This window comes from Acidovorax cavernicola (assembly GCF_003581445.1).
In genome coordinates this window covers 112892-170562 of sequence record NZ_QXMN01000005.1, presented here as the reverse complement: position 1 = coordinate 170562, position 57671 = coordinate 112892, and the positions used below count along the sequence as shown (strand labels likewise).

Below are 57671 nucleotides of genomic sequence, written 5' to 3'. Positions count from 1 at the left end.
TCTCGCCCACGATCGGGCCGCTGCCGTCGGTGCCCGTGGTGTCGGCGGGCGGCCTGTGGATTCTGGTGCAGCAGGTGTTGATCGGCGCCGCCCTGGGCTTCTCGATGCGCCTCGTGTTCACCGCCGTGCTGGCCGCGGGCGAATACATCGGCCTGCAGATGGGCCTGTCGTTCGCGTCCTTCTTCGACCCCATGAGCCACGGCAGCACGATGGTGGTGTCGCGGCTGCTGAACATGCTGGCGATGCTGATCTTCATGGCACTGGACGGCCACCTGCTCATGCTGGAAGCACTGGCCGCGAGCTTTCACACGCTGCCCATCGCCGACGCGCCGCTGGCCGCCGGCGGCTGGATGTTCCTGGTGCTGGCGGCCGGCGACATCTTCGCGAGCGGCCTGCTGCTGGCGCTGCCGCTCATCACTGCGCTGCTCACGCTCAACCTGGCCATGGGCATCCTGAACCGCGCCTCGCCGCAGTTCAGCATCTTCGCGGTGGGCTTTCCGCTCACGCTGCTGGCGGGCCTGGTGATGCTTCAGCTGCTGATGCCACACCTGGCGGCGTTCCTGGAGCCGCGCTTCGCGCAATCGCTGGCGAACATGCTGCGGTTCACGCAGGGCCTGCGGCCCTGAGTCCCCCCGGGAAGCCAGCCTCAGTTGGCCGGCCGCGGGTCCTGGTCCGAGATGGACAGGTCGACCGGCACCCGCGTCTCGCGCGTGAGGTTGCCGGGCATCTCGAACACCAGCGTGATGTGACCCTTGACGCGCTCGAAGCTCTTGTCCAGCTTCACCTGCACGCCGCGCTGGCTGCTCAGGACGTTGTCGTAGGTCCAGAGCGCGAAGTCCTGCAGCGACGAAGCGCCGGAGCTGTCCTTCATCAGCAGCTTTTCGTTCTTCTCGTTGATGAGCTCGTAGTCCTTGACCCTGTAGGTGACGAACTCGGCGATGTCGTCGTTCCTGTTGACGATGTGGCCGTTGCGCTTGTACTCGTCGAGCTTGGCCTTGGGCAGCGGGTAGTAGGTCAGCAGGTCGAACGCCTTCGCCGGCTTCTTCCGGGCCAGCGTCAGGTCGGCGTTGATGACCTGCACATGAGCGCCCAGATGCGCGAGCAAGGCCCGCGCTTCGTCGGCCGAATGCGGAAAGCGTGGTGCGGCGTGGGTTGGCCAGGCGAGCAGAGCCAACAGGGCGGACAGGATCAGTGGCAGCAGTTTCTTCATCGATGAGTTCGCGCGAGGTGCAGATGGCGCATGCACGGCATCCCGGCATGATGACGCCATTGTCACGAGCACGCGGGATTCATCGGTCCGGGCGTGGCGCGCCGGCGCGCATCGGGGCGACGACGTTCTCCTGCCAGCGCCGGGAAAGGCCACGCCGGGGCGAAGAAGGGACTTCCGCCCTCACGGTGTGGCCGGACGCATGCGCGCAATGGTCCAGGGCCTGGCGTAGTGCCGTGTCCACCCTGCGCAGGGAGATGCAATGCCGGTCCGCCACGTCCTGGCGGGTCATCTCCTCGATGCGCAGTGCGACGAGCACCGAGCGATGCCGATGCGGCAGCCGCTGCATGGCCCGTTCGACGGCCTCCACCGCCGAGCGCGCCTCGGCGATGGCATCCGGGCCAGGCGCATGGTCGACCAGGAACTCGAGGGCCGTGTCCAGCTCGGCCGTGTACTGCCAGGGTCGATCGCTGCGCAGGCGATCCATGGCCAGGTTGCGCGCCGTTTGATAGACATAGGCCCCGGGACTGCGCACAGGCTCCGAGGGTGTCATGTCGCCCAGGCGCAGCCAGGCGTCGTGCAGGCACTCGCTGGCCTCGTCGGAACAGCCGAGATCGCGGGCCAGGCGGCGATGCAGGTACTGGTAGTTCGCCGTCAGGAACGCCCGCAGCACGACGCCGGGAAGCTCACCGTTGCCCACGAGACCGAACTCGACCGGGGACATCGTCTCATTTGGCATGTCGCACCTTGGTCTTCTCGGCTTCGGTCAACAACGACATCACGGATGCGTCGAACTGCTTGCCATGTCCCAGCACCTGCACGGCGTTGGTCGGGTCGTAGCGAAGCGAAGCGCTCGCGGGCGCGCCGGCGCGTGGCTGCGACGATGCACCCGCACCTCCCGGAGGCAGGCTCTCGTTGCCGAAGCCCAGCACCCGCACCGTGAACACCGATGGCAGGTTGCGCCGTGCCGCGGTCCGCTCCTGCTGCATGGATTCCTGCGCCGCGATGGCGGCCGACGCCGCCGCCGCGCTGGCATTGGTCAGTGCGCCGATGTTCACCGCCGCCAGCACCGGCAGCCCGGACGATTTGCCCTGAACCTGGATGTTGTCGGCGTTGAGCACCTGCAGCGCGGCGATGTTGAGGTTGCTGGCGACCCGGATGCCGGCGTCGCCGGCATTGATGGTCCCCTTCGGTGCCACCAGGTCCACGTCGCCTTCGCCCACGGTGCCGATGCCGGCGCCGCTCATGTCGCGCTTTTCCTGCACGAGGATGTTGCCGTCCTCGTCCGCGGTGACCTCCGGCGCCTGCGGGACGCGCACCGTCTTGGCGCCGCGGCCGGCGTCGATGTCGCCCCGGCTGGACCACAGCACCTGGTCGCTGCCCAGCGGCTCGGCTTTCGAGACGAAGGACAGGATGCGCGAGCGGTTCACGATGACGTCCTGGTCCGCGAACACATTGACCTGTCCGGGCGACGCCAGGGTCACCAGGCCGTATCCCTCGGGCACCGCTGCGCCCAGCGCCGCCACCTGCAGGCCACCGCCGGGGGTGAAGACATTGACGTCGCCTCCCTGGTGAGTACGCGCCGCCATCCGGGTCGCGGCGATGCTGCCCGCACCCGTCCAGCTGCTGCGCCAGTTGTCCGGCAGATCGGCGGCATAGCGCGCGGGCTGGCTTTCGGTCTCCGTACCGCGGAACAGCGTGTCGATGGCCGCGAAGCCGCGGCGGTAGCCGCCGTTGATCGGACTGTCCTGCCCGTCGCCCCCGTTCTGGTCGCGCCCGCCCTGGCGCAGCTCATAGACGAAGACCTGGCGCAGGAACTGCTCGCGCACCAAGGGCGGCAACTGCCGGTATTGCTCCCACGCCTGTTGCGGGCTCAGCTTGCCGTCCGCGGTGCCAGTGAGGCTGGCGACCTTGTCGGCGCCGAGCATGCCTTCCACGAAGGACACCAGGCCCCGTCGCGCCAGCTTGGCCAGGTCGCCGCGGTTCTCCACCCCGTCGGTCAGGTACAGCGGCGCCGCGGTGCCGTCGGCCAGGGTGGTCTTCAGGTAGTCCGGCATGGCGGCCACGTTGGCCGGGTTCAGGTAGGCCCGCTCGAAGGCGTCGTAGCTGGCGGCCTTGTTCATGCCGGCCATCAGGGTGATGTCGGCGCCCTCGACGGGCAGGGCCTTGATCAGGTTCGATTCTTCGCCCAGCGGCGTGGCCGACACGTAGTTCCAATAGCGATTGGCATTGGTGTACAGCGACAGGTTGTTGCCCTGGATGTCGCGCCCGGCCACCAGCAGCAGGGAGCCCGGCCCTTGCAGCGCGGTGCGGCTGCCCCTGTCGTAGTAGTACGACGCCGCGTCTCCGCCGTATAGCGCATAGCGGTGCGACAGGAGCCTGTTGGCGACAGCCAGGATGTCGTTGCCCGCCGCCAGCATGGTGGTGTCGGTGGGGCGCAGGTTGCGCGCGCTGAGCTCGAAGTTGCGGATGTCGGTGCCGGCCTGCACGTGCACCGATTCCGACGCGATCAGATTCAGGTCGCTGATGGAACCGGTCGCCGCGTACAGGCGGCTGGGCGTGAAGTCATGCACCTGCATCGGCAGCACATCGGGGTTGTCGAACAGCTCCATGCCATTGAGGCTGTTGAGCAGGAACGTGTTCGTCACCGAGAAGCCGCCATAGACCGACTTCAGCGGCGCGCCGAACGCCGATGCCCCGCCCAGCGTGACCGTGAAACCCATCCACGGACGGAATATCGACGGCCACTTGTCCAGCGTGGTCTGGGTCATGACGATGGCACCCGTGTTCTGCAGGCTGCTGCCGCGCAGGAAGCGCAGGTCTTTCGCGGCCAGCAAGGACAGGTCGCTGCTGTTCGCCGGCGCCATCGCCAGCAGGCCTGCGATGTCGATGTTGCCGCTCAGGGCCGACACGCTCACCTTGGCCGGGTACAGGCCCACCATGTCCGTCTGGAGCTTGGTGTCCGTCATGCCGCTCACCAGCCTGGTGGTGTTCTCCGTGTCGTTGCCTGCCACGAATTCCGACTGGTTGACCAGGCGCACATTGCCGCCGGTGGACACCAGGTTGACGGCGCTGCGCTCTGTCTGGCTGCTCATGAACATCGCATGGCTGGACGCGCCACTGGTGTCCCGGTCGGCCTGGTCGATGTAGGCACGGCGGATCTGCATCGGGTCGATCACGGTCTGCAGGACCAGGACGCCCAGCGTTTGCAGCTTCAGCGTGGCGTCCGACAGCGCCAGCACAGGCGCGATGTCGTAGGCATAGGGGGCGTTGGGCCAGCTGCTCGAGATGCCGGTCAGGGTATAGCCGGGGGCGCTGGCGCCTGCCTCGATCTCGCCGGCGCCGCGGCCCACGTAGTACTGGCCGGCCTTCAGGGTGCCGCCCGCCGCCACCTGCAGCTGCCCGCCATTGCGGGTCACCTGGGACGCTGCGGCATCGCTGGCGGAACGCCCGCCTGTCACGCGCATGGTGCTGGGCAAGGCCACCACCAGGTTCACCAGGTCGCCGCCCGCCGACAGCTTCACGTTGCCGCCTCCGAGCGCGCCCAGGCCCTGCTGGAAGCTGGCGTAGTTCACCCACCAGCTCGGCTGCTGGCCCCGGTCGGACATGACCGGCGCCCAGCTCTCGCCCACGTTGTACGCGTCGTAGTAGCCGGTGGGACTGCTGAGATCTCCGCCATAGCGGCCCTGGCGGAACAGCCATTCGGTGAGGATCTGGTCCGAACGCGCGCCCTGCGCGGTGGGCGCGCGCACACTGCCCTGGACCGCGACATCCACGTGACCGCCTGCGGTGCCGTACTGGGCATCGACGCTGGCGGTGTCGAAGCCGCCGCCCAGGGTGGGATCGGCCTCGGCCCGGCCTGCGGTGTACAGCGCGGACTCCTTGTGCGCCAGCACGAGGTCGCGCCCGGCGCGTACCGTCAGGTCGCCGCTGCCGGTGCGCACCAGCTTGCCGGCGCCCGACTCGGCGCCGGCCGTGCCCACGCGAATCGTGCCGGTGTCGACCGCGAGCGCGCCCGATGGCCGCGTGGCCAGCGCATCGACCGACCCCAGGTCCGCGCCCGCCACCAGGCGCAGGTTCCACGAGGCCGCCTGCTGCAGCCGCGCCGCCCGGCCCGCGCCGTTGTCGCGGCCCGCCACGTCGAAGCCGTCGCTCAGGTGGCCGTCGATGTTCAGGTTGCCGCCGGCGCGCAGCGTCAGCGTGCCTTCGCGGTGCGCCGCGCCGAAGCTGTCGAACAGGTTCCAGTCGCGGCCCAGCGTCAGGTCGCCTGCGCTGCTGATCTCGATGCCCGCCGCCAAGGTGTAGGCACCCGCGTTGCCGCCGAGCCCCGGCAGGATGCCGGTGCGGCCTGCAAAGGCATTGGCTTCGGTGATCGCCTGCGTCGCCACGGATTCCACCGTGCCGTCCGTGCTGGCGTAGCGGCGCACGCCTTCGAGCACCGCGGAGCGCGCGCCCTGCACGGTGGCGTTCAGCGCCGTGACGTTCAGGCCATCGTTGCCTGCGGTGCGCTGCGCGCGCAGCCGCAGCTTGCCGCCTTCGCCGCCGCTCAGGTCCAGCGTGCCGCCGGCCAGGTGCAGCTGGCCATCGACCGCTTCCAGGTCGATGCGGCTGCTGCCCACGCCGTCGACGGCGTCGGTGGCACGGGCCGCCAGCACCGCGCCCGGCTGCATCGTCAGCCCCGCGCCGCCCACCAGGCGGATGCTGCCGCCATAGGCGGCGCTGGCATCGACGCGCGCCGTGCCGTCGACGGAAATCACGCCGCGATCGGTGATGACTTCAAAGTCGGCCACCCGCGTGTCGCCCGCGATGGTCAGGTCGCCCTGGCGGACACGGAACTGCCGCGACTGGCTGAAGCCCGCGTCGTTGAGCGTTCGCGCCAGCGCGCCGAAGTCGGTCAACCGATCGATGGCCAGCGCAAAGTTGCCGCCCTTGCCGCCCTGGCCACCCTTGCCACCGAAAGCGGCCTGCGCCTGCAGCGTGCCGCCGAAGTTCACCCGTCCGCCCGCCGATGCATCCACCGTCAGGCTGCCGGCGTCGCCGCCGCGCGGATGGGCGGACAGGTCCAGCAGGCTGCCCGGTGCCAGGTCGATCAACCCGCCCCACGTCGCCAGGCTGATCTGGCCGGCATCCACGTACTGGGCCACGTCGAAGAAGACCTTTTCCAGACCCCCTGCGTGCAGGCGGCCCGGCGCCGCCAGCGTGAGGTTCCCCGTGCCGGCATCGATCGCGATGCTGCCGCCCAGCGCCAGCACCGGCAGCCCCACGGTCACGCCCTGGCCCGACAGGTTGAGACGCGCGCCCAGGCTGGCACGGCCCAGGTCGGCCAGCGCCTGCGCATCCAGCTGCGCGTCCTGCTGCAGCACCAGCTGGCCCTGCGTGCGCAGGGTCTGGTCGACGCCGGACACGCCTTGCAGCACCGGCGTGTGCAGCGTCAGCGCCGCCGCGCCGGCATCCAGGCTGCCGCTGCCTTCGCCGGCGATGCGCCGGCTGCCCGACAGCAACACCTGATCGAAGCCGGACACCTTCTTGTCGCCCACGCCCAGCACCAGCTCGTCGGCCTTCAGTTCCAGACGACCGCCGCCCGTTGCCGCGCCGCTCGACGAGGCGCCGGTGTTTTGCAGCGTCAAGTGCGAGGCCTGCACCTGCACGGCGTCAGCACCATGGCCGCGCAAGGCCGCGGCGTCGAGCACCACCTTCGCCAGGCCGCGCATGTCCAGCGTGCGATGGAAGTCCAGGCTGCCGTAGCTGTGCAGCGTCAGCGCCTGCGTGTTCGACAACTGCGCCAGCGCGTCGGTGTCCAGCACCAGTCCGCCGCTGCCGCCCCCGATGCCGATGCGGCTCGCGGCCACCGACAAGGCCGTGCCCGACAACTGCGCGCCGGCGGCCATCTCCGTGGTGTTGGTGGCGTCGAGCAGCAAGGCCTCGCCACCCTGCAGCAGCGCGCCGGCGCCGATGCGCACCTGGCCGCCGGTCGTGGTGTCCACGTTCTCGCGCAGTGCCCGCACGGCCTGGCCGCTGCTCACGCGCACCAGCGCACCCCAGTCTTTCGAAGGTGTGGTGATGTGGTCGTCGCTGGTATCGTTCGGCGTGTTGTTGTCGCTCCACACGGCCGCCACCTGCGGCTTGAGCACCAGGTTCGCTTCGTCGCCCGACGCCTTGCCGTCCGCGCGCAGCACGCTGCCCGACTCGATCGACACCGCATTCGCCGCGGCCAGGATCACCTCAGGACCGCTCAACGCGGTGCCTGCCGAGTTGCGCAGCACCACATCGCTGGCGGCCACGTCCACTTGCAGGCCTCGCACATCGCCCGTGCGCGTGCCACCCACCAGCAGACTGCCCGCGCCGAAGCGCGTCAGGCTGCCGGCATCCACGACCAGGTAGCCATCGGCGCGCAGGTCGCTGCTGTCCTGCCCCGCGCCGACGATGGCGATCTTGGAGGCGGCAATGTCCACCAGGCTGCCGCGCCCGCCCGCATCGGGCTGCGCGCGCAGTTCGCCGTCCAGCGTGAGGGCGTGGCTGGCCTTGAACACCACGGCGCCGCCGTCGCGCGCCAGGCGCGGGGTCACGACGTCTTGTCCTGTCAGGCGGTATTGCGTCAGCTTGAACGCATCCGATGAGAAGAAAGCGTTGCCCCGGGCTTCGTTGTATTCGCTGACCTTGCGCACCAGACCACCAGGCAGCACGCGCCAGCCCGAGGCCGTGGCATCCCGCGCGCCAGTGATCGTGTCTTGTTCCCGCCCTGCCACGATCATCGAACCGTCGCGCAGGCCGGCCACCTCGCCGCGGGACGCGGCCCAGGCCGGCAAGGCCTGGCCCGTGCTCTGCACCGCGAAGGCGCCGGGCAGCAGCGCATAGCGCGCCGGCAGGAGCGTGTACCAGCCGGCCCCCAGGCCACCACCGGCCAGCCAGACCTTCCGGCCCGCCGCACCGCCCGCCACGGGCGACAGTCCCTGGTAGCCCGGCAGCACGGCGTACATGCCGGGCAGCGTCAGCACGTCATGCGAGCCGCCCGAGCCGGGCACGTGCTCCCACGCATGCAGGTCTCCGCCGCCCGCGATGTCCACCACCGCGCCCGCGGCCATGGCCACATCGGGCGCCTGCAGCAGCACGCGCTTTTCGGGCAGGGACGACAGATAACGGTTTTCGTCCAGGGACGTGGCATCGCCGGCATTGGCACGGTTGCGGCCCTGCGGATTGGCCGGGTCCAGCCAGTACTCGGCGTTGCGCAGGGTGCCGTAGAGCACATCCAGGCCCGCACCGGACACCGAGGTCAGGCTGTTCGTGCCCAGCGTCAGGCGTTCGCCGGCATTGAGCGCGATCTGCCCGAAGGGCGCGCGCAGCACGCCGTCCTGCTCGATGACGGGCGCGTTCAGCGTCAGGCTGCCGCCGGCCGACAGAGGCGCTTCGGCGCTCCCGTTGCCGCGCACGGTGATGGACTTGTCCGAGTTGATCTTCGCCGTGACGGCCGTGGCCGGGTAGACCTGCGCGGCCTTGATCTCCAGCGCGCCGCCCACGTCCAGCGTGGCCCTAAGCTGGGGGTCGTCGTAGTCGGTGCCGCCTTCGCTGTAGGCCCCCGCCACGAAGCGCAGGTCACCGGTTTCCAGCACCGTGCGTTCGAAGCCGCGCAGCTTGACGTCGAGGGGCGACGCAGCCGCGCCCTTCAGGCCATTGCCTGCGATGTCGATGGCCTGGCTGGCCGACAGGATCAGTTCGCCCGCATTGGGGGCCGTGGCGCCCACAGCACCGACAGCGCCTGCCAACGGGTTCAGTTGCAGATGGTGGGCGTGCAAGCGCACCACGCCGCCCAGCCCGTCGCTCTTGATGACCGGGGCGGTGATGGCCAGGCGACCCGCAATGTTCAGATCGACACCGCCGGCCAGCTGCACGCCCACTTGCGTGGAACGCAGATCGACCGCCGAGAAGCCCGTGTCCTGCAGTGCCTTCGCCGAGACGTGCAGGGTGCCATCCGAGGTGGCGATGTTGCCGATGTTGATCTTGTGGCTCAGTGCCGTTCCGGTTCCGCTCCAGAAATACTTGTTGAGCAGTTCGACCACCCGCTTGTCGATGGTCGCGTCGTGTTCCCACGGCGCCATGTCACGGCCCGGTCCCGCGGCAAGCGCCGCACCCGCGTCGACGACGAGCCCGTTGCTGCTCGAAACCAACGTTGGCAGCGCCGTGTTGATCGCCGTGCGCATCGCGCTGGTCATCTTGACGTCGCCGGCGTGCTCGTCATGCACGTCGAGGTTGCCGGAGGTCCCGATGATCCGCGAGTACTTTTCTCCGTTGAAGGTGTACGTGCCGGCCGGATTCTTGTAATAGAGGAAGGAGCCGATGTCCGGCGCCACCAGATCTCCGGACGAACTCCCGGCCGAGCTGGTGTCCGTGATGGACAACGACCCGCCCGCCGCCTGGGCATTGCCGCCGTGGGCGCGAAGCCGGGCATTCATGGCGCCACCGGCCGCGGCCGTCATCACGATCGCGCCGCCGTCGCTGCCCAGTTCCTGTTCCACGCGCCGCAGCGCGCCGAGCGCACCCGTGCCGCGATCCCAGTATTCCACCGTGCCCCGCGCGCCCGACACGTCGATCAGCGCACCCGCCTGCGCATCCAGCGTGCCGGCGTCCAGCGTGACCATGCCGCCCGGGAGCACCTTGCCCTGGCGCAGGCGCATGGCCGGGTCGTGGAAGATCTGCGCCACCCCGGGCAGCAGCAGCTCGGCCCCGTCGGCCAGCGTCAAGGTTTTCTTGGCGCGGATCTTCAGCGTTCCGGCGGGTGCCACAACGCGGCCCGCCACCAGCACGGAAGCCCGCCCGGACCCGTCCGCGTCCAGCGAGATCGTGCCGCCGGGTTCTGTGCGGATGGTGGCGTTCGCGTCGATGCGGATGTCCCCGCCGGACGCGGTGGTCCCCAGCGACAGGCCGCCAGGCGCGCGCGCGGCGCGGCGCTGCTCGCTCAACGCGTCCAACGCCACGGGGGCCAGCGCAGAGCCCAATGCGCTGCCGCTGGGCAGCGTGCGCAGCGCCGATACCGCCGCGGGCATGTCCCAACTCGTGGGCTGGATGTGCACCTGTGCGCCTTCCGCGACCACGACGTCCCCGCCGAGCGAGCGGATGCCGATCGTGCCGAAGCCGCGCTCGGCGTACAGCGTTTCCGGCAGGTGCAGCAGCCTGGCCGTGCCCGATGTCGTTCCTTCCGCGGCCCCGCCCGCCGGCGCGGCGCCGCCCACCTGCACATCGCCGGTCGCCGTGAGGGTGAGCCGCGACGCATCGCCCCCCGACCAGCCGCGCAGATCCAGCGTGCCGAGCGCCGTGTTGTCGAACGCCGTCAGGCTGATGGCTCCGCCGTTGCCCGCCTGCACCTTGCCCGCCTTGCCGCCCGACGTGACACCCGACAGCCAACCGCCGCCGGACACGTCCAGCGTCGCGCCCGCAGCCACGTCCACGTTGCCGTACACCGTGCCCAGGCCCTCCTTGATCGGCGTCCCCAGTGCAATCGAGCCACCGTGGATGGCGCGGCCCAGCGTGACGCCGCCACCGCTGTCGTTGACCCACTGGCCCGCGACGCTCAAGAGGCTGTTCGCACCCAGGCGCAGCACGCTGTCCGCCTTGCCGCCTGCGCTCAGGGAAATGGCGCCGCCCGGGGCGATGATCCGGCCCTGGATGTCGAAGTTGCCGGGGATGCCCTGGCCGTCGTAGACCGCGGCCGTGAAGCGCGCCCCCGGCTGCAGGTTCAACACCGCGCTTTCTTCCAGCACGAAGCCGGTGTTGAGGTTCAACTCGATGGCGCCCAGGCCCGAGTTGCTCAGCCCCGCGGCGGACAGCCAGGTGGTGCGGCCCAGACCCGCGCCGGCGCCGGGGGCTTGCCCTTCCGGCTCGGAGAGGAAGGCATCCCTGCCCAGCGGGCTGTCGATGCTGAATCCCGTTGGCAGCAACGCAGGCTTGTCGCTGATGACGACCTGGCCCAGGGTCCACATGCCCTCCTGTGCTCGGTTGGAGCCCACCACCAGGCGGCCGGCGCGCGGCAGCTCGGACGCTTCCTGCACCCGGTCGCCGGGCTGCACCGAGCCCTTGAACTCGCCTTCCAGGATGAAGGCGCTGCCGGCGCGGATGTCGATCGAACCGGCATTGCGGCCTTCCTCGTAGCCCGGCTCCCAGCGCTTGCCCGACATCAGCGGGTTGACGTAGGTGTGCGTGACGCCCCAGCGCGCATGCGTGTTCAGGTACTGGCCCGCGATGCCCGTGTAGGTCATGTCCGCCGGCGCGGACGACATGGTGTAGGTGCGCCCGTCCGCGCCGCGCAGCAGGGTTTCCGTGTTCCAGCCGTCGCTGTAGCGCACCGAGCCGCCGGACACATCCAGGATGGAGCCCGGCCGCGTGATCACCGAGCCGTTGGACTGGATGGTGATGTCGCCGCCTCGCGCCGCCAGCTCCGACAGGCCGATCAGGCCATTGCCCACCCAGCCCGTCACGTCCGCCAGTGGCGTGCCGACCCAGACGCCCTTGACCGCCTTGCCGGAGTCGTCCGTGACCCATTCGACGCCCGCCATCAGACCCTTGAAGGTGCCCGACCTGCGCCGGTCCACGACGACCTTCCGGCCGTACAGCCAGGTCCCTGCCTGCAGGTGGGAGTCGCGCAGTTCGTTGATGCGCAGTTCGGCCTCGACGAAATTGCTGGCCATGTCCACCGGCATCTGCAGCAGTCCCGCGGTGCTGATGGTGGCCTGCTCGCCGACGAGGATGCGGCTGCCGTCGCCCACCTGCGTGTTTCGCAGCAGCGCGGCAGGATTGGCTTGCGCCTGGATGTCGATGTTGCCCGCGGCGGCCGTGACCTGGGCACGGGTCTGCACGTCGATCGCCTTGCCGTAGAGCTCGATGCGGCCGGGCTGGTAGCGGTTGGCCAGCGAGCCGCTTTCGATCCGGGTGGTGTCCTGCCAGTCGTTGACGACCTGGGTGATGCTGTCCGGTCCCAGGGTCAGCATGCCGCCCGACCAGGCCGCCAGGCGCGAGGCGTTGGCCGCCAGGTTGATGTCGATGTTGTAGACGCCCTGGCCCCAGGCGCGCAGGCGGATGGAGCCGGGGCGGTTGTTCAGCGCGGTGCTGGCCTGCAGGATGCCGCCCTGGTTGATTTCGCGCGACACCATGGTGATGTCGCCGTGGTCGGCCTGGACGATGCCGGTGTTGTGCACGCTGTAGCCGACCTGCGCCGCGCGCTGCTCCATGAGCGGCAGGATGTCGGACACGATGCGCCCGAACAGATAGGGCTGATAGGCGGGACCTGACTGCGGCGTGATCAGGAACTTGGCCGGGAAGACCCAGGGCCGCACCGACGAGGCGACGGCATCGAAGCCGTGCACGGTGGGGCTGATCTCCTTGGCTTCCAGCCACACGTTCTCGCCGGCGCCCAGCAGCGTCTGGCCGCCCGGCGTGCGGATGCTGCCCGCATTGCTGACCTTGGGCGCGAACATCAGCACATGGCCCCCCTGCCCCGTGATCTGCGCGCCGGCCAGCACCTTCACATCGCCCGGCGGCTTGCCCGGATCGAAGGCCGGGCCCATGTCTTCGAAGAGGACGTTCGGATCGCTCGGCATCACCTTGGAGTTCTCGCCGAAGGTGGGAACCCCGACGGCCACCTCCAGGCCGCTCCAGTAGCCGGGGTCGCCGGCCTTCGTTCCCAGGCGCGTGTTGAGACCAGCCTTGAACTGCTCGTCGCTGAGCTTCAGGCTGGAGGCGACCAGGTTGCGCACGTTGACCTGGCTGCTGCCCGTGAACAGGATGCCGTTGCGATTGACGAGGTAGACGCTGCCCTCCGCCTCGATCCGGCCGGCAATTTCGCTGGGGCGGCCACTGGGGTCGTTGATGCGGTTGAGCGCGACCCAGTCGTTGACGCCCGTCTTGGCGTGGGTGCCGGCACGCTGGTCGAACTTCACCGTCGTGTTCTTGCCGACGTTGAAGGTCTCCCAGTTCAGGATGGCCTTGTCGGCGGTCTGTTCGATGGTGACCGTGGTCCTGCCGCTGGCCGCCGTCTGCACGGGATTCCTGGCGTTGAGCCAGCCGGCGGTCAGCGACTGGGTGTCGACCTTCAGGCCACCTTCGGTCAGGCCGTCGGGCGCCGATGCGCCGCTGGCCAGCGCCTCGGCCCGCTGCTGTACCTGGTGCGCCTGCTGCGCGGCGATCGTACGCGCGGCCACGTTCAGGTTGTTGATGGACGTCTGCAGCCGCTGGTTCGCCGCTGTCGATGGCTGCGTCGGATGGGTCAGGTTGGACGCCGGCATGCCGTTCGGCAGCTTGCCCGTGGCGATCGCGCCCGCCTGCGTCGCGCCCTTGTCAGCGAACCACGCCGGACTGAACGCCCGCTGTGCGTGCGCGCTGCCGAGGACCCCGCCTGCAGCCAGCGCCACCGCGATGGCCCGCGCGACCGGGAGCATCCTGAAAACCTGCTGCGCCGCGCGTGTCGAGCGATTCTTTTCGTTGTGCCAACGTGTGGTCATTTCTCATTCCCGCCGAAGTGAAGACTGTGTCGAAGGGGCGACCCGCTTCGCGCAGGCCAACCCCATTCAAGAAGCCCTTGCGCTGGCAATCGAAAGCCAACGCGGCAAGGGCCGTTAGTTTCTTGACGGGACGGGAACGTCGAATTCCAGAAGAATATTTTTGGGCTATTCGATGGCCAGCACGCTCCGCTTCGGCCTCGATCGGGAAAGTCCTTGCGAATCAACGGCTGGCACGCGTTGCACCACGACGAGGTCACGAAATCGTCACAGTGCGGCGGACAGCACACTAGCTCAGGACCAGCACACCGGCAGGGAGCGACCGGGCGTTCAAGCCGAAGGAGCGTTGCATCTGGAGCAATGCCAGATCGAGACGGTCGAGCTTGAAGGTCGCGGTGACCGTCTTGTCTCGCAGCGAATCCACCATCAGCACCACACGCCCGGGGCGGTAGCGATTGATCTCGTCCAGCACCATCGACAAGGGGGTTTGCTTGAACACGAGTTCACCGCGCTGCCAGGCGGAAGCCACCTCGGGGTCGATGGCGGCGATGCCGCTGATCGAATGCTCGCGATAGACCGCCTGCTGGCGTGCAAGCAGCAGACGGTCGCCGGCCGGATGCTCGATGCGCACGCGCCCCGCCAAGCAGGTCACGCACACCCGCCCTTCCAGGTGGCTGATCTCGAAACGCGCCGATTCGGCAATGCTGCGGCCCGCGCCGGCCACGACGCTGAAGCTGCGCGTGCTGCCCGGCATCTCGATCGCCGCTTCGCCGCTCAACAGGTCCAGCCCCACGGTCTCGCCGTCCGAGGTCAGGCGGCGAATGCTGGTGCGTGTGTTCAAGGTCACGCCGATCTGATCTGACAGCGCGATCGCGCGCTGCTCGCCGGCGGCTGTGCGCCAGTCCGCATTCCACTCATGGGCCGCGGGCCACAACCCCAGGGGCGAATAGACCGCCACCCCCGCGACACCTGCGGCGGCGGCTGCGCCCGCCATGCCCAGGAATGCCCGGCGGCTCGCTGCAGGTTTGCGCAGAGTCTCGCGGTGAAGCCTGGCCGCTTCGGCATCGGTGCGCACCAGCGTGTTCAGCGCGGGTTGAAGCATCCGCCATTGCTGCCGGGCCTCGACGAACGCCGCCTGATGCAAGGGACTTGCGTCACGCCAGCGACGGAACGCCTGCGCATCCCATTGCGTGGCAGCGCCCGAATGCAGCTTGCGCACCCAGGCCTGCGCGTCTTCGCGCAAGGTCTCGGGGAGCGTCGGTGATGGAGAGTGCGTCGTCATGATGGTCTCAGGGACCCCGTACTGTGTAGACGGTTGCCGACGCCCCAATCCGCAAACTTTTTCTTCGTGCCGTCATGAAGACCTGCCAGATCGCGGTTCCAGCCGTGAGAACAGGAGGTCCTGCGCGGCCTTCAGTTCGTACTCGACGGTCCGCACCGGAATGCCCAGCCGCTCGGCCACGTCCCGCTGGGACCAGCCCTCCAGACGAACCAGCAACAGGATCTCGCGGCGGCGCGGCGGCAGGCGCGACAGCAGGCCATCCAGCGCCTCCAGCTGCGAACGGGCTTCGGCCACCTCGGCGGGACCAGGCGCCGGGTCCGGCAGTTCGTTCATCAGGGCCTCGATGTCGTCGGACACCAGGACCTGACTCTGTGCGCGCCGCACGTCGATGGCCAGGTTGACCGCCATGCGCAGCAGATACGCCTGGGGCGTGGCAATGGGACCCGCAATGGGCTGGCTGCGCTGCAGCTTCAGCCAGGTTTCGTGCAAGGCATCTTCCGCCAGTTCGACATTGCCCAGCCGCAGGGCCAGACGCTGCTTGAGCTGGTCGTAGCGCTGCACCAGGAAGCTGCGCAGCAGCGGAATGACGTTTTCCGTCATGCGTCAATGCACCGTGGCACAGCGGGGTCCGGGCAGGACATCGTGCGGAAGGATGGCGAGCGTGAGCGGCAGCGCCAGGTCCGCCGGCGGGGGGCGGTCCATCGTCAGGTCGGCCAATGCCGCGAGCATGGCGGCGTCCCGTGCAGGATCTCCCGAAGACGAAACCACGCTGGCCTGGCTGATGCGGCCCGACGCGGCCACCTGCAGTTGCAGGATCGAGCGGTAGTGGCCGGGGGCCGTGCGTCGATCGGCGCACAACGCGTCCCAGACACGGGCCTGAACCAGGGCGTCGTACCCGCGTTTCGAACCGGCGGCCGACGCCACCCCAGGCGACGCCGCGACGCGCTTCAGGATGAAAGCCCCCGACAACTGGGTGTCCACGTCATCCGCGGTGAAACCTGTGCCGGCCAGCAAGGCCCGCAAGGCGGCATGTGACGTATGGCGCCCGCGCACCGGTGCGGACGTTCGCCCGGCCACCCACTCGTCGATGAACATCACCGATCGCCCCGACACCGCGGCGTATTGCGCCAGGGCAGCCGCCAATGGCTGCGCCGGCAAATCGAAGTCCAGCATCTGCGATTCGGACGAGGTGCTTGCGGCGGAGTCGACCGGCTGCACGTCAGTGCCTGCGGCCATTGCCTTCGCTGTCGATATCCAGGCGATACAGACGCAAACTGCGGTGCAAGTCAGTCCAGAGGCAAAGGCTCGCACGGCCGAACTTCCTTGCTCCGGCCCGGGCCTCGCACAACCACTCGCCCACAACCACGGTGTGCAGAAGTCAACAAGGAGGAAGAGGGGCGCATCGGCAAGCCAGTGGACAGTATTTCAACGCCGGCAAGCATCACATTTGCGAATGACGGTCTCATGACGACCGGCGTGGCAGCTCACTCGCCGTGGTTCTGACCAACCAGCGAGGGGTGACCCGTATCGAGTCACCCATTCACGCGTTTCCGAGTCTTCTTGTGGCTGACCGTAGTCCGTCACTGCTTGGATGTGAAAGTGCGAGTCTCGGCACGTCCCCAATTCCGCAGTGCTAGGTCGTGGTGGGCTCACCTACGCATGAGCTGCCTCGAACTCGGGCGTTCTCAGCACTTTCATCCCGGCAGAAAGCGCGGCTTGGCGTGCACTTTCTGCGTCGTCCTGTCTGATCAGGATGGCGTAGTAGGTGTCGCTTCCGATGTCGATATGGAGCATCTCCAAGCCCAGCGGCGCGGCCCAGTCCGCAACCTCGCACAAGCCGGCAGGCACGGTTCTGTCTTGTTCATCGACGCCTTCTTTCCAACTCCATCGTTCCGAGATGCCGAAACTGGACGCGACCTCGGCGATCTGCCACTCCACTTCCTCGGATGCCTTCCAGTCACATTGGATGACGAACCATTGGCCGATCTTTTGACCCTCGTTGCCCAAGGCAATCTCTTCGAAGGCCTCTGATGAATTGCCATAGGTGTCGAAGCTGACAAGCATCGCGTCCATGAGACGACGCCTTTCGTCGTCCCCCAGGTGTGCCGTCGCCAAGCCCATGAAGCGCGCCAAGGCTTCTTTTCGTATCGAGGCGGACTCGCCTTCAGCGGCTCTTGCGGCATTGTTCAACGCGGGAGGAGCCGAGGACGCCTGATCGGCCCCTGGCTCGGTGTTGCGACGAAATAGCTTGGCGAGATGCTTGAGCATGAAGTTCCCTGTCTGTACGGTGGGGCTGCGAAGCCGAAATGCAGCAGCCCTGAACACCTCGTGCTCGCTGCGGTAGACGCTCCAAAGGTCGCGACGGGCATCGGCCACGCAGGCTCGCACTGATCGAACGCATGTGCCCGATCACTGTAGCGGGGATTCGCCCATGCCAGTCCTCAGCATGACCGCTACAGTGCCCTCATGACCGCCACGAACACGCTCCCTCCCGATCTTCAAGCCGCCATGCGCGCACGAGACGAAGCCTTCTACGCCGTCGATCCGACGCAGTGGAGCAAGTACACCGCAAGCGACTTCACGACGGTCCAGCAGAACGGACAGTTCATGTCCCGGGCCGAGCGGATCGGCAACCTTCAGACGCAGAAGCAGCGGCCCTATGTGCCGCGCGAGCGCGAGCAGCACGAACTGCAGGGCGATCTTGTGGTCACCCGCTTTTTCGGTGGCGGCCTCTGGGTGCTGGAAGTCTGGAAGCGCATCGGCGGTGCATGGGGCACCGTCATGACACAAGCCACCACGGCGACGTCCACCACGCCTTGATGCGCCGTCAACCTGCGGGCGAAGGCGCCGCGTTCACTGCCAGCTGCGCCGCAAACGCCCGCTGATACGCCGGCCGCGCTTCGCCCCGCGCGACATAGGCGGCCAGGCGGGGAAACTCGTTCAGCAGGCCGGACGGTCTCAGGCGCAGCAGCACCGACACCATTAGCAGGTCGCCCGCGCTGAAACCGCCGTCCAGCCAGTCGGCGTCGCCCAGGCGGGCGGCGAGTTGGGTCAGGCGGGTGCGTATGCGGTCCTGGACGAGGGGCAGGCGCTCGTCCTTCCAGGGCTTGTCGCCTTCCACGAACCTGACGATGATGAGTTCGAGGATGGGCGGCTCGACCGTGTTGAGCGCGGCGAACATCCACGTGATGGCGCGCGCCCTGGCGTTGGCATCGGCGGGAAACAGGCCCGGGTGGTGTTCGGCGATGTGCATCACGATGGCGCCGGTCTCGAACAGCGCAAGGTCGCCCTCTTCGTAGGTGGGAATCTGGCCGAAGGGATGCAGCGCCAGGTGCGCGGCCTCCTTCATCGCGTGGAAGGACACCAGGCGCACCGCGTAAGGCAGGCCGGCCTCCTCCAGCGCCCAGCGCACGCGGGTGTCGCGCGCCAGGCCCTTGCCGCCGTCGGGCGAGCGTTCGAAGGCGGTGATGGTGATGGTCATCGCGGGTGTCCTTTCGCCAAGGGCCCGATTTTGGGCCGGAAGCCGAACCGCGAGAATGCGGGCAACGAACACTACACAGGAGCTCTTCTTGACTACCGTCGCCATCAACTCCGAAATCAACGTCAGCAACAGCGGTGGCTTTGTCCTGTTCGGGGGCGTCAACGTGCTGGAATCCAAGGACATGGCGCTGCGCGCCGCCGAGGAGTACCTGCGCGTCACGCAGAAGCTGGGCATTCCCTACGTCTTCAAGGCCAGTTTCGACAAGGCGAACCGCTCGTCCATCCATTCCTTCCGCGGGCCCGGCCTGGAAGAGGGCATGAAGATCTTCGAGGCCGTCAAGGCCGCATTCGGCGTGCCCATCATCACCGACGTGCACGAGCCGTGGCAGGCAGCGCCTGTCGCCGAAGTCGTGGACGTCCTGCAACTGCCCGCGTTCCTCGCCCGCCAGACCGACCTGGTCGTGGCAATGGCGAAGACGGGCAAGGTCATCAACGTCAAGAAGCCCCAGTTCCTGAGCCCGTCGCAGGTGCTCAACATCGTGGAGAAGATCCGCGAGGCCGGAAGCTCGCCCGTCATCCTGTGCGACCGCGGCACCTGCTTCGGCTACGACAACCTCGTGGTGGACATGCTGGGCTTCGGTGCCATGAAGAAGGTCACCGGGAACCTGCCGGTCATCTTCGACGTGACCCATGCCCTGCAGCAACGCGAGGCGAACGCCGCCGTCTCCGGCGGGCGGCGCGAGCAAGTGGCCGAACTGGCGCGCGCGGGCCTGGCGGTGGGCCTTGCGGGTCTTTTCCTTGAAGCGCACCCTGACCCCGCGCAGGCCAAATGCGATGGCCCCAGCGCCCTGCCACTGGACCAGCTGGAGCCTTTCCTCACGCAGCTGAAGGCGCTGGACGACCTGGTGAAGTCGTTCGCGCCCTTGAACATCCGCGCCTGAGCAAGACAAGGCGCTCGCCGGAGTGCCCGGCGACGCGCCGCCTCGCCCCTTACAGGTAGTTGAAGAGCGAGATGCTGTTCAACCGCGCAAAGGTCATCTGCGTGGCCTGCAGCGAGGCCTGGCGCTGATAGAACTCCGAGATCGCGGTGTAGGGGTCCAGGTTCTCGATGGACGACAGGTAGCTTTCTTCCTGCAGCTTGTTCATCGCGGCGGCGCTGTCGAGCGCTTCCAGCTCCACCTGGCGCGAGCCCACCGACGAGATCACCGTGAGCACATTGTCGTGCGCGTTCGTGACCTTCACGTTGGCGGTGCTCAGTGCGTTGCGCAGCTGGGCCTGGGCCGCTTCGCCACCGCCGTTGAGCGGCGCGCGCAGCGCGGTCACCAGCTCGCCCAGGGCCGCGAAGATGTCGGTGCCGGCATTCTTCGCGGTCGACACGTCGAAGCTGTCGCCGTTGGCCGGCGTGCCGCTGATGGCGACCTGCACGCCGCCGAACGAGATCGGCTTTCCGGCGGTGAAGGGGCCCGACGCGGCCAGCACGGGCGGCGTGTCCTTGGTCATCACCGTGTAGTCGGTGCCGGTGAAACGGATGGTGAAGTCCTTGCCGTAGTTCGCGGCCGTGGCGTCGGTGGTGCTCACCGCGCCGAACACGCCGGAGCCGGTGTTGGCCGATGCGCTCGACGCCACGTAGCCCGCGCCACCCTGCACCGACTGGAAGATGCTGCGGCCGTCGTCCGAGGTCGACATCTGGCGCGCCACGTCGATCTGCATCAGCCGCTCGCCCTGGTCGCCCACGTATTGCACGCCGCCGCCGGCGGCCATCACGAAGGGCGGGCTACCGCTCTTGAAACCGGCGAACAGGTACTGCCCGTTGCCGTTGTCGCTGTTGGCCACACCCACGAGCTGCTCGAGGCTGCTCTGGATGGCGGTGGCGATCGAGCCGCGGTCGGCGTCCGACAGCCCCCCGCCGCCGGCCTGCACGACCAGCGTCTTCACGTTCTGCAAAATGGCCGTCACCGAGTTGAGCGCGTTCTCCTCGGTCGAGAGCGCCAGTGCCGCGCGCTGGCGGCTGGTGGTGAACTGGGCGCTCTCCGCCAGCGTCTGGCCCACGCCGAGCGCGCGCGCCGCGCCCACCGGGTCGTCGCCGGCCGACAGAAACTTGGAATTGGTCGCCAGCTGCTGCTGGACCTTGAACAGCTTCTGCTGCTGCAGGCCCATTGCCTGCAGGCTCTGCTCGTAGAAGGATTGGGTGCTGATGCGCATCGCGGGTCCTGGAATCTGTGCGAGGGGTAACTTAGCTGCGGATGCCGAGGATGGCGTCGAACATCGCCGAGGCGGTCTGGATCACCTTGGCGTTGGCCTGGTACATCTGCTGGAACATCAGCAGGTTGCTGGTTTCCTCGTCCTGGATCACGCCGGAAATCGCACGCTGGCTGGCCTTGATCTGGCCGGTCACGCTGTCCTGCGTGGTGGCGGCGACCTTGATCGACATCGCGCGGTTGCCCACGTCGCTCACCAGCTGCGAGTAGGCGCCGTTGAAGGTCGCGGTGCCGTTCGACATCGTGGTCTTGCGCTGCAACGCGCCCAGCAGCAGCGCATTGCCGCCGTCGGACACGCCGCCAGTGTTCTTGCCGATGGTGAAGGTGTCGCCTTGCGCGGGCGCGCCCGTCATGGCGACGGTGATGCCGTCGAAGCTCATCTTCGCGCCCGCCGTGTACGGCACGGGCGTGCCGGCCGGGTAGCTGGTGGCGGTGCCGTCGGCACGCGTGACCGTCACGGCCGAGCCGGCCGGAAAGCCCGACAGCGTGCCGGTGCTCGCATTGAAGGTCAGCGTGAGGTTGCCGGCCAGCGGCGAGCCCGGGTACGCGGCATCGACCGTGGCCGCGCCCAATGCGCCGGTGCCCTTGTTGCCCGCGGTGTTGCCGGTGATCACCGGCGATGCAGCGGCCACCCTGGCGGGGTCGCGCACCTGCACGTCGATGTCGCGCGCACCGGTGCGCGTGGGCTGCACCAGGAACGAGTCGCCGGCCTTCGCCGTGCCGCTCGCGGCCGTAAGGCTCACGCCGTCGAAGCTGATGGGAAAGGTGGTGAAGCTGCCCATCGGCGTGCGGTCCGAGAGCCGCGTGACCGTGTAGGTGAGCGTGCCCCCCACGTCGGTGACGCTGACGTTGTAGTCGCTGGTCGTGAGCTTCGACGCATCGGTCAGCGTGGCGCCGAATTCGAGGTTGCCCGTGTTGCCTGCGTTGGCGATCGTGCCCGGCACGGCCTGCGAGAAGAAGTTCTGGCCCAGCGCGCCGTTCAGGTCCACGCCCAGCTTGTGCTGCGCATTCACCGCATCGGCCACCGACATGGCGAGCCGGCCAACGGCGTTCTGCGTGGGGATCAGCGTGTCCTTGCGGAAGGCCATGAGGCCACCGAGCACGCCGCCGGTGAAGGCGCCGTCGTCAAGCTCGACGGTGTTGCCGGCAAAGCCCGACAGCGCCACCACCTGGCGCGTCGGGTCGGACGACGACGCCACCGCCGCCATCTTCGAAGCATGCTCGCCCACCACCAGCGACTGGCCGGTGGCGATGAACACGTTGTACTTGCCGTCGTCCTGCTGCAGCACGCGCACGTCGACCACCTGGCTCAGCTCGCTCACGAGCTGGTCGCGCTGGTCGAGCAGGTCGTTCGGCGGCTGGCCGCCGGCGATCGCGCTCATCTGGCTGATCTGCTGGTTCAGGCTGGCGATCTTGGCGGCGTAGGTGTTGATCTGGTTCACGCTGCCCACGATCTGCTCGTTGACCGAGGTGTTCAGGTCCGACAGGTACTGGTCGGTCGCGCGGAACTTGCTGGCCAGCGACTGCGCGGCGCTGATCATCTGCTGGCGCGCCGCCGGGTCGGCCGGCGTGTTGGCCACGCCCTGCACGCTGGTGAAGAAGCTCTGCATCAGCGGCGCGATGCCCGAGGTCTTGTCGGCCAGCAGCATGTCGATGCGGTTGACCTGCACCCCGTTGGTGGCGAGCGCGGCCGACTGCGACTGCGCGGCTGCGAGCTGCGCCGTCAGGTAACGGTCGTAGCTGCGCGACACGGTCGTCACGTTGGCGCCCGAGCCGATGAAGCCCGAGCCGCTGGCGATGCCGCCGGCCGTGGCGATCTGGGCCACCTGACGGCTGTAGCCGGCCGTGTACACGTTGGCGGTGTTGTGGGCCGTGGTCATCAGCGCGGCGCGGGCGACCGAGAGGCCGCTCAGGCCTGTGTAGAACATGCTTCCGGACATGGGGCTTTACCTGTCAAAGGGGGTGTGGGGGTGGCATCGCGCGCGATGCCCTGGAGTGCTTATCGGCAGCGCGCGCCCGAAGTTGAGGGCGCGCGTGTTCGTTCACACCTTTCTTAGAACTCCGACCAGTCGCCCTTCGCGTCGCCAGCCATGGCGAGCTGCGGTGCGCCACTCGGTTCGCGGCGCGTGGGCAGGGCCTTGGCACGCGGCTTCGGGGCCGGCGGCGTCGGCTTCGGCGGCTTGGGGATCGGCGTGATGCGCGTGAAGCTGGCGCGGGTGGTGGCGACTGCGTGCGCGTCGAGCTTGAAGACGCTCACCGCCTGCACGAGGCTGCCGGCCTGCTCCTGCAGCGACTGCGCCGCCGCCGAGGCCTCTTCGACCAGCGCCGCGTTCTGCTGCGTCACCTGGTCCATCTGCGTGATCGCCTGGTTGATCTGCTCGATCCCCGAGGTCTGCTCCTGGCTCGCCGCCGTGATCTCGCCCATGATGTCCGTCACACGCTTGACGCTGCCCACGATCTCTTCCATCGTGCGGCCGGCTTCGGCGACCTGCTTGCTGCCTTCCTCGACCTTTTCCACCGAGTCGCCGATCAGGGTCTTGATCTCCTTGGCGGCAGCTGCGGAGCGTTGGGCGAGGCTGCGAACTTCCGATGCGACCACGGCAAAGCCGCGGCCCTGCTCACCTGCGCGTGCAGCTTCGACCGCAGCATTCAGCGCCAGGATGTTGGTCTGGAACGCAATGCCGTCGATCACGCCGATGATGTCCACGATCTTCTTGGACGAGGCATTGATCGAGCCCATCGTGTCCACCACCTGTGACACGACCGCGCCGCCCTTCACCGCAACCTCCGAAGCCGACACCGCCAGCTGATTGGCCTGCCGTGCGTTGTCCGCGTTCTGCTTCACCGTCGAGGTCAACTCTTCCATCGACGCAGCCGTCTGCTCCAGCGAGCTGGCCTGCTCTTCGGTGCGCGACGACAGGTCCTGGTTGCCCGAGGCGATCTGCCCCGACGCCGTGGCGATCGTCTCCGTGCCCGTGCGCACTTCGCCCACCACCTTCGCCAGGTTGGTGTTCATGTCTTTCAGCGCCTGCATCAGCTGGCCCGTCTCGTCGCGGCTGTCCACGCGGATGTTCGCGCTCAGATCGCCGGCGGCCACCGTCTCGGCCACGCCGACGGCCTTGGCCAGCGGGCGCACGATGCTGCGCGAGATGAAGAAGGCGAACAGGCCACCCAGCAGCACCGTGAGCGCCGTCAACAGCAGCCGCAGGTTGAAGCTCTTCGCATTCGCCGCGTCGATGGCATGGCTCATGTCGTCGATGGCGCGGCGCTCGATGGCCAGCAGTTCGAGCACGCGATTCTCGTAGGCCTTGGCGGCCGGCTGGAACGACAGCTGGTAGGCACGCACGGTCTCGACCGTGTTGCCGCCGGCCTTGGCCCGGGTCACGTCGTCCTTGGCGGCCTGGTACTTGGCGCGCAGCTCGACGATGGACTTGAAGGTCGCCTTCTCTTCCTCGGTGACCAGCAGCGCCTCGACCTTGGCCATGGTTTCGGTGCCCTTCTTCACGCTGTCGGAGATCACGTCGGCGAACAGCACCGGCAGCGCCTCGTCCGTAGTGCGCGCGATCATCGAGGTGCGTGCGATGGCCGAGTAGGTCAGCACGTACCAGTCGGCGATGAGCCGCTCCTTGGCCAGCGGGCTTTGCATCATGACCCGCGTGGCTTCGGCGTTGTTGCGCGCGGAGATCAGGCCCACCGCGCTGGAGATGAGGGACAGCCCCAGCACGACCGCGAAGGCGAGCGTCAGGCGGGTGCCGATGCGAAGGTTCGAAAAGAATGTCATGGCGCGGTCCTCAGGCGGTGGCGGCGGATTCGATGAGGCCCATCTCTTCGCTGGACATCAGCCGGTCGATGTCCACCAGGATGAGCATGCGTTCGTCCAGCGTGCCCAGCCCGATCAGGTAGTCGGTGTCGAGCACCGAGCCCATTTCGGGCGCCGGCTTGATCTGCTCGGCCGTGAGCGTGATCACGTCCGACACACTGTCCACCACCATCCCCACCACGCGGCCCCCGATGTTCAGCACGATCACCACCGTGAACTGGTCATAGGTGGGCGAGCCCAGCTCGAACTTGATGCGCATGTCGATGATCGGCACGATGATGCCGCGCAGGTTGACCACGCCCTTGATGTACTCCGGCGCGTTCGCGATGCGCGTCACGGCGTCGTAGCCACGCAGCTCCTGCACCTTCTGGATGTCGATGCCGTATTCCTCGTCGCCGAGCTTGAAGGTCACGACCTCCAGGCGGCTCGCGACGGGCGCCGAAGCGGCGGGGGCCGCGGCTCGCGGCGATGTGTCTCTGGTGTTGTTCAGCATGTGTTCTTCTCCTCGTTCAATGCGCGTGCCGGGCCGTGGCACCCTCGCCCGCCCCGGTCCTAAATACCTGTGCGGCCTGGACCAGGCCCTCGGCTTGTTCCTGCAGCGACTGCGCCGCGGCCGACGCCTCTTCGACCAGCGCCGCGTTCTGCTGCGTCACCTGGTCCATCTGGGCAATGGCCTGGTTGATCTGCTCGATGCCCGAGGTCTGCTCCTGGCTCGCGGTCGTGATCTCGCCCATGATGTCGGTCACGCGCCGCACGCTGCCGACGATCTCCTGCATGGTGCGGCCGGCCTCGGCCACCTGCTTGCTGCCCGCCTCGACCTTCTCCACCGAGTCTCCGATCAGCTGCTTGATTTCCTTCGCGGCAGCGGCCGAGCGCTGCGCCAGGCTTCGGACTTCCGAGGCGACCACCGCAAAGCCCTTGCCCTGCTCGCCCGCGCGGGCCGCTTCCACCGCCGCATTCAGCGCGAGGATGTTGGTCTGGAACGCGATGCCGTCGATCACACCGATGATGTCGACGATCTTTTTCGACGAGGCGTTGATCGAGCCCATCGTGTCCACCACCTGCGACACCACGTCCCCGCCCTTCACCGCCACTTCCGAAGCGGAGACGGCCAGCTGGTTCGCCTGCAATGCGTTGTCCGCGTTCTGCTTCACGGTCGAGGTCAGCTCTTCCATCGACGCCGCCGTCTGCTCCAGCGAACTGGCCTGCTCTTCCGTGCGCGACGACAGGTCCTGGTTGCCCGAGGCGATCTGGCTCGATGCCGACATCACGCCCGCGACGTTCGCGTCCACGTCCGCGACGATCGCGAAGAGGTTGGCGCTCATCTGGTTCAGCGCGCGCAGCAGCCCCGCGATCTCATCGCCGGGCCGCACCGTGAAGCGGACCAGGTCACCGCCCGCGATGGTGCGCGCCACCTCGATCGCATCGTCCAGCGGACGGAACACCGTGCGCCCGAGGAACGCACCCAGGCCCAGCCACGCCAGCGCGGCGCCGATGCCGCTCGACACCACGGCGGCGGGCAACCAGCTGTGCGCGCCGGAAGACGCGGCCAGCCGGGACGCTTCGACCCAGCCTGCGGCGCCCAGACCCAATGACAGCACGGCCGCCGCGACCGTCACGCCGAACACGCGGTGACGCACCGGAAAGCGCCGCAGCCGCGCCAGCGGACGCGTCCAGCCGCTGCGCACCACTTCGCCCTGCAACAGTTCAAGGCCCTTGGCCTCGCCCTCGCGCATGCGGCGGTAGAGCGCATCGGCGGCCAACACGTCTTCGCGCGCAGGCCGGCTGCGCACGGACATGTAGCCCTCCACACGGCCCTGCTGGCGGATCGGCGTGACGTTGGCGAGCACCCAGTAGAAGTCGCCGTTCTTGCGCCGGTTCTTGATGAGGCCGGTCCACGGCAGGCCCTGGTCCAGCGTGCGCCAGAGGTCGACAAAAGCCTCCGGCGGCACGTCGGGGTGGCGCACGATGTTGTGCGCCTTGCCCATGAGTTCGGCCCTCGAGAAGCCGCTGGCCGCGACGAAGGCCGGGTTGACGTAGGTGATGCGTCCCTTGAGGTCGGTGCGGGACACCAGGGCCTCTTCCTTCGAGAGTTCGTACTCGATGTCGGTGACGGGCAGATTGACACGCATGGCCGGTGCGTCGCCTTCAGGCCAGTGCCAGCGCGTGGCTGTTGCTGCTGCCGGCGCTGCCGCCAAGGCGGAACACGCCGACGACCTGCGACAGGCTGCCGGCCTGCTCCTGCAGCGACTGCGCCGCCGCCGAGGCCTCTTCGACCAGCGCCGCGTTCTGCTGCGTCACCTGATCCATCTGCGTGATCGCCTGGTTGATCTGCTCGATGCCCGAGGTCTGCTCCTGGCTCGCCGCCGTGATCTCGCCCATGATGTCCGTCACACGCTTCACGCTGCCCACGATCTCTTCCATCGTGCGGCCGGCTTCGGCGACCTGCTTGCTGCCTTCCTCGACCTTTTCCACCGAGTCGCCGATCAGGGTCTTGATCTCCTTGGCGGCAGCTGCGGAGCGTTGGGCCAAGCTGCGGACTTCCGAAGCGACCACGGCAAAGCCGCGGCCCTGCTCACCTGCGCGTGCAGCTTCGACCGCAGCATTCAGCGCCAGGATGTTGGTCTGGAACGCGATGCCGTCGATCACGCCGATGATGTCCACGATCTTCTTGGACGAGGCATTGATCGAGCCCATCGTGTCCACCACTTGGGACACGACTGCACCGCCCTTCACGGCAACCTCGGACGCCGACACCGCCAGCTGATTCGCTTGCCGCGCGTTGTCCGCGTTCTGCTTGACCGTCGAAGTCAGTTCTTCCATCGACGCCGCCGTCTGCTCCAGCGAACTGGCCTGCTCTTCGGTGCGCGAGGACAGGTCCTGGTTGCCCGAGGCGATCTGCCCCGACGCCGTGGCGATGGTTTCCGTGCCCGTGCGCACCTCGCCCACCACCTTCGCCAGGTTGGCGTTCATGTCCTTCAGGGCCTGCATCAACTGCCCCGCTTCATCGCGGCTGTCCACGCGGATGCTCGCGCTCAGGTCGCCGGCCGCCACCGTCTCGGCCACTTCGAGCGCACGGCCCAGCGGGCGCACGATGCCCAGCGTCAGGCGCCATGCGAGCAGCGCGCCCACGGCCAGTGCAATGGCCGACAGCACGAGCAGCGTGGTGCGGCCCTGCGAGTGGTCGGCCGCGATGCCCTTGGCGGCGGCGTCGATCCGCTCGCGCTGGTGATTCGCCAGGCTCTCGACGGCGTTGGCATAAACGGTGAGCGCCGCCGTGAACTTGGTGTCGACCAGCGCGTTGGCCTCGTCGAGCCGCTTCTCGTCCTTGAGCTTGTTGAGCGTGCCCACGGTTTCCAGCACGATGACGCGCGCCGCGACCACCGCGGCATAGAGCGCCTTTTCTTCCGGGCTGGACAGCATCGCTTCCAGCTTCTTCTGCGCCGGCGTGATGCGTGCCGATCCGGCCGCCTGAAGCTTGGCGAAATAGGCCGCCACTTCAGGATCGGTGGTCTTGACCATCGCGAAGTTGGCGACGGTGTTCGACTTCAGCAGGCTGAGCCATTCGACCGCCAGGCGCTCCTTGACCAGCGCGCTTTCCACCATCTCTTCGGTGGCCTCGCCCACGCTCATCAGGCGCAGCACGCCGGTGCCCGCAATGAACGCCATCAGCAGCAGCAACACCGCGAAGCCGAGCCCCAGGCGGGCGCCGATTTTCAGATCCTTCAAACTCATTGCGCTTCTCTTCTTTCAATAACGGACAGCGGTGGCCGCATCGCGCGACGGGCCACCGGCATGACATGACGGCATGACGAGGCGGCCTGCGCCACCCCGTCTCCCTGTTATCGGCAGCGCACGGCCAGACTTGAGTCTTTTTTCTGAAGTTAGGTGCGAATCGGCGCGCGGGTGCATGCGTGCTGTCAGGCCTTCGTGGCGTTCAGGTGCTGAAACACCCGGTCCAGCCGCTCGGCGACCTTGGCGTGGTGGCGCATCGCACGGGCCCGCGCACGCGCCGCGAGGCAGGCCAGGCCGAGGCCCGTCAGGCAGGCGGCGGCCGCCAGCGCGAGCACGGCCCGGGGCGCCCACACGCAGCCCGTGCCGACACGGAAGCCCAGGATGAGCGCAACCACCAGCAGGACGAGCAGCACGGCAAAACCGATGCCGACGCGACGCACGGTTGCCGGATACAGATGCGCAGCCACGGGCGCTCAAGCCGCCACGGCTTCGTCGGCGTCGAGCTTGAAGGTGCTCACGGCCTGCACGAGGCTGCCAGCCTGCTCCTGCAGCGACTGCGCCGCCGCCGAGGCCTCTTCCACCAACGCCGCGTTCTGCTGCGTCACCTGGTCCATCTGCGTGATCGCCTGGTTGATCTGCTCGATGCCTGAGGTCTGCTCCTGGCTTGCTGCCGTGATCTCGCCCATGATGTCCGTCACACGCTTGACGCTGCCCACGATCTCTTCCATCGTGCGACCGGCTTCGGCGACCTGCTTGCTGCCTTCTTCGACCTTTTCCACCGAGTCGCCGATCAGGGTCTTGATCTCCTTGGCTGCTGCGGCCGAACGTTGGGCAAGGCTGCGGACTTCCGAGGCGACCACGGCAAAGCCCCTGCCTTGCTCGCCTGCACGTGCAGCTTCGACCGCAGCATTCAGCGCCAGGATGTTCGTCTGGAACGCGATGCCGTCGATCACGCCGATGATGTCCACGATCTTTTTCGAAGACGCGTTGATCGAGCCCATCGTGTCCACCACTTGGGACACCACAGCGCCGCCCTTCACCGCGACTTCCGAAGCCGACACCGCCAGCTGATTCGCTTGCCGCGCGTTGTCCGCGTTCTGCTTCACCGTCGAGGTCAGCTCTTCCATCGATGCAGCCGTCTGCTCCAGCGAACTGGCCTGCTCCTCGGTGCGCGACGACAGGTCCTGGTTGCCCGCCGCGATCTGCCGGGACGCCACCGCAATCGAATCGGTCGAGGCCTTGATGCGCGTCACGAGATCGGTGAGCGTGTCTTCCATCTCGCCCATGCCGCGCAACAGCCGGCCGAAGTCGCCGCCGCGGTCGGTCTCGAACTCCTGGCTCAGGTCACCCGAGGCGACGGTCTCGGCGATCAGCAGCGCCTCGGCGACCGGCTGGGCGATGCTGCGCGTCAGCAGCCACGCGAGCACCACGCCCAACGCCAGCGCGGCCACGGCCAGCGCGACGATGTAGAGCCGGCCGGTGCGGTATTGCACGTCGATGGCGGCTGCGGTGCTGTCGATGTGCTTCTGCTGGTGCGACACCATGGCACGGATGCTCGCGTCGTAGCCATCGAGCATCGGCAGCAGCTGCGTGTCGGTGCGCGTCGCGGCCTCGTCCTTCTGCCCACCGGCCTTCAACTCGAGGATCTGCTTGCGCAGTGCGACATAGTCGCCGCGCCGCTTCTGGATGTCGGCGCTCAACGCCAGCTCGTCGGGTGTCGTGAGCAGCGCTTCGAGCGCCTTCTGCGTTTCGGAGATGGTGGCGCTGGTGGCGGCGATCTGCTTTTGCAGGTGCGCCTGCACCTGCGCATCGTCGCTCTTGAGCAGCGCGAAGGTGCGCACGCTGTTGGTGGCGGTGCCCAGCTGCCAGGCAGCGGCCAGCCGCTCCTTCGACAAGGTGCGCGAGGCCAGCTCCTGCGTGGCCTCGCCCACGTGCCGCAGCCGCAGCACGCCGGTGCCCGCCACGGCCACCAGCAGCGCCAGCACCAGCGCAAAGCCTGCGCCCAGGCGCATGCCGATCGTCCAATTCTTTACCGTCATTCGCTTGTCTCCTCTCGGGGCCTCTCGTATCGTTGTTCTCGGGTCCGGGCAGTCGGCAGGGCGAATGGCTCAGCCGAGCTTCTGCATGATGCGAACCAGCTTCTCGCCGTAGCGCGGATCGGTCGCATAGCCCGCGCGCTGCAGGCCGTGCGCAGCCTCAGCCGGGTCGGCGGTGGCCAGCACGTTGGCGTAGCGCGGGTTGCGCGTGATGAAGCGCGCGTAGTCGGTGAAGGCCTCCTCGTACGAGGCATAGGCACGGAACTTCGCGCGCACCTTCTGCGGCTCGCCGTCGATGTACTCGGTGGTCGTGGTCTCGACCGTCGCGCCCTTCCAGCCGCGGTCGGCCTTGATGCCGAAGAGGTTGAAGCTTTGCATGCCGTCGTCGGCGCGGATCTCCCGCTTGCCCCAGCCGGATTCGAGCGCGGCCTGCGCCAGGATCAACGGCGCGGGCACGCCGCTGGCCGCGCTGGCCGCTTGCGCCGAAGCCCCCATGCGGTCCACGAATGCATCGACCTGGCCTTGCAGCGAGGCGTTCGCAGCCGGCGCGGGGCCGCTCCTGACTTGATAGACGCCGAGGTCGGCGCTGGTCGACACGCGCCCGGCAGGCGCCGAGCCGATGGGAATGCCCGCGCGCGGGCCGTACGGCAGGCCGGCGGGCGCTTCAAGAGAGAAAGCCTTGGTGCCGATGCCTTCGTCCGTTCCGGCTTCGGGTGCGGATGAAGGCATCTGCCGCCGCAACTGCGCCAGCATCGCCTCGGCCAGCCCCACGCCACGCCCCGAGAGGTTCTGCGCGAGCTGCTGGTCGAACATCGAGAGGTAGACCTTCTGGTCCTGGCTGTCGAGCAGGCCGGTGGACGGCGTGGCCTCGCGCATGCTCTTGAGCACCATGTTCATGAACAGCGCCTCGAACTGGCGCGAGACCTGCTGCAGGCCCTCCTCGGGCGAAGTGCGAACGGTGCGCCGCAGCGCGTCGACGCCCTGCACATCGAGTGCGAAACGCTGGTCGAGCGCGCCGCTGCGGTCGGCCGCGTTGGGAGACATGGTCATCGCGCTGGCCTCAGATGATTTCGAGTTCGGCGCTCAGCGCGCCCGCCGACTTCATGGCCTGCAGGATCGACACCAGGTCCTGCGGATTGGCGCCCAGGCTGTTCAGTCCCTTGACCACATCGGCCAGCGAAGCACCGCCGCGCACCATCTGGATCGCGCCGCCGCCCTGGTTGACGGAAATCTGCGAGGTCTGCGCCACCACCGTGCTGCCGCCGGAGAACGCGCCCGGCTGGCTGATCACCGGCTCGGTATTGATCACCACCGACAGGTTGCCGTGCGCGATGGCGCAGTCCTTCACGCGCACCGCCTGGTTCATCACGACCGAGCCCGTGCGCGCATTGACCACCACCCGCGCGCCCGCCTGCGTGGGCGTGACCTCGAGCTCCTGCAGCTGCGCGAGAAAGCCCACGCGCCGCTGCGGCTCGGGCGCCTGCACGCGGATCACGCGCGCATCCATCGCTTCGGCCGTGCCGGCGCCGAACTGCCGGTTGATCGCATCCGTAGCGCGCTGCGCGGTGCCGAAGTCGGAGCGGTTCAGCTCGATGGTGAACGAGCCTTCCGCGCCCACCGGCGCCTCGACCGTGCGTTCCACCAGCGCCCCGGCGGGTATGCGCCCCGAGCTGAGCTGGTTGACCTGCACCTTGCTGCCGTTGGCCGCGGCGCCCGCGCCACCGACCACCATGTTGCCCTGCGCGACGGCATACGTTGCGCCGTCCACGCCCTTGAGCGGTGTCATCAGCAGCGTGCCGCCGCGCAGGCTCTTGGCATTGCCCATCGACGACACCGTGACGTCGATGTTCTGGCCCGGGCGCGCGAACGACGGCAACGTGGCCGTCACCATCACGGCCGCCACGTTCTTCAGCTGCATGTTCACGCCCTGCGGGATCGTGATGCCCAGCTGCTGCAGCATGTTGTTCAGGCTCTGCGTGGTGAACGGCGTCTGCATCGTCTGGTCGCCCGTGCCGTCCAGGCCGACCATGAGGCCGTAGCCGATGAGCGGGTTGTCGCGCACGCCTTGAATGCTGGCGAGTTCCTTGAGCCGTTCCGCGTGCGCGGGCGCAAGGAACATGGACGCGACCACCGCAAGCACCGCGATGCGCCAGCGAGCCGAACCATGCGTGGGATGCCGCGGAACCGGCTTTGCCGGGCCGCAGGCATCGCCCCCTGCAAGGGGGTTGGCGTAGCGACACGAAGTGCGCGAAGACTGGGGGTTGGTCATGTCTAGAACGGCATCACGTTCAGGAAAATTCTTTGCATCCATCCCATGTGTTGAGCTTCATCGATGTAGCCCTTGGCCGAGTACTCGATGCGCGCATCGGCCACCAGCGTCGAGGGCACGGTGTTGTTGCCCGACACGGTGCGCGGGTTCACCACGCCCGAGAAGCGGATGAACTCCGTGCCCTGGTTGATGCCCATCTGCTTCTCGCCGCTCACCAGCAGGTTGCCGTTGGTCATCACGTCGGTCACGGTGACGGTGATCACGCCGTTGAAGGTGTTGTTGGCATTGGCGCCACCCTTGGCGTTGAGCGTGTTGGTGCCCGACAGCTTGGTGTCCTGCCCGTCGAGCAGGCCGCCGATGAGCTTGGGAATGGCCGCGAACACGCTGGTCGTGTTGCCTGTGCGGCTGGCGTTCGCACCCGAGTTCTTGGTCGCGTTGACCTTCTCGCTGATGACGATGGTGAGGATGTCGCCCACGTTGCGCGGGCGGCGGTCTTCGAACAGCGCGTTGGCGCCGGGGCCGTCCTGGAAGATCGCACCGGGGGCGCGCCGCGCCTGCACGGCCGCGTACTGGTCGGCGCGCGCCGTCATCGGCTGGTGCACCAGCGGCTCGCGCGGCACCTGCGCGCAGCCGGCGGCCAGCGAGGCCGCGAGCAGCAGCGCCGCCGCCCGGCGAAGAAGACGCTCCCCCGCACCCATCACAACTGGGCCAGGCGCTGCAGCATCTGGTCCGAGGTCTGGACCGCCTTGCTGTTGATCTCGTACGAGCGCTGGGTGGCGATCATGTTGACCAGCTCTTCCACCACGTTGACGTTCGACGCTTCAACGTAGCCCTGGCTCAGCGTGCCCGCACCGTCCACGCCGGGGTTCACCTGGTTGGGCGCGCCCGAGGCGTCGGTCTCCGCATACAGGTTCTCGCCCATGCTCTGCAGGCCGGTCGGGTTGACGAAGGTCGCGAGCTGCAGCTGGCCAACCTGCACGGTGTTGGTGCCGCCCGCCTGCACCACCGACACGATGCCGTCGCGGCCCACGGTGATGCTGGTGGCGTTGGCCGGGATAGTGATGGCCGGTTGCACCGGGAAGCCGCTGGCGGTGACCAGCTGGCCGTCGCGGTCGGTCTGGAACGAGCCGTCGCGCGTGTACGAGGTGGTGCCGTCGGGCATCAGCACCTGGAAGAAGCCGCTGCCGCTGATGGCCACGTCGGTCGGCTTGTCGGTCTTGGTGAGATTGCCCTGCGAGTGGATGCGCTCGGTGGCGACCACGTGCACGCCGGTGCCGACCTGCAGGCCCGAGGGCAAACGCGTCTGGTCGGAGCTCTGGCCGCCGACCTGGCGCAGGTTCTGGTAGACGAGGTCTTCGAACACGGCGCGGCTGCGCTTGAAGCCGGTGGTGCCGACGTTGGCCAGGTTGTTCGACACGACGTCGAGCTGCGTCTGCTGCGCGTCCAGGCCGGTCTTGGCGATGTAGAGGGAGCGGATCATTTCGGTGAGTTCCTGCGAAGGGGTTGCGTGCGGTTCAGCCGTAGGCCAGCAGCTTGTTGGCGGTCTGCGCGTTGATGTCGGCGGTCTGCAGCGACTTCATCTGCATCTCGAAGCTGCGCGCGTTGGCGATCATGGCCACCATGGCATCGACCGGCTGCACGTTGCTGCCCTCGATGGCGCCGGAGATCAGCGTGACGGCCTCGTCGGCCTCGGCCGGCGGCAGGTCGGCGCGCATGCGGAACAGGCCGTCGTCGCCGCGCACCAGGTCGGCCGTCGGCGGGTTGACCAGCTTCAGCCGGCCCACTTCGGCGATGCCGGTCATCGTGGTCGAGGCCGCGTCGCGCGAGCCCACGAGGCCGTTCGACGCGATGCTCACGGCCGCGCCGGGCGGCACGGTGAGCGCGCCGTTGTCGCCCACCACGGGGCGCCCGCCCATCGTCGTGAGCTGGCCGTCGGCGCCGATCTGCAGGTTGCCCACGCGCGTGTAGGCCTCGCTGCCGTCGGGCGCCTGCACCACCAGCCAGCCCTCGCCGGCCACGGCCACGTCGAGCGCGCGGCCGGTCTGCGTGAGCGGGCCGTGCGTGAAGTCGGCGCCGGGCGTGGTGGCGGCCACGAAGGCGCGCGTGGGCGCTTCTTCGCCCACCACGGGCACGGCGCGGAAGGTCGCGATCTGCGCACGGAAGCCCGGCGTCGAGACGTTCGCCATGTTGTTGGCGACCACGGCCTGCTGCTCCATGGCCTGCTTGGCGCCGCTCATGGCGACATACAGCATTCGATCCACGCGGTGTTCCCGGTCAGCGGATGTTCATGAGCGTCTGCATGACCTGGTCCTGCGTCTTCACGGTCTGCGCGTTGGCCTGGTAGTTGCGCTGCGCGACGATCAGGTTCACCAGCTCGGAGGTCAGGTCAACGTTGGACGACTCCAGCGCGCCCGACGCCAGCGAGCCGGCCTTGCTGCCCTCGCCCGGCGTGCCGGTGAGCGCATTGCCCGAAGCCTGCGTTTCCGCCCACACGTTGTTGCCCTTGGGCTCCAGGCCGTTCGGGTTGGCGAACGACGACAGCACGACCTGACCCAGCAGCCGGGTCTGTTCGTTGGAGAACTTGCCGGTGATGGTGCCGTCGGGGTTGATCGAGAACGCGGTGAGCTCGCCCGACTTGTAGCCGTCCTGCCCCAGCTTGCTCATGCCGTTGGCACTGCCGAACTGCGTGGTGCCCGTGAGGTCGACGGAAGCCGTGAGCGGCGAAGCGCCGTTGGTGAAGTTGAGCGGCCCGATGTTCAGCTTGCCCGAGGCCGGTGCGGTCATGACGCCCTTGGCGTCGAAGCTCAGGGTGGACAGCGCGGCGCCGCCGTTCAGCGGCGCGCCATCGGAGGTGCCGTACACGCTCCAGGTGTTGGCCGCCGTCTTCACGAAGTACACGGCCACGTCGTGCGGGTTGCCCAGCGAGTCGTAGATGGGCCCGATGGCGTTCGGGTAGTTGTAGGTGGCGGCGTCGGTGGGGCTGAACGGCGTCTTGGCGGGCACCGTGCTGCGCGCGTCGAGGTTGAACTGGGCCGTGACGTTGCCCGTGGGCTTGGGCGCCATCATGCCGCCCTCGATCTGGATCGGGCCCGGCGTGCCGCCGCTGATGCCGCCGCTGGCATTGGCGCCGTAGCCGGTCAGGCGCAGGCCCTGCGCGTTGACGATGTAGCCGTCCTTGTCGCGCGTGAACTGGCCGTTGCGCGAGTAGAAGACCTCGCCGCTGGTGCTGGCCAGGCGAAAGAATCCGTCGCCGTTCAGGATGGCCACGTCCAGCGGGCGCGTGCTCGACTGCGTCACGCCCTGCGTGAAGTTCTGCGTCACGCCCGACACCGAGGCGCCCAGGCCCACGCGCGAACCGGCGTACACGTCCTGGAAGGTGGCGGCAGCCGACTTGTAGCCCACCGTGCCCGAGTTGGCGATGTTGTTGCCGATGACGTCGAGGTTTGCCGCGGCCACGCCGAGTCCGCTGATGCCTTGGGAAAAACTCATGAGGGGTCCTTGTTCGATGCGAGGAAGAAAAGCAGAAGCGCGAAGAGCGCGGTCCCACGTGGGCCGCGTCGAATACGAAGACTCAGAGGAACAGGCGCACGTCGCCCAAACCGATGCTGGCGCCCGAGGCCAGCTCGAGCGTGACGCCGCCGGCGCCCTGCTTCACCGCAGCCACCTGCGAGAAGGTGAGCGAGGTGGCCTTCACCGCCGTGCCGCCGTTGCTGGCATCGACCGTGAAGCGGTAGGCGCCGGGCGCCACCACGACGCCCAGGTCGTCCTTGCCATCCCAGGTGACGGCGTTGACGCCTTCCTTCATCGCGCCCGCGTCGATGGTGCGGATCACCTTGCCGGTGCTGTCGACGATCTTGATCTCGACGTCGGCGGCGGTGCCCGGCAGCTGCACGGCGAAAGCCTGCGTCGCAGGCGGTTTGCCGTCCTCGGGCTTCTTGGTGGTGAGCACGTCGCCGGGCGACAGCACGTTGTAGCCAATGAGCGAAGTGGCCTGCAGCAGCTGGTTGGCGCCCGTCTGGTTGACGAGGCCGGAGAGCGTGGCGTTGAGCTTTTCGATGCCGCTCACCGTGCTCATCTGCGCGAGCTGCGAGGTGAGTTCGGCGTTCTGCAGCGGGTTGAGCGGGTCCTGGTTGTTGAGCTGCGTCACGAGCAGCTTGAGAAAACGCTGCTCGCTGTCGGCGTTCGAAACGCTGTTGTTGCTGTTCGCCGCCGTGGGCGCGTTCAGCCCGCTGATGGACGAGGTGTCGGAAAGGGCCATGGGTCTGTCGATTCGGGTTCTTCTTGCGGGAGGCGTGCGTGGCTTACTGGCCGATGGTCAGCGTCTTGACCATGAGCGTCTTGGCCGTGTTGAGCACCTCGACGTTGGCCTGGTAGCTGCGCGAGGCGGAGATCATGTTGGTCATCTCCTCGACCACATTGACGTTGGGCATCGCCACGTAGCCTTCGGCATTGGCGTGCGGGCTCTTGGGGTCGAACACCAGCTTGGCGGCCGACGGGTCTTCGATGACGCCGGCCACCTTGACGCCGCCGATGTCGCGCCGGCCCGAGGCCGCCACCTCGAACACCACCTGCTTGGCGCGGTAGGGCTGGCCGTCGGGACCGGCCACGCTCTCGGCGTTGGCCAGGTTGCTCGCGGTCACGTTCATGCGCTGCGATTGCGCGGTCATGGCGGAGCCCGCCACGTCGAAGATGTTCATGGCTGCACCGCCGACAGGAGCGACTTGATCTTCGCGTTGATGAGGGTCAGGTTCGATTCGTAGCGCAGCGCGTTGTCGGCGAAAGCCACGCGCTCGACGTCCATCTCGACGGTGTTGCCGTCGAGGCTGGACTGGTGCGGCACGCGGTACTGCAGGTCGTGATTGGCCGTGGCCTGCGCCTGGCCCGCGAGATGACGCGACGACGTGGTGGCCATCGATACCGACGATGCGGCGCGGCCGCGCTCGACGGCTTCGCTCAGGCGCGCGCCGAAGTCGAAGTCGCGCGCCTTGTAGTTCGGCGTGTCGGCATGGGCGATGTTGGCCGCGAGCACCTCCTGGCGTTCCGCCCGGAGATGGAGCGCTTCGCGGTGGAAGCGAAAGGCCGCATCCAGCTTGTCGATCATCTTGGTTCCATCTGTTGAAGGGTCGCCAGTGCACGGGGCGCAGCGACCGATGGAAAGCGAGTCTATGCATGCGGCGCGTTTGCAATCGCCCGAACAAAGGGGGGTTTCGCCTGCTGCTCGCACCTTCGCCGAAGGGGCAATTTCATAAGAATTCATGGGCGCCGGGTGCGGCTTCTTCGCACCGGCGTTTTCGATTCTTCGCCCTCTTTCTTCGCCTTCGATGAACCTTTTGCCGCTTCGCCGACACCTGCTGCGCACCGCCTGCGCGATGGGGCTGTGGTGCGCGATGTCGTCCGGCGCGGTCGCAGGTGACACGGCAGAGGCGGCGGTCCGGACCTACCTCCAGGTGCAAAGCGCCGGCCTGCCTGGGAAGGTGACGGTCAGCCTCGAAGGACGCGGCACCGCCGCCCTGCCGCCGTGCGAAGCGCCCGAGGTGTTCCTGCCGCCGGGCGTCACGCCGTGGGGCCGCATCTCGGTGGGCGTGCGCTGCCATGCCGAGCGGCCGTGGACGCGCTTCGTGCAGGCGCGCGTCGCGGTGGAGGGTCGCTACTTTGTGGCCGCGCGTGCCATCGACGCGGGCCATTCGCTGAACGCCGGCGATGTGGTCGAGCGCACCGGCGACCTCACGCGGCTGCCGCGCTCGGTGGTCACCAGCGCGGCCGAGCTGGCCGGGCAGGTGAGCGCCAACCGCGTCGCGCCCGGCGCCCCGATCCGCAAGGAGCTGCTGCGCGGCGTCGCCGTGATCCAGCAGGGCCAGGCCGTGAAGGTGGTGGCGCAGGGGCCGGGCTTCGTGGTCAGCACCGAGGCCAAGGCCCTGAGCGGCGCCGCGGTGGGCGCGGTGGTGCAGGCCAGGACCCTGGACGGCCGGGTGATCCGCGGCGTGGCCGACGAGGAAGGACAGGTCCGGCTGGTGCAGTAGCGCCCTCGCAGGCTTCATGCACGCCCTTCCTAAAGTTCTCGCCCCGGCTGCCGATATACGGGTCAGCCCCTGAGGAATCACCTTGAAAATCGATCCCACCGCCCCTTCGGCCACGCCCCTGCATCGCACGTCCACACCGGGCGGCCTCGCCTCGTCGACGGCCGCCGACGCCGTGCAGCGCCCCAAGGAAGTGGCACAGGCCTCCGCGCTCGTCCATGCGATGCCCGCCGCCGTGGGTGGCAGCGATTTCGACGCGGCACGCGTGGCCGCCATCCGCGAGGACATCCGCGCCGGCCGCTACGAGATCCGCCCCGAACGCATCGCCGACGGCCTGCTGGCCAGCGTGCGCGAGCTGCTCGGCCCGAAGGGCGAGGCATGACCCACTTGTCGGCCCACCTGCTGGCCCACCTGCGCGCGCAAGCAGACTGCATCGCCGAATTCCTCGTGACGCTGGAACAGGAAGCGCAGGCCATGTCGGACAGCGCCTTCGACGCGCTGAACGCCATCGCCGGCCACAAGACCGCACTGCTGGACCGCATGGCCGAACTCGACGCGCAGCGCGAATCGCTGCAGGCAACGCTGGGCTTCGCGCCCGGCCGTTCCGGTGCCGACGCAGCCGCCGCGGCAGGCGGCGCGGCAACACGCCAGGCCTGGAACGAACTGCTTGCAGTGGCCGAAGAAGCGCGCAGCCGCAACCTGCACAACGGCACGCTGGTCTACGCGCACCTCGATTTCACGCAGCAGGCCCTGCACTTCCTGCAGGCCCGCGCCCAACCTTTCTACGGCCCCGACGGTGTGCGCAAGACGCAGGCCGGCGCGGGCACCCGGCTGGCCGCCGGCTGAGCACACGTGAACGCATCCGCACGCTTCGCCCCTCAGCCTCCACGCACCGCGATGGCGCTGGTGCTGCTGTGGCTCGCGTGCGCCGGTGCCCATGCCTTCGAGCTCGCGCCCGCCGTGCGGTCGGACGACGCCATCAACCTGGGCCAGTTGCACCCGGTACGCGCGGCCGTCGGCGAGACGGCACGCATCGCCTATTCGGGCGCGGCCATGGCCATTGCCATGTCGGCCGCCTATGTGCCGTCGTACCGGCCCGGCGAGCAGGCCATCGGCCTGGCCTTCGGCAGCTACCGGGGCTACACGGCCGCGGCGCTGGGCTTCAAGCGCACGTCCGGCGACGGCGACACGGCCTGGGGCATGGGCGTGTCCAGCACCGGCCGGGACTGGGGCTTCAACGCAGGCATCGGCTGGAAGCTGCCGCGCAGCACCGGCGCCGCACGCCCCTGATCCTCCTGCCACCCTCCCGGGCGCCCTTCACCACCCTCGCATGGATGCCATCGACATGAAGACTCCCCTTTCCACGCCAATGCACTGCAACGACATGGCCGCGCAGCAGGGATCACGCTGCATCGCGATGGTGGGTTGCGACGAGGCCCAGCAGGCCGGCTGGGGCAACCGCCTGCGCCTGATGGGCTGCGAGCCCTTGCATTTCGACGACAGCGCTCACTTCCTGCTGGCGCTGACGCAGGGCCAGCAGTTCGACCTGTTGCTGGTCGTGCTGAATGACGAAGGCGCCTGGCCGATCCTCACCGCCATGTGCCGCGCACTGCGCATTCCCATCTTCCTGGTGGCGCGTGCATTGCAGCGCGAGCTGCTGGTCGATGTGTTGTCGGCCGCGGGCGACGAGGCGCCGGGCGCCGGCATCGACTTCGCGGTGCTGCCTGTGGACGAGTTCGAGCTGGAGCTGCGCGTGCGCGAGTCGCTGCGCCGCAACCGCACGCTGCTGCAGCCGCAGGCCGCGGTCGCGTGCTTCGGCGACTACCAGTTCCTCGGCGAGCGCCGCGTGGTCGTGCACCACGGCATCGAAGCGCGCCTGAAGCCACGCGAGTTCGAACTGGCGCTGCTGCTCTTTCGCAATGCAGGCCGATTGCTGGAGCGCGACTGGCTGCTGGCCTCGCTGTGGGTGGACGCGCGCATCGAACGCACCAGCCGCACGCTCGACTGCTGCGTGGCCAGCATCCGCCGCAAGCTCTCGCTGCACAAGGGCGGCGAGTACGTGTTGCTCTCGGTGTACGGACGGGGTTACGAGCTGCGCCACATGGCGCCGGCGACGCCGTGCGTGTCAGACATCGCGGGGATCACGGACATCACGGAGAGCGAGGATGCCGCGCTGGTCGACACCGCGGACTTCCCCGACACGTCGAACGAGCCGGTGTGGCTCGGTGAAAGCGCTCGGGCGTGACCCGCTGCGCGAGAAAACTGTGACGACCTCCAGCCTCGAGGAACCACCGCAAAGGGCGGGTGCCGAAGCGTCCTCTACCAACGCCAGAAGACCGTCGCCCGCAGTATCCGCGGCCAACCTGAAGCCTGGCTGAAGCCGCGCACAAAACCCTTCTCTCTTCCCGCTCAGCCACCAGTCAGCGAACCCCCGTTCAATGGCAGGGCACACCGTGAGGGAGACATCGATTGCAGGACACCATGAGACTACTCGCAGAGGCATCGCTGATTCTTGCCCTGGCCATCGTCCTGGGCGGATTGGTGCTCGGGCTGCTGGCGAATCATCAGGACCCGGACGACTAGGTCCCCCGACTCAAACGCCTCCTCGAGGGGAATAGGCTGCCCAAGGGGCGGTGGCAATCGACGGGACGCTGTCGGCGAGGGTGTTTGTAGGCACCTTGAATCGGATGCCGCTCGATGCCTACACGGATGCCTACCGACTGTCGGTGTGAGACAGCTTTGGAAGGGGTGGGGAGTGGACCGAAACGCAGGCGGCAGAATCGGCTAACGCCTTGATTCTGCTGAGTTTTCGGTGGGAAACGGGCAAAAAAATAGCCCCTTGCGGGGCCATTCTTGGAGGAGAGGGAGGCCCCGTCATCATAACTGCAGGTAAATACAAAGGCAACCAACAAGGCACAAAAAACCTTTAGCACCAGTAGCTTAGGTAATTCGATTGGTACAAGGAAATGCAGCAAAAACCAAGGCAGCGCAGCACTTAAAGGGGGTAATATAGGGGGTACAGCCAGTTCGAATGCGGATTTTGGCTATACAACTTTTGTATGCGCCACAACCTCCTCACCGACGCCGCCGTAAAAAGCAAAAATAAAGCGCCCGGCTACTACCTCGACGGGCGCGGCCTGTACCTGCAAATAGCCCCTAAGGGCGGCCGCTCCTGGTTGCTGCGCTACACCATGGCCGGCAAGACACGCGAAATGGGGCTGGGTTCGATATTTGATGTGGGGCTGGCCCGCGCCCGAGAGTTGGCCCAGCAACAGCGCGAACTGGTAGCCCAGGGCGTCGACCCCATTGCCCATCGCGACAAGCTGCGGGTTGAGCGCAGCGTCGCCGAAGTGCAGGCAGCCCAAGCAAGCGTGACCTTCGAGGCTTGTGCTCGGGAATATCACAAAGCCCATGTCGACAACTGGAAGAACGCCAGGCATGGTGACCAGTGGATCAATACGCTGTCTACGTATGTCTTCCCAGTCTGCGGCAAGCTGCCTGTGGGGGCGGTGGGCAAAGCTGAAATCCAAAAGGCCCTCCTCCCCATTTGGAAGAAGAAGGCCGAGACTGCAAGCCGTGTATTCCAACGCATTCGGACGGTCATCAACTACGGTGCAGCCAAGGACTACTGCCTGGGGCTGGATCAGGAATTCTGGGAACAGTTGAAGCTGGCATTGGGGGCCAATGATCGGGCGCGCAAGGTCGAACACCATCCTTCGTGCCCGCACGCGGAAGCGGGGGCGTTGCTGGCAACCGTGAAAGCTGGCACGGCCACACCCATGGTGAAGTTGGCATTCGAGTTCATCGTGCTAACAGGCGCACGCAGCGGCGAGGCGCGCGGAGCGCAGTGGTCCGAGTTCGACGCCCTCCTCTCAAGCTGGACCGTGCCAGGCGAACGCATGAAAGCCGGCCGGAATCACAGGGTTCCCTTGTCGCGGCGCGCCCACGAGATCTTGCTGGAAGCGCGTGAACTACAGGGCCTCGACGCGACCAAGCCCGGCGAAGGCCTGGTGTTCCCCAACCCCGCTGGCAAGCCCTACAGCGACATGGTGTTCACGCAGCTGATGCGGCGCATGGAACTGCCGTACACGATGCACGGCTTCCGCGCGAGTTTTCGCACCTGGGGCATGGAGGAAACCCAGTATCCGGACGAGATGCTTGAGTTCGCGCTGGCACACGTTGTGGGAGACCAGACCGTGCGTGCCTACGCGCGCAGCGATATGGTGGAGCGACGTAAGCAGTTGATGGAAGACTGGGCCGCCTACGTCGTACATCAGATGAATCCAGCCGCAGACTCTTAGTTCGTAGGTTGCGTACCGCCAATGCGCACGGCCAACCGACGACACCGACAAGCAAACAAGAACCCGGTCCCCGACAGTTGGAAATCTGGTGTCAACGCCTCGCAGCCGTACGGATCATGTCGGCGCCCTTTTCCCCAATCATGATCGCTGGCGCGTTCGTGTTGGAAGAGGTGATGCGTGGCATGACGGAAGCATCCACGACCCGCAGGCCATCGATGCCGCGCACTCGCAGTTCATGGTCCAGCACGGCCATGCCGTCGCTGCCCATCGCGCAAGTTCCCACCGGGTGGTAGACGGACTGAGCCGAGTCGCGGATGAAATCCTCCCACTCGCTGTCCGACTGGACCGCCTTGCCCGGCGCGTGCTCGCTCCGGATGAAGCGTGACAGCGGCTCGGTCTCGAAGGTCTTGCGTATCCAGCGAAGTCCCTCGCGCATCACCTGCAGATCCTCCGCGTTGTCCAGGTAGTTCGCGTGGATGCGCGGGTAGTCGCGCGGGTTCGCGCTCGCGAGGCGAATGCGGCCGCGCGCCTGAGGCCGCAGCAGGCTGCACGAGGCATTGATGCCCGGGAAGCTGTCCAGCGCGATGTCGCCCTTCTTGCTGATGTTCAGGCTCATCGGCCGGAAGCTGACCTCCACGTCGGGCCGGGTGGCCTGCGGCCCGACGCGGGCGAAGGCTGTCGCCTGGACCGCGCCGATGTTTAGGTAGCCGCTGCGGTTCGCGAAGTACTTCATCGCCTCGACGTACAGGTTCGGCCCCGAGAGCTTGTGGTTCAGGGAGATGGACTTCTCGCACTTCGCCACGTAGTACACGTACAGGTGGTCCTGGAGGTTCTCGCCCACGCCCGGCAGGTCCAGCGCGACGTCGATTCCATGCTCGCGCAGATGGGCCGCGGGGCCGATGCCCGAGAGCATCAGAAGCTGAGGCGAATTGATCACGCCACCGCACAGGATGACCTCGCACCGGGCGGTGGCAAGCTTGCCGACGCCACGCTGCGAATAGCGCACGCCCGTGGCGCGCCGGCCTTCGAGCACCACTTTTTCGGCAAGCGCTTCGACAGCGACATGCAGGTTGGCGCGCCCGCGCACCGGGTGCAGGAAGGCAACCGAGGTCGAGCTTCTGCGGCCATCGCGCACGGTGACTTGCGCCCGTCCGACGCCTTCCTGCACGCCGTCGTTGAAATCCTTGCGCAGGGGCGAGCCGGTGTTGATCGCCGACTCGATGAAGAGCCGCCCGGCAGGATCGTCGATGACCGGATCGCTCACCGCCAGCGGCCCGCCGGCGCCATGCAGTGCACTGGCGCCGTGCTGCTGGTCTTCGCTGCGGCGAAAGTACGGCACCACGTCATTCCAGCCCCAGCCCGGATTGCCCAGGCGCGCCCACTGGTCGTAGTCTTCCGGGTGGCCGCGCAGGTAGACCATGCCGTTGATCGAACTCGATCCGCCCAGCGTCCTGCCGCGCGGCCAGTAGATCTGCCTGCCGCGCAGGTTCGGTTCCGGCTCGGTGAAGTAGCCCCAGTTGACGGCGCTGGGCCGGAAGACCTTGGTCGTTCCGGCGGGGATCTTCATCCACATGCTGCGGTCCTCGGGGCCGGCTTCAAGCAGCAGCACCGTTTTCGAGGGGTCTTCGGAAAGCCGGTTGGCGAGCACGCAGCCCGCTGATCCCGCGCCGACGATGATGTAGTCGTACTGTTCTGTGGGTGTCATGAGAGACGTTGTTCCTGATGGCTTGGGGCAGGGCTGGCACTAGATGCGCATCACGAACGGATTCGCGGTCGGCGCGTCGTAGTTGAGCCATACGCTCTTCGTTTGCAGGTAGCCCTCGATGGCCTCCAGGCCGTTCTCGCGCCCCAGCCCGCTGCGCTTGAAGCCGCCAAACGGCATGTGCACGCCCAGCGCCCGGTAGGTGTTGATCCAGACCGTCCCAGCCTCCAGTGCGTTGGCCATCCGGAACGCCCGCCCCATGTTCTGGGTCCAGACGCCTGAGGCCAGACCGTAGAAGGTGTCGTTGGCGATCTCGAGCGCCTCGCGCTCGTCCTTGAAGGTGAGGATCGACAGCACGGGCCCGAAGACCTCCTCGCGCGCGATGCGCATGCCGTTGTGGATGCGGGTGAAGATGGTCGGCTCGACGAACAGGCCACCGAGTTCGGCGCTGGGGCGTCCGCCCAGCACGCAGTGGCCGCCTTCGTTCTTCGCGATCTCGATGTACTTCAGGATCTTGTCGTACTGGGGCCGGGTCGCGATCGGGCCGATCTGGGTGTCGGGCAGGTTCGGATCGCCCAGGCGCGCGACCCTAGCGACCTCCACCAGCCGTTCGACGAATGCGTCGTGAATGCTCTCCTGCACGAGCAGGCGCGAGCCTGCGATGCAGGTCTGACCCGCCGCCCCGAAGATGCCCGCGACCGCACCGTTCACCGCGTCATCCAGGTTGGCATCGTCGAAGACGATGTTGGGCGACTTTCCGCCCAGTTCCATCGTCACGCTCTTGAAGTCGCGCGCGGCCAGTTCGTTGACGCGCTGACCGGCCGACTCGCCGCCGGTGAAGGCGATCTTTGCCGTCAGCGCATGGGTCACCAACGCCTCGCCCAGGTCGGCCCCCAGGCCGGTCACGATGTTCACGACACCCGGCGGGAAGCCGGCCTGCTCGAACAATCGCCCGAACTCCAGCGAAGAGGCCGAGGTGTACTCGGACGGCTTGACGACGACCGTGCAGCCGGCGGCCAGCGCGGGAAAGGCTTTCGATGCCAGCAGCGCCAGCGGCGAATTCCACGGCGCGATGCACACCACGACCCCCACGGGCTCGCGGCGCGTGTAGGTGAACATGCCGCTGCGGTCGGGCGGCGGCACGCTGCCCTCCACCTTGTCGGCCAAGCCCGCGTAGTAGTGCGCCATGTGCGCCACGGCATTCAGCTGCGCGCGCATTTCGGCGAAGAGCTTGCCGTTGTCGCGGACCTCGGTGCGCGCCAGCGCCTCGGCCTCACCGGCGATCAGGTCACCCAACCGGCGCAGCAGCGCGCCGCGCCCGCTGGCGGTGAGCGATCCCCAGGGGCCCTGTTTCAGGGCCCGGTGGGCTGCGCGCACGGCGGCATCCGCATCCTCGGGTGCCGCCTTGGGAATGCGGGCCCAGGGCTGGCCGGTGTAGGGGTTCTCGGTGTCGAGCGTCTGGCCGGAACGGGCGTCCAGCCATTGCCCGTCGATGAGCATCTTGTAGTCGTGCATGGTTCTGTCCTGCGTTGCGTGGTCTATTCCTCGCTGCCCATGACGGCACCGAAGGGCTCCCATTTCTGGCCGTTCAGCCGCACCATCTGCAGCTGCCGCACCGGGAAGAAGTTCTTGTCGCTGCTGTTGGCGAAGATGCCCGGCAGCATCAGCTTGAAGCGCACGTTCTTCATGCTGGCGGCCTGCTTCATCAGGTTCTCGCGCGAGAGGTCGTCGCCGCACTGCTGCAGCACGTGCACCAGTGCCTGGGCGGCGACATAGCCGAAGACGTTCATCCAGTCGGCCTTGTTGGCGTCGGGCAGGTACTTGTCCATGAAGGCGTTCCACTCCCGCATCTCGGGGTAGTCCTTCCAGCGGTCGTCGGTCGCCTCCATCAAGTAGGCCGCGCTGATGATCCCCTGCCCGTTCTCCAGGCCCGCGGGCCGCATCACGGCGCCCATCGAGATCGAGATGCTGGTCAGGAAGTGCGTCGGCTTCCATCCGACCTCGGCCACCTTCTTGATGGTCTGGGCGGCGAACTTCGGCGTGGTGATGTTCACCAGCACATTGGCACCCAAGGCCTTCATCTTGAGGATCTGCGAGTCGACGGTGGCGTCCGTGGGCTCATAGGTGGTCTCCGAGACGATCAGGCTCTTTGCCTTGTCGCCGAATCCCGCCTTGAGGCCGCCGACATAGTCGCGGCCGAAATCGTCGTTCTGCGACAGGATCGCAACCCGTGCATCAGGAATGTTGGCCAGGATGTACTTCGCATAGATCGCGCCTTCGCTGTGGTACGTCGGCTGCCAGCCGATGGTCCAGGGGAAGGTCTTCGGATCGATCAGCCGCGTCGAGCCCGCGCCGATCAGGAGCTGCGGCACCTTCTTGTTGTTCAGGTACTTCTGCACCGCCAGGTTGGCCGCGGTGCCGACCGAATTGAACACGGCGAGCACCTGGTCCTGTTCGACCAGCTTGCGTGTCTGCTCGACCGTCTTGGGCGGACTCAGCGCATCGTCGTAGGAAAGGTAGTTGATCCGGCGGCCGTTGACGCCACCCTTCTCGTTCACCATCCTGAAGTACGCCGCATGCATCTTCGCGATCGCACCGTAGGCCGACCCGGGGCCGCTGTAGGGGCTGGTGTTGCCGATCTTGATCTCGGTGTCGGTGACGCCGGGACCGTATCGTTTCTCGGCCCGCCCGGACAGTGGCCCTCCTATCAGCAGTGCTGCGAGGGCCGTGAGGCCGGTTCTTCTGGAAAAGCGCGTGTGCATGTTCAAGATCCTGTCTCCTTTTCTTGTGAAAGCGATAGCGATACCTGGCGCGTCGTGCGCCCTGTGCGTGAAAGCAGTCCACGCCAGGCGGCGCCGAAGCCCACCGAGCCGCCGGGGCGCAGAACGATGAGTGCGATGAGCAGCACGCCGTAGACAGCGCCCGACAGGCCCTTGGACACGCCCTCGGCGATGTTGGGCACGAAGAGGATGAAAGCGGCACCGAGAAAGGCACCCGGCAGCCAGCCGACGCCGCCGACCACCAGTCCGACCAGGATGGCCACCGACAGATAGAAGCTGAAGCTGTCCGGCGAGACGTACTGCACGACGATCGCGCTGAGAGCGCCCGCGATGCCGGTGAAGCAGGCGCTGACGGAAAACGCCAGCGTCTTGTAGAGCGCGACGTTGATGCCCATCGTGCGCGCGGCCAGCGCGTTGTCTTTCACGGCCGTCAGCGCGCGCCCTGTCCTGCTGCCGATGAGGTTGCGGGCCAGCCAGTAGACGAGACACGTGATGGCCAGGGTCAGGGCATACAGCCACTGGTCGGCATTGAGCGGCAGGAACGCAGGCGCCTCGGGCTTCGTGATCGAGATGCCCTGCACGCCGCCTGTCCATGGATCGAGCACCGACAGCTTCAGGATCTGCGGCAGCGCGATGGCAAGCGTGAAGGTGGCCAACGCAAGGTAGATGCCCTCCAGGCGAAGCGCCGGCAGTCCGAAGGCAAAGCCCGCGACGAAGGTGATCAACGCCGCGACAGGCAACGCCCATCCATAAGGCATTCCGTAACCGTCCATGAGGATGGCGACGGTGTAGGCACCCAATGCATAGAAGGCCCCATGCCCCAGCGAGAGCTGGCCGTTGATCCCGACCAGGATGTTCAGGCCGATGATGGCAATGGCATAGACCATCAATTGCGTGGCCTGGAAGACGAAGAAGTCCTTCGCCAGCACGGGCACCAGAACAGCGATCACGAGGGCGATCGCGTGGCCATATCGACCGGTGGCGAAAGCGGGAGAGCGGGAGTTGGAAGAGTCGGTCATACCCTGTGCGTGGTGAGCTTTCCGATGAGGCCCTGTGGCCGGACAAGAAGCACGACCACGATCGCGATCAGCGCAATCGTGGACTTCAACTCCCCGCCGACGACCGGAACGAAGGTGCTGATGAGGTTTTCCAGCACGCCCAGCAGCAGCCCGCCGATCAGCGCGCCGAGCAGGCTGCTCAGTCCCCCGAGCACAGCCCCGGCAAAGCCGTAGATGACGATGCCGGCCATCATGTGGGGCTCGAGAAAGACGATGGGCGCGACCAGGATGCCCGCGATGGCGCCGATGCTGGCGGCCATGCCCCACCCCAGCGCTTCGAGCGCCTTCACCCGGATGCCCAGCAACCGCGCGGAGCTCGGATTGCTCACCGCCGCGCGCATCGCCAGACCGGTGCGGGTGAAGCGGAAGAACAGGAACAGCAGCAGGAGCACGACGAGGATCACGCCGATCATTCCCACCTGGTGCGCGCTGGCCAGGGGGCTGCCCATGAACGGTGCCGTCCCGAAGGGCGAAGGGAACGGTTTGACGGTGTAGCTCCAGATGAACCCGGCCACGCTGTTGAGCACCAGCAGCACGCCGATGAAGACGATGATCTGGTTGATGTCCGATGCGTTGCGGATCCGGCGGATGAGCAGGTGCTGGACCATGGCACCCAGCACGAAGGACAGCACCAGCGTCAACACGAAGGCCAGCCAGTACGGCACCCCGAACTCGATGAGCTGCCAGGCCAGGTAGGTCGAGACCATAGCCATCTCGCCCTGCGCGAAATTCACGTGGCCGATAGCCCGGTAGATCATGACGATCGCCAGCGCCATGCAGGCGTAGATGGCACCGGTCGCAAGACCGGCGGTCACCTGTTGAACGAGTAGTTCCATGTTCAGCCTCCCAGGTATGCGCGACGGATGTCTTCGTTGTTCTGCACGCTGGCGGCGGACCCGGAGAAGACGATGCGGCCCGTCTCGATCAGGTAGGCCTCCTGCGCGATCTCGAGGGCCAGGGCGGCGTTCTGTTCGACCAGCAGAATGCTCAGTCCCTCCTCCTCGTTGAGCTGACGAAAGATCGCGAAGATCTCCGCGACCACCTTGGGCGCCAGGCCGAACGACGGCTCGTCGAGCAACAGCAGGCGAGGGTGCGACATCAAGGCCCTGCCTACGGCAAGCATCTGTTGCTCCCCGCCCGAAAGCAGGCCGGCTTGCTGCAGGCGCCGCGCCTTGAGGATCGGGAAGTACTCGTACATCCGCTCGATGTCGGACGCCAGCTGCTTCTTGTCTTTCTGGAAAATCCCGCCCAGGCGCAGGTTGTCCTCGACACTCAGATGGGTGAAGGTGCCGCGCCCATCGGGCACGTGGCTGATGCCCAGACGGGCGATGTCTTCCGTGCCCATGCCGGTGAGCGGCCGGCCGTCCAGCTCGATGGACCCCTTGCGCGTGAGCAGGCCGCAGATGGCTCGCAGCGCGCTCGTCTTGCCCGCGCCGTTGGCGCCCAGCAATGCCGTGACGCTGCCGCGTTTCACGTCGAGATCGATACCGTGCAGCACCGTGATGGCGCCGTAGGAGGCGGACAGGTTCTTCACCTGCAGCAGCGGCGTCATTTGGACTCCCCAAGGTATGCCGCGATGACCTCCGGGTTCGCCTGCACCTGGGCAGGCGTCCCGGCGGCGATCCTGCGGCCAAAGTTGAGTGCCACGATCCAGTCCGAGATGCCCATCACCAGGCCCATGTGATGCTCCACCAGCAACACCGTCAGGTCGAAGTCGCGCTGCGTGCCGCGGATGAGATCGGCCAGGCCCTCGACTTCTTCATGGTTCAGGCCGCACGCTGGCTCGTCGAGCAGCAGCAGCCGGGGCTTCATCGCCAGCGCGCGTGCGAACTCCACGCGCTTCTGCGTACCGAAGGGCAGCTCCGCAACACGGCGGTGCGCGACCTCACCGAGCCGCAGATAGGCGATCAACTCGTTCGCCACGACAGCCGCCGCACGGTTGACCTGCCGGCTGCGCCGCAGGCTGAGCATGTCGGCCAGGAGATTGCCGTGCGTGCGGGTATGACAGCCGATGAGGATGTTCTCGAACACGGTCGCGCTCGGGAACAGCGCGAGGTTCTGGAAAGTGCGCCCGATGCCGCGCGCAGCCATTGCATGGGCGGGCAGGTTCAGGATCGACAGGCCGTCGAGCTCGATGCCGCCGGAAGTGGTCTCGTACAGCCTGCTCAGGCAGTTGAAGAGCGTGGTCTTTCCCGCGCCGTTTGGCCCGATGAGTCCGACGATCTGTTGCCGGGGCACATCAAAGCTCACTTGATCGAGCGCGACGATGCCGCCGAATCGCACGACCACATCACGCACACGCAGCAGCGCTTCTTTCGGGTCGGACCGGGAGATCGATTCCAGGGAAGGGTTCATGGCATTCGCACACGCGCAGCGAGCAGCTTCGCGGGCCGAAGCCCACATGCACCGCTTGCATTCGCGCTGACTTCCTCCTTGCGGAGAAAGCTTGTCTCTTCGTTGTTCGGTGCCAGAACTTTAGGTCGCGCGCACTGTCGGAACAATGCACAAATATTCCGCCTTGTCTTTAGTTTTATTGAAACGACCCTGCCCTTTCACCCTCGGCGCTGCGGGGTGCATCAGTGTCGTTCGTGCAGCAAAACTCAGTACTGCAATGCGTTGATATGACGAGAGACTTGTGCCTCCAGGAGATGCCGCAGGCGTTTCCGTCGCCTGCCAATTCAACGGCAAAGCATCGTGGCGGCCCAGATGCCCGCGCGCCCTGCCCTCAAGCGCAAGACTTCAGGCGCTCTCGTGCTGAGGGTCGTTCTGGAGCGCCTCGCGCAGCATCGCGATCAGCGCGCGCAACGCGCTGGAGACATGCCGATGGCCGGGGTAGTAGAGGCAAAGGCCGGGATACGCCGGGCACCACGCCTCCAGCACACGCTCGAGTCGCCCGTCGCTCAGCGCGTTGGCTGCGAGGTGATCGGGCACGAAGGCGATGCCGATGCCGTCGATGGCCGCATCGACCATCAGGGGCTGGTCGGTCAGGGTGAGCGGGCCGTTGACGTTGACGGTCTCGGCGTTTCCGTGGCGTTCGAACTCCCAGCGATAGATCGCACCGCTGTCGAAGCGAAAGCGGATGCAGTCATGGCCATGCAGATCCTGTGGCACGGCAGGACGGCCACGCGCAGCGAAGTAGCCTGGCGAAGCTACTGCAGCGAAACGCACCGGCGCGCCCACGCGGATCGACACCATGTCCTGCGGCACGGCCTCCGCCAACCGGATGCCCGCATCGAAGCCGTGGGCGACGATGTCGCTGAGCTTTCCATCGCACACGATGTCGAGATGAACCTGCGGGTGCTCACGCAGAAAGCGCGCCAGCACCGGCTGCAGCACCAATCGGATCGCGCCTTCGCTGGAATTGATCCGCACGGTGCCGCTCGGGATGCCGCCCAGGCTGTCGATCTCCTGCAGGGCGTCGGCCACCGACGAGAGCGCGGGCCGCAGCGTGGCGGCGAGCCGCTCCCCCGCATCGGTCAGCGACACGCTGCGCGTGGTCCTGTTGAGCAGCCGGACCGACAGGCGCTGCTCCAGCACCTTGATGGAATGGCTCACCGCCGATGCGGTGATGCCGAGCTCCTTGCCTGCCTCGCGAAAGCTCGCGTGCGCCGCGACGGCGAGGAACACATTCAGGGAGAGCAGGTCACAGCCCTTGAATTGATGAATGGGATTCACCGGAACAACAAACATGGATGGGATTGTTTTGATAGTACGGGCTTCCTAGACTGAATGCACGATTCACTCGCAGGTACTCACTCATGTCCCAGAAGATTCTGATCACGGGCGCAAGCTCGGGTTTCGGCCGCGGCACGGCCATCGCATTGGCGCGCCTTGGCCACAAGGTGGTGGCCGGCGCCGAAACATGGCCCCAAGTTCGCGAACTGCGTGCCGATGCGGCAGAAGCAGGTGTCGAGCTGGAGGTGATCAAGCTCAACCTGCTCGACAAGATCGACATCGCCCATGCAGGCTCCTTCGATCCTGACGTGCTGGTGCTCAATGCCGGGGTCATGGAGAGCGGCCCCATCACCGACATCCCGATGCAGCGGGCGCGCGAGTCGTTCGACATCAATGTGTTCGGGCATCTCGAACTGGTCCAGGCCATCGTGCCCAAGATGGTGGCCCGCCGCTCCGGCAAGGTGGTGTGGACCTCCTCCATGGGCGGCATCCTGGTGGTTCCGTTCCTTGGCATCTACTGCGCGACCAAGCACGCGATCGAGGCCATCGCGGGCTCGATGAAGGTCGAGCTCGCCCCCTTCGGCGTGAAGGTGGCCACCGTCAATCCGGGCGCCTTCCTCACCGGGTTCAACGACACGGGCGTGGAAAGCCATGCCCAGTGGTACGACCCCAAGACCGCGGTCGTGCCGATGCCCGACTTCTCCGCAGGCCTGGCCGGTCAGGAAGACCCGCAGGAGATGATCGACGCGATGGTCGAGATCATCCCCGCCAAGGAACACCTGTATCGCACGATGCGTCCGTTCGCGACGGTCGACGTGGCCAAGCAATGGCAGGAGACGGAGTGGACCCAGAATGCCTGACATCACCATCGACGAGGCACATCGCATCGTGGCCCGCGGCCGCCAGGCGGCAAAGGATGCGGGCCTCAACGCGGTGTTCGCGATCCTGGATCGCGGCGCCAACCTCGTGACCTTCTCGCGCATGGACGACGCATGGCTGGCATCGAACGAACTGGCGCTGGCCAAGGCGCGTGCATCAGTGATGTTCCGCATGCCCAGCGAGTCACTGAACGCGCCGCTGCAGCTGGGGGCCCCGACGCCGCACTTCGATCACGTCCATGCGGGGGGCCTGCTGCTGATGGGTGGCGGCGTGCCGATCTTCGACGCGGACGGTGCGCTGATCGGCGCACTCGGAGTGTCCGGTGGAACGCCCGAGCAGGACGCCGCCCTCGCCAGGGCGGCCGTGGCCTGAGGCGTGATGCAACGCCTCCCCACCCCGGACATCCGGATGAACATGGCCGACGCCTATTTCACTGCGGAGCGATGGGGTGGACTCATGTTCATCGTCGTCGGCGCGGTGGCGATCGGCGTGGCCGCATGGACCTGGCGCCACGGCGCGTTCTGGCGCGGCGCGGCAGTGCCGCTGGTCCTGGCGGCGCTCGTCCAGCTGGGTGTCGGCGGCTCGGTCTGGTGGCGCAGCCCGCAAGACCTCGCGCGCGTCCAGCACATCGTTGCGAATGAGCGGGTGCGACTGGGCCTCGAGGAGATTCCTCGCATGCAGGTCGTCATCAACGAATTCGCAAGGAATCACTGGATCGAATTCGCACTCGTCATCGCGGGACTCCTGCTCGTCGCGCTGGCGCCGAGGGGCACCGCCTGGCAAGGCGCCGGAGCGGCCCTCGCGGTCCAGGCGGCGGTGATCATCTTTCTCGATGGCAGTGCCGAACGACGTGCCGCCGGTTACCTCTCCTGGCTGCAGTCGCTCTGACCCGTTTCTTGTGGAACTCAACGATCGCGCGGTGGCATGTGCATTGCCGCAGCGCATGGCCCGCTCTACTCAGGCCCGCTGCGCGAACCGCCACGCCAGCTCGGCCATCGGCCGCGCACCCTGCCCCTCGGCCTGCGCGCTCGATGCAGTGCCCGCCTCGACCCGCTTGGCGATGCCCTGCAGGATCGCCGCCATGCGGAACAGGTTGTAGGCCAGGTAGAAGTTCCAATCGGGCGCCAGCGCCTCGGGGGTCGTGAGGCCGGTGCGATCGCAGTATTTGCGGATGTACTCGCTCTCGGCCGGAATGCCCAGGCTTTTCAGGTCGAGTCCGCCGATGCCACGGAACATCTTGGGCGTGATGTGCCACGACATGCAGTGATAGCTGAAGTCCGCGAGCGGATGGCCGAGCGTGGACAGCTCCCAGTCGAGCACGGCGATCGCGCGTGGCTCGGTGGGGTGGAAGACCAGGTTGTCGAGTCGGAAATCGCCATGCGCGATCGAGACCATTCGTTCATCGCGCGCGCTTTCGGGCAGATGCGCCGGCAACCACGCCATCAACCGGTCCATCTCGGGAATCTTCTGGGTGGCGGATGCAACGTACTGCTTGCTCCAGCGGCCGATCTGGCGCTCGAGGTAGTTGCCGGGCTTTCCGAAATCGGCAAGGCCGTGCTGCGCGAACTTCACCGCGTGCAAGGCGGCGATCACGCGGTTCATCTCGTCGTAGACCGCCGCTCGCTCGCCCCGGTCCATGCCGGGCAGGGACTGGTCCCACAGCACACGGCCCTGGACGAACTCCATGATGCAGAAGGCACGGCCGATGACCGACTCGTCTTCGCAGAGGCAGTGCATGCGCGGCACCGGCACGCCGGTCCCGGCAAGGGCACGCATGACCTTGAACTCGCGCTCCACCGCATGCGCGGAAGGCAGCAGCTTCGCTACGGGGCCCGGCTTGGCGCGCATCACGTAGCTTCGGGTGGGCGTCACGAGCTTGTAGGTCGGGTTGGATTGCCCGCCCTTGAACATCTCCACTGTGAGCGGGCCGGCGAAACCATCGAGGTTGCTTTCGAGCCAGGCAGCGAGCTCGTTCACGTCAAAGCGGTGCTGCGGGGAAATGGCACGTGTGCCGGCGAAACTCTCGGCGTCCTGGGTCATGTCTGTCCAATGATCTTGATCGGCGTGAAACGCCTAGTGCGGTTCGCGGAGGTCAGCGTCCTTGAAAGCTCGGTAGGCGTTTTTCCGCAAAGGCACGGCGCCCTTCGATGCGATCGGCGGAATCGCGCAGGTTGCCGAAGCTCTGCTGCTCCAGCTCGAGGCCTGCGGTCAGCGGCAACTCGCGGCCAACCTGGGCCAGCCTCTTGGCGGTGACTACGGCAAGGGGGGCATTCGAGGCGATGCGCTGCGCGATCGAACGCGCGGCCGCCGCGAGATCGGGTGGCGGCACAACCCGGCTGATCAGCCCGATGCGCAGCGCCTCCTGCGCGTCGATGCGCTCGCCGGTCAACAGCAGCAGCATCGCGTCAGACTGCCCCACCGCGCGCACGATGCGCTGCGTGCCGCCTCCGGCCGGGATGCTCCCGATGCAGACCTCCGGCAGGCCGAACATGGCCGTGCTCGCGGCGATCCGGATGTCGCAGAGCATCGCCATCTCGAGTCCGCCGCCCAGCGCGAAGCCGTTGATTGCCGCGATCATCGGCTTGGGTGTCTGCAAGGTCGAGACGGGTGGAAGGCCAGCCTGCGAACCGAAATGCAATTCGGCAAAGCTCTCCGCGGGGGGCATGGTCTTCTTCAGATCGGCACCGGTGCAGAAGGCCCTTTCGCCCGCCCCCGTAAGAATGCCGACCCGCACGTCCTTGCGGACCGAGATCTCGCGCCAGGCTTCGTGCAACTGGGCGGCGGACTCCGGGTCGATGGCGTTCATCGCCTCCGGGCGATTCAGGGTCACGGTGGCAATGAAATCGCGCACCTCGAGCGTCACAGGCATGTCTTGTTTCCTTCGTTGTCGTGCGCGATCCCGGCGGCGCGCAACACCTCGCGCGTGTGCTCGCCCACGAGCGGTGCGGGACGCCGGGCGCGCGGCACCTCGCCCACCGCGCGCAGCGGTGTCGCGGGCAAGGTCAATTCGCCGGCAACCGGATGGCGAACCGTCTCGGACAGCTTCGCATCCGCGAATGCCGGCGAGGCGATGACTTCCGCGTAGTCGTTGATGGGAGCGCAGATGATGTCCACCGCCTCGAAGCGCTTCAGCCACTCGCTGCGCGGGCGACGTGTCATGCGCTCTTCCAGCAGCTGCACCAGCTCGCGGCGATGTGCGATGCGGCCCGACAGCTCGCGAAAGCGCGGATCGGCCAGCAGCCCAGGACATTCGAGGACACCGCACAGCGCCTCCCAGCGCGACGGGTGGTACGCGGCGAGCATGATCCAGCCATCCGCGCAGCGCAGCGCTTCGTTGGGCGCGGCATAGGGTGCGGCGCTGCCGATGCGTGCCGGGGGAACCCCGTCGGCGAAGTAGCTGGCGAAGCTCATCTGTTGCAGCGCAATGGCGGACGCGAACATGCTGGCGTCGATCCATTGGCCTTCGCCACCATCCTCTCCACCACGCCTGCGCCGCGCCAGCGCTCCCAGCACACCGATCGCGGCGACATAGCCCGTCACCATGTCGACGACCGGCACCTGCACCTTGCACGGCGGCGCCTCCGGCAGGCCGGTCACGCTCATCAGGCCGGAGACCGCCTGCAGCACGCCGTCGACGCCGGGCTTGTGCTGCCACGCGCCCTCCTGTCCGTAGGCGGAGACGGAGCAATAGATGACGCCCGGATTGCGTTGCCGCACGTCCTCGTATCCCAGCCCGAGCCGCTGCATCACGCCGGGGCGGAAGCTCTCGACCACCACGTCCGCGCTTGCAGCGAGCTGAAGCGCCGCCTCCAGTTGCCCGGGGTCCTTGAGGTCGAGCGCCACGCTGCGCTTGTTGCCGTTGAGTGCCATGAACCCGAGGCTCTGCCCTTCGACGAAAGGCGCCAGCGCGCGGCACAGCTCGCCCGTGGGGGCTTCGATCTTGATGACGTCCGCGCCGAGGTCGGCGAGCGTCTGCGTACACACCGGTCCTGCGGCGACCTGGGTGAAGTCGATGACGCGGATGCCGTTGAGGGAGTCTCCAAGCATGTCGGTTCGCCTCCCCGGTCAACCGCCGCGAAGGTGGCTCGCGCGGATCACCTTCGTCCACTTGGCGGTGTCCTCCTTCAGCGCCCTCTCCGCCTCGGCGGGCGACAGCAGCATCGGCTCAAAGCCGCTCTTGAGCAGGGACTCGGTCAGCGCTGGGGTACGCAGTGTCTTGTCCACGGCATCGCGCAGCTGCGCAATGACGGCTTGCGGCGTGCCGGTCGGCACGGTCACATGCCACCAATAGCCGGCATTGAAGCCCGGCACCCCGCCCTCGCTGATGGTGGGGATCTCGGGCGCCAGTGCGGAGCGCTGCGCGGTCGCCACGCCGAGGATCTTCAGCTTGCCCTGGCGTGCAAACGGCAAGGCCGAAGGCAGGCCCAGCATGGCCAGCGGCACGTGTCCGCCGACCAGGTCGGTCAGCGCCTGCGAGGTGCCCTTGTACGGCACATGCACCAGCGGAAGGCCGGCCATCTCGCCCAGGTAGATGCCCGCCAGATGGTGCGGCGAGGCGGTCCCGGGCGAAGCATAGGCCAGCGGTTGTGCACCCTTTGCGCGTCCGGCGGCGAGCAGCTCCTGCAGGGTCTTGGCAGGAATGCTCGGGCCGGCAGCCAGCACGATCGGCACGGTGGCCAGCGTCGCCACG

General features: G+C 67.3%; 49 protein-coding genes (2 of these 49 running past the window's edge). 12 read left to right on the top strand and 37 right to left on the bottom strand.

Annotated elements, in window-relative coordinates; genetic code table 11:
- Positions 1–626: the 3' portion of a flagellar biosynthetic protein FliR gene (fliR, locus tag D3H34_RS07595; RefSeq protein WP_119552829.1), read on the top strand. Its footprint begins 172 nt before the window's first position; 626 of the gene's 798 nt are visible here — the last part of the coding sequence; the start codon falls outside the window, past its left edge; the stop codon is at positions 624–626.
- A 20-nt stretch (positions 627–646) separates the two neighbouring features.
- Here the strand turns inward: fliR and D3H34_RS07590 are convergent, their stop codons facing one another.
- The 7 genes from D3H34_RS07590 to D3H34_RS07560 all read right to left on the bottom strand — a co-directional run bounded on the left by D3H34_RS07590 (position 647) and on the right by D3H34_RS07560 (position 17239).
- Positions 647–1210 carry a hypothetical protein gene (locus D3H34_RS07590; protein ID WP_119552828.1) on the bottom strand — a complete coding sequence of 188 codons (564 nt, stop codon included), beginning with the start codon at positions 1208–1210 and terminating at the stop codon, positions 647–649.
- A gap of 79 nt (positions 1211–1289) precedes the next feature.
- The gene (locus D3H34_RS07585; RefSeq protein WP_167481147.1) at positions 1290–1931 is read right to left on the bottom strand and encodes an RNA polymerase sigma factor; all 642 of its coding nucleotides are present in this window, start codon (positions 1929–1931) and stop codon (positions 1290–1292) included.
- 4 nt (positions 1932–1935) lie between these two features.
- On the bottom strand, positions 1936–13629 hold the full coding sequence (locus D3H34_RS07580; protein WP_167481146.1) for a filamentous hemagglutinin family protein: 11694 nt from the start codon (positions 13627–13629) through the stop codon (positions 1936–1938).
- Between the two features lie 349 nt (positions 13630–13978).
- Positions 13979–14971, bottom strand: a complete 993-nt coding sequence (locus tag D3H34_RS07575) for a FecR family protein (RefSeq protein ID WP_119552825.1) — start codon at positions 14969–14971, stop codon at positions 13979–13981.
- Positions 14972–15043: 72 nt separating this feature from the next.
- A complete protein-coding gene (locus tag D3H34_RS07570; RefSeq protein ID WP_119552824.1) occupies positions 15044–15571 on the bottom strand; it encodes an RNA polymerase sigma factor in 528 nt (175 codons plus the stop codon).
- A 3-nt stretch (positions 15572–15574) separates the two neighbouring features.
- On the bottom strand, positions 15575–16189 hold the full coding sequence (locus tag D3H34_RS07565; protein ID WP_167481145.1) for an STN domain-containing protein: 615 nt from the start codon (positions 16187–16189) through the stop codon (positions 15575–15577).
- 435 nt (positions 16190–16624) lie between these two features.
- A complete protein-coding gene (locus D3H34_RS07560) occupies positions 16625–17239 on the bottom strand; it encodes a DUF6630 family protein (RefSeq protein ID WP_167481144.1) in 615 nt (204 codons plus the stop codon).
- A 198-nt stretch (positions 17240–17437) separates the two neighbouring features.
- On the opposite strand from D3H34_RS07560, the gene D3H34_RS07555 reads away from it, so the two are divergent.
- Complete coding sequence (locus D3H34_RS07555) at positions 17438–17791, top strand: nuclear transport factor 2 family protein (protein WP_119552821.1); 354 nt, start codon at positions 17438–17440, stop codon at positions 17789–17791.
- 7 nt (positions 17792–17798) lie between these two features.
- Here the strand turns inward: D3H34_RS07555 and D3H34_RS07550 are convergent, their stop codons facing one another.
- Positions 17799–18452: a glutathione S-transferase family protein gene (locus tag D3H34_RS07550; protein WP_119552820.1), complete on the bottom strand. Its 654-nt coding sequence runs from the start codon at positions 18450–18452 to the stop codon at positions 17799–17801.
- Between the two features lie 88 nt (positions 18453–18540).
- On the opposite strand from D3H34_RS07550, the gene kdsA reads away from it, so the two are divergent.
- Positions 18541–19392, top strand: coding sequence for a 3-deoxy-8-phosphooctulonate synthase (gene kdsA, locus D3H34_RS07545; RefSeq protein WP_286185510.1), 852 nt, complete (start codon positions 18541–18543; stop codon positions 19390–19392).
- 49 nt (positions 19393–19441) lie between these two features.
- Here the strand turns inward: kdsA and flgL are convergent, their stop codons facing one another.
- The 17 genes from flgL to flgB form a co-directional block, all read right to left on the bottom strand.
- Positions 19442–20653, bottom strand: a complete 1212-nt coding sequence (gene flgL / locus D3H34_RS07540) for a flagellar hook-associated protein FlgL (RefSeq protein ID WP_119552818.1) — start codon at positions 20651–20653, stop codon at positions 19442–19444.
- 31 nt (positions 20654–20684) lie between these two features.
- Positions 20685–22649 carry a flagellar hook-associated protein FlgK gene (flgK, locus tag D3H34_RS07535; protein WP_119552817.1) on the bottom strand — a complete coding sequence of 655 codons (1965 nt, stop codon included), beginning with the start codon at positions 22647–22649 and terminating at the stop codon, positions 20685–20687.
- Between the two features lie 113 nt (positions 22650–22762).
- Positions 22763–24490 (bottom strand): methyl-accepting chemotaxis protein, encoded by a 1728-nt coding sequence (locus D3H34_RS07530; RefSeq protein WP_119552816.1) that lies wholly within the window; start codon positions 24488–24490, stop codon positions 22763–22765.
- Between the two features lie 10 nt (positions 24491–24500).
- The gene (locus tag D3H34_RS07525) at positions 24501–25022 is read right to left on the bottom strand and encodes a chemotaxis protein CheW (RefSeq protein WP_119552815.1); all 522 of its coding nucleotides are present in this window, start codon (positions 25020–25022) and stop codon (positions 24501–24503) included.
- 16 nt (positions 25023–25038) lie between these two features.
- The gene (locus tag D3H34_RS07520; RefSeq protein WP_119552814.1) at positions 25039–26661 is read right to left on the bottom strand and encodes a methyl-accepting chemotaxis protein; all 1623 of its coding nucleotides are present in this window, start codon (positions 26659–26661) and stop codon (positions 25039–25041) included.
- 16 nt (positions 26662–26677) lie between these two features.
- The gene (locus D3H34_RS07515) at positions 26678–28264 is read right to left on the bottom strand and encodes a methyl-accepting chemotaxis protein (RefSeq protein ID WP_119552813.1); all 1587 of its coding nucleotides are present in this window, start codon (positions 28262–28264) and stop codon (positions 26678–26680) included.
- 185 nt (positions 28265–28449) lie between these two features.
- The gene (locus D3H34_RS07510) at positions 28450–28731 is read right to left on the bottom strand and encodes a hypothetical protein (RefSeq protein WP_119552812.1); all 282 of its coding nucleotides are present in this window, start codon (positions 28729–28731) and stop codon (positions 28450–28452) included.
- A 6-nt stretch (positions 28732–28737) separates the two neighbouring features.
- Positions 28738–30303, bottom strand: coding sequence for a methyl-accepting chemotaxis protein (locus D3H34_RS07505; RefSeq protein WP_119552811.1), 1566 nt, complete (start codon positions 30301–30303; stop codon positions 28738–28740).
- A 69-nt stretch (positions 30304–30372) separates the two neighbouring features.
- Positions 30373–31344, bottom strand: coding sequence for a flagellar assembly peptidoglycan hydrolase FlgJ (flgJ, locus tag D3H34_RS07500; RefSeq protein WP_167481148.1), 972 nt, complete (start codon positions 31342–31344; stop codon positions 30373–30375).
- Positions 31345–31360: 16 nt separating this feature from the next.
- Positions 31361–32419, bottom strand: a complete 1059-nt coding sequence (locus tag D3H34_RS07495; RefSeq protein WP_119552853.1) for a flagellar basal body P-ring protein FlgI — start codon at positions 32417–32419, stop codon at positions 31361–31363.
- Positions 32420–32571: 152 nt separating this feature from the next.
- Positions 32572–33267: a flagellar basal body L-ring protein FlgH gene (locus D3H34_RS07490; RefSeq protein ID WP_119552809.1), complete on the bottom strand. Its 696-nt coding sequence runs from the start codon at positions 33265–33267 to the stop codon at positions 32572–32574.
- Complete coding sequence (flgG, locus tag D3H34_RS07485; protein ID WP_119552808.1) at positions 33267–34049, bottom strand: flagellar basal-body rod protein FlgG; 783 nt, start codon at positions 34047–34049, stop codon at positions 33267–33269. The genes D3H34_RS07490 and flgG overlap by 1 nt, the downstream gene beginning before the upstream one ends.
- 34 nt (positions 34050–34083) lie before the next feature.
- Positions 34084–34830 (bottom strand): flagellar basal body rod protein FlgF, encoded by a 747-nt coding sequence (locus D3H34_RS07480; RefSeq protein WP_119552807.1) that lies wholly within the window; start codon positions 34828–34830, stop codon positions 34084–34086.
- A 13-nt stretch (positions 34831–34843) separates the two neighbouring features.
- On the bottom strand, positions 34844–36058 hold the full coding sequence (flgE, locus tag D3H34_RS07475; RefSeq protein WP_119552806.1) for a flagellar hook protein FlgE: 1215 nt from the start codon (positions 36056–36058) through the stop codon (positions 34844–34846).
- A gap of 82 nt (positions 36059–36140) precedes the next feature.
- On the bottom strand, positions 36141–36827 hold the full coding sequence (locus D3H34_RS07470; RefSeq protein WP_119552805.1) for a flagellar hook assembly protein FlgD: 687 nt from the start codon (positions 36825–36827) through the stop codon (positions 36141–36143).
- 43 nt (positions 36828–36870) lie between these two features.
- On the bottom strand, positions 36871–37266 hold the full coding sequence (gene flgC, locus D3H34_RS07465; protein ID WP_119552804.1) for a flagellar basal body rod protein FlgC: 396 nt from the start codon (positions 37264–37266) through the stop codon (positions 36871–36873).
- Positions 37263–37670, bottom strand: coding sequence for a flagellar basal body rod protein FlgB (gene flgB / locus D3H34_RS07460; RefSeq protein ID WP_119552803.1), 408 nt, complete (start codon positions 37668–37670; stop codon positions 37263–37265). Before flgB ends, flgC begins: the two co-directional genes overlap by 4 nt.
- A 220-nt stretch (positions 37671–37890) precedes the next feature.
- On the opposite strand from flgB, the gene flgA reads away from it, so the two are divergent.
- From flgA to D3H34_RS07430, 6 genes are all read left to right on the top strand, one after another.
- Positions 37891–38589, top strand: a complete 699-nt coding sequence (gene flgA, locus D3H34_RS07455) for a flagellar basal body P-ring formation chaperone FlgA (protein WP_119552802.1) — start codon at positions 37891–37893, stop codon at positions 38587–38589.
- An 82-nt stretch (positions 38590–38671) separates the two neighbouring features.
- Positions 38672–38968: a flagellar biosynthesis anti-sigma factor FlgM gene (gene flgM / locus D3H34_RS07450; protein ID WP_119552801.1), complete on the top strand. Its 297-nt coding sequence runs from the start codon at positions 38672–38674 to the stop codon at positions 38966–38968.
- On the top strand, positions 38965–39432 hold the full coding sequence (locus D3H34_RS07445; protein ID WP_286185508.1) for a flagella synthesis protein FlgN: 468 nt from the start codon (positions 38965–38967) through the stop codon (positions 39430–39432). Before flgM ends, D3H34_RS07445 begins: the two co-directional genes overlap by 4 nt.
- A gap of 6 nt (positions 39433–39438) precedes the next feature.
- Entirely contained in the window at positions 39439–39876 is a 438-nt protein-coding gene (locus D3H34_RS07440) for a YadA-like family protein (RefSeq protein WP_147400405.1), read from the top strand.
- Between the two features lie 55 nt (positions 39877–39931).
- Entirely contained in the window at positions 39932–40831 is a 900-nt protein-coding gene (locus D3H34_RS07435; RefSeq protein ID WP_147400404.1) for a response regulator transcription factor, read from the top strand.
- A gap of 814 nt (positions 40832–41645) precedes the next feature.
- Positions 41646–42887: a tyrosine-type recombinase/integrase gene (locus D3H34_RS07430; protein ID WP_119552798.1), complete on the top strand. Its 1242-nt coding sequence runs from the start codon at positions 41646–41648 to the stop codon at positions 42885–42887.
- Positions 42888–42978: 91 nt separating this feature from the next.
- On the opposite strand, the gene D3H34_RS07425 is transcribed toward D3H34_RS07430, so the two are convergent.
- The 8 genes from D3H34_RS07425 to D3H34_RS07390 all read right to left on the bottom strand — a co-directional run bounded on the left by D3H34_RS07425 (position 42979) and on the right by D3H34_RS07390 (position 52117).
- Complete coding sequence (locus D3H34_RS07425; protein ID WP_119552797.1) at positions 42979–44592, bottom strand: GMC family oxidoreductase; 1614 nt, start codon at positions 44590–44592, stop codon at positions 42979–42981.
- Positions 44593–44631: 39 nt separating this feature from the next.
- Positions 44632–46104: an aldehyde dehydrogenase gene (locus D3H34_RS07420; RefSeq protein ID WP_119552796.1), complete on the bottom strand. Its 1473-nt coding sequence runs from the start codon at positions 46102–46104 to the stop codon at positions 44632–44634.
- A 23-nt stretch (positions 46105–46127) separates the two neighbouring features.
- Positions 46128–47351, bottom strand: a complete 1224-nt coding sequence (locus D3H34_RS07415) for an ABC transporter substrate-binding protein (protein ID WP_119552795.1) — start codon at positions 47349–47351, stop codon at positions 46128–46130.
- 2 nt (positions 47352–47353) lie between these two features.
- On the bottom strand, positions 47354–48388 hold the full coding sequence (locus D3H34_RS07410) for a branched-chain amino acid ABC transporter permease (protein WP_119552794.1): 1035 nt from the start codon (positions 48386–48388) through the stop codon (positions 47354–47356).
- The gene (locus D3H34_RS07405) at positions 48385–49263 is read right to left on the bottom strand and encodes a branched-chain amino acid ABC transporter permease (protein ID WP_119552793.1); all 879 of its coding nucleotides are present in this window, start codon (positions 49261–49263) and stop codon (positions 48385–48387) included. Before D3H34_RS07405 ends, D3H34_RS07410 begins: the two co-directional genes overlap by 4 nt.
- A gap of 2 nt (positions 49264–49265) precedes the next feature.
- Positions 49266–49979, bottom strand: a complete 714-nt coding sequence (locus D3H34_RS07400) for an ABC transporter ATP-binding protein (protein WP_119552792.1) — start codon at positions 49977–49979, stop codon at positions 49266–49268.
- On the bottom strand, positions 49976–50782 hold the full coding sequence (locus tag D3H34_RS07395; protein ID WP_119552791.1) for an ABC transporter ATP-binding protein: 807 nt from the start codon (positions 50780–50782) through the stop codon (positions 49976–49978). Before D3H34_RS07395 ends, D3H34_RS07400 begins: the two co-directional genes overlap by 4 nt.
- 384 nt (positions 50783–51166) lie before the next feature.
- Positions 51167–52117: a LysR family transcriptional regulator gene (locus D3H34_RS07390; RefSeq protein WP_119552790.1), complete on the bottom strand. Its 951-nt coding sequence runs from the start codon at positions 52115–52117 to the stop codon at positions 51167–51169.
- 68 nt (positions 52118–52185) lie between these two features.
- Here D3H34_RS07390 and D3H34_RS07385 point away from each other — a divergent pair, with 68 nt between their 5' ends.
- The 3 genes from D3H34_RS07385 to D3H34_RS07375 are packed head-to-tail and all read left to right on the top strand — an operon-like array spanning position 52186 to position 53869.
- Entirely contained in the window at positions 52186–52962 is a 777-nt protein-coding gene (locus D3H34_RS07385; RefSeq protein ID WP_119552789.1) for an SDR family oxidoreductase, read from the top strand.
- Positions 52955–53353 carry a GlcG/HbpS family heme-binding protein gene (locus tag D3H34_RS07380; RefSeq protein ID WP_119552788.1) on the top strand — a complete coding sequence of 133 codons (399 nt, stop codon included), beginning with the start codon at positions 52955–52957 and terminating at the stop codon, positions 53351–53353. The genes D3H34_RS07385 and D3H34_RS07380 overlap by 8 nt, the downstream gene beginning before the upstream one ends.
- Positions 53354–53389: 36 nt before the next feature.
- Entirely contained in the window at positions 53390–53869 is a 480-nt protein-coding gene (locus D3H34_RS07375; protein WP_205736686.1) for a hypothetical protein, read from the top strand.
- A gap of 69 nt (positions 53870–53938) precedes the next feature.
- Here the strand turns inward: D3H34_RS07375 and D3H34_RS07370 are convergent, their stop codons facing one another.
- The 4 genes in view from D3H34_RS07370 to D3H34_RS07355 are tightly spaced (at most 52 nt apart) and all read right to left on the bottom strand, a layout consistent with a single transcriptional unit that may run on beyond the window.
- Positions 53939–55021: a phosphotransferase gene (locus D3H34_RS07370; RefSeq protein WP_119552787.1), complete on the bottom strand. Its 1083-nt coding sequence runs from the start codon at positions 55019–55021 to the stop codon at positions 53939–53941.
- 52 nt (positions 55022–55073) lie between these two features.
- Positions 55074–55850: an enoyl-CoA hydratase/isomerase family protein gene (locus D3H34_RS07365; RefSeq protein ID WP_119552786.1), complete on the bottom strand. Its 777-nt coding sequence runs from the start codon at positions 55848–55850 to the stop codon at positions 55074–55076.
- Positions 55841–57028, bottom strand: a complete 1188-nt coding sequence (locus D3H34_RS07360; protein ID WP_119552785.1) for a CaiB/BaiF CoA transferase family protein — start codon at positions 57026–57028, stop codon at positions 55841–55843. Before D3H34_RS07360 ends, D3H34_RS07365 begins: the two co-directional genes overlap by 10 nt.
- Before the next feature lie 18 nt (positions 57029–57046).
- Positions 57047–57671, bottom strand: partial view of a Bug family tripartite tricarboxylate transporter substrate binding protein gene (locus D3H34_RS07355; RefSeq protein WP_119552784.1) — the 3' portion only. 347 nt of this gene lie beyond the right edge of the window; 625 of the gene's 972 nt are visible here — the last part of the coding sequence; its start codon lies off the right edge, out of view; it ends in the stop codon at positions 57047–57049.

Coding starts and splice junctions, on each gene's coding strand:
- D3H34_RS07470 (WP_119552805.1), bottom strand. CDS start 36,827: ATGGCCCTTTCCGACACCTCGTCCATCAGCGGGCTGAACGCGCCCACG.
- D3H34_RS07445 (WP_286185508.1), top strand. CDS start 38,965: ATGACCCACTTGTCGGCCCACCTGCTGGCCCACCTGCGCGCGCAAGCA.
- D3H34_RS07570 (WP_119552824.1), bottom strand. CDS start 15,571: ATGACGGAAAACGTCATTCCGCTGCTGCGCAGCTTCCTGGTGCAGCGC.
- D3H34_RS07395 (WP_119552791.1), bottom strand. CDS start 50,782: ATGAACCCTTCCCTGGAATCGATCTCCCGGTCCGACCCGAAAGAAGCG.
- D3H34_RS07550 (WP_119552820.1), bottom strand. CDS start 18,452: ATGACCATCACCATCACCGCCTTCGAACGCTCGCCCGACGGCGGCAAG.
- D3H34_RS07375 (WP_205736686.1), top strand. CDS start 53,390: ATGAACATGGCCGACGCCTATTTCACTGCGGAGCGATGGGGTGGACTC.
- D3H34_RS07380 (WP_119552788.1), top strand. CDS start 52,955: ATGCCTGACATCACCATCGACGAGGCACATCGCATCGTGGCCCGCGGC.
- D3H34_RS07590 (WP_119552828.1), bottom strand. CDS start 1,210: ATGAAGAAACTGCTGCCACTGATCCTGTCCGCCCTGTTGGCTCTGCTC.
- flgB (WP_119552803.1), bottom strand. CDS start 37,670: ATGATCGACAAGCTGGATGCGGCCTTTCGCTTCCACCGCGAAGCGCTC.
- D3H34_RS07385 (WP_119552789.1), top strand. CDS start 52,186: ATGTCCCAGAAGATTCTGATCACGGGCGCAAGCTCGGGTTTCGGCCGC.
- D3H34_RS07525 (WP_119552815.1), bottom strand. CDS start 25,022: ATGCTGAACAACACCAGAGACACATCGCCGCGAGCCGCGGCCCCCGCC.
- D3H34_RS07390 (WP_119552790.1), bottom strand. CDS start 52,117: ATGTTTGTTGTTCCGGTGAATCCCATTCATCAATTCAAGGGCTGTGAC.
- D3H34_RS07495 (WP_119552853.1), bottom strand. CDS start 32,419: ATGTTCCTTGCGCCCGCGCACGCGGAACGGCTCAAGGAACTCGCCAGC.
- D3H34_RS07585 (WP_167481147.1), bottom strand. CDS start 1,931: ATGTCCCCGGTCGAGTTCGGTCTCGTGGGCAACGGTGAGCTTCCCGGC.
- D3H34_RS07410 (WP_119552794.1), bottom strand. CDS start 48,388: ATGACCGACTCTTCCAACTCCCGCTCTCCCGCTTTCGCCACCGGTCGA.
- D3H34_RS07530 (WP_119552816.1), bottom strand. CDS start 24,490: ATGACATTCTTTTCGAACCTTCGCATCGGCACCCGCCTGACGCTCGCC.
- flgG (WP_119552808.1), bottom strand. CDS start 34,049: ATGATCCGCTCCCTCTACATCGCCAAGACCGGCCTGGACGCGCAGCAG.
- D3H34_RS07360 (WP_119552785.1), bottom strand. CDS start 57,028: ATGCTTGGAGACTCCCTCAACGGCATCCGCGTCATCGACTTCACCCAG.
- D3H34_RS07430 (WP_119552798.1), top strand. CDS start 41,646: ATGCGCCACAACCTCCTCACCGACGCCGCCGTAAAAAGCAAAAATAAA.
- flgK (WP_119552817.1), bottom strand. CDS start 22,649: ATGTCCGGAAGCATGTTCTACACAGGCCTGAGCGGCCTCTCGGTCGCC.
- D3H34_RS07415 (WP_119552795.1), bottom strand. CDS start 47,351: ATGCACACGCGCTTTTCCAGAAGAACCGGCCTCACGGCCCTCGCAGCA.
- flgA (WP_119552802.1), top strand. CDS start 37,891: ATGAACCTTTTGCCGCTTCGCCGACACCTGCTGCGCACCGCCTGCGCG.
- D3H34_RS07405 (WP_119552793.1), bottom strand. CDS start 49,263: ATGGAACTACTCGTTCAACAGGTGACCGCCGGTCTTGCGACCGGTGCC.
- flgE (WP_119552806.1), bottom strand. CDS start 36,058: ATGAGTTTTTCCCAAGGCATCAGCGGACTCGGCGTGGCCGCGGCAAAC.
- flgC (WP_119552804.1), bottom strand. CDS start 37,266: ATGAACATCTTCGACGTGGCGGGCTCCGCCATGACCGCGCAATCGCAG.
- D3H34_RS07370 (WP_119552787.1), bottom strand. CDS start 55,021: ATGACCCAGGACGCCGAGAGTTTCGCCGGCACACGTGCCATTTCCCCG.
- flgL (WP_119552818.1), bottom strand. CDS start 20,653: ATGCGCATCAGCACCCAATCCTTCTACGAGCAGAGCCTGCAGGCAATG.
- D3H34_RS07400 (WP_119552792.1), bottom strand. CDS start 49,979: ATGACGCCGCTGCTGCAGGTGAAGAACCTGTCCGCCTCCTACGGCGCC.
- D3H34_RS07435 (WP_147400404.1), top strand. CDS start 39,932: ATGAAGACTCCCCTTTCCACGCCAATGCACTGCAACGACATGGCCGCG.
- D3H34_RS07490 (WP_119552809.1), bottom strand. CDS start 33,267: ATGGGTGCGGGGGAGCGTCTTCTTCGCCGGGCGGCGGCGCTGCTGCTC.
- D3H34_RS07420 (WP_119552796.1), bottom strand. CDS start 46,104: ATGCACGACTACAAGATGCTCATCGACGGGCAATGGCTGGACGCCCGT.
- D3H34_RS07560 (WP_167481144.1), bottom strand. CDS start 17,239: ATGCTCAAGCATCTCGCCAAGCTATTTCGTCGCAACACCGAGCCAGGG.
- D3H34_RS07580 (WP_167481146.1), bottom strand. CDS start 13,629: ATGCTCCCGGTCGCGCGGGCCATCGCGGTGGCGCTGGCTGCAGGCGGG.
- D3H34_RS07575 (WP_119552825.1), bottom strand. CDS start 14,971: ATGACGACGCACTCTCCATCACCGACGCTCCCCGAGACCTTGCGCGAA.
- D3H34_RS07555 (WP_119552821.1), top strand. CDS start 17,438: ATGACCGCCACGAACACGCTCCCTCCCGATCTTCAAGCCGCCATGCGC.
- flgJ (WP_167481148.1), bottom strand. CDS start 31,344: ATGTCTCCCAACGCGGCCGACCGCAGCGGCGCGCTCGACCAGCGTTTC.
- D3H34_RS07505 (WP_119552811.1), bottom strand. CDS start 30,303: ATGACGGTAAAGAATTGGACGATCGGCATGCGCCTGGGCGCAGGCTTT.
- D3H34_RS07365 (WP_119552786.1), bottom strand. CDS start 55,850: ATGCCTGTGACGCTCGAGGTGCGCGATTTCATTGCCACCGTGACCCTG.
- D3H34_RS07520 (WP_119552814.1), bottom strand. CDS start 26,661: ATGCGTGTCAATCTGCCCGTCACCGACATCGAGTACGAACTCTCGAAG.
- D3H34_RS07515 (WP_119552813.1), bottom strand. CDS start 28,264: ATGAGTTTGAAGGATCTGAAAATCGGCGCCCGCCTGGGGCTCGGCTTC.
- D3H34_RS07425 (WP_119552797.1), bottom strand. CDS start 44,592: ATGACACCCACAGAACAGTACGACTACATCATCGTCGGCGCGGGATCA.